The sequence below is a fragment of the Arthrobacter sp. P1_B3 genome, assembly GCF_056406615.1.
Map to the genome: position 1 here is coordinate 171,166 of NZ_JBFTZV010000003.1, position 56,342 is coordinate 227,507.

Sequence of the window (56,342 nt, forward strand, 5' to 3'; positions counted from 1 at the left end):
ACTTCCAGTGCGCGGCGACGCCGTACTCGGCCCGCCGGTGCATTTCATGGGTGCGGATCTGGATTTCCACCGGCTTGCCGCCGGGACCGATCACCGTGGTGTGCAACGACTGGTACATGTTGAACTTGGGCATCGCGATATAGTCCTTGAACCGCCCGGGCAGGGGGTTCCAGCGCGAGTGCATCGCGCCCAGGGCCGCATAACAGTCGCGGACTGAATCGACCAGGACACGGACGCCCATGAGGTCGTTGATGTCGTCAAAGTCTTTATCGCGGACGATCATCTTCTGGTAGATCGAGTAGTAGTGCTTTGGCCGTCCGGTGATCGTGGCCTTGATCTTCGCTGCCCGGAGGTCTTCGGTGATCTGGTTACGGATGACCGAAAGGTTCTTTTCGCGCTCCGGCGTCCGGTCCCCCACCATGCGCACGATTTCCTCGTACACCTTGGGATACAGGGCAGCGAAGGACAGATCCTCCAGCTCCCACTTGATGGTGTTCATGCCCAGCCGGTGGGCCAGCGGCGCAAAGATTTCCAGGGTTTCGCGCGCCTTGCGGGCCGAGGACTCAGCCGAGACAAAGCGCCACGTGCGGGCGTTGTGGAGCCGGTCGGCGAGTTTGATCATCAGGACACGGATGTCCTTGGCCATGGCGACGACCATCTTGCGCACGGTCTCGGACTGGGCCGCCTCACCAAAGCTGACCTTGTCCAGCTTGGTGACGCCGTCCACGAGCATGGCCACTTCCGGGCCGAACTCGGCCTTCAGGTCTGCCAGCGTGTAGGAGGTGTCTTCGACAGTGTCGTGCAGCAAGGCCGCGGCCAGCGTGGTGCCGCTGAGGCCAAGTTCGGCGAGGATGGTGGCCACCGCGACCGGGTGCGTGATGTACGGGTCCCCGCTCTTGCGCTTTTGGCCCCGGTGGCAGCGCTCGGCAACCACAAAGGCGCGCTGGATGAGGTCGAAATCCTCTTTGGGGTTGTTGGCACGGACCGTGCGCAGCAACGGCTCCAGGATCGGCGAGTACGCGGGAGCACCGCGGCCAGTCAGCCGGGCAAGGCGTGATCTCGTGCGCTCGCGCCGGCCAGGAAACGTCGGCCGGGCACCTGAATTGTGAACCGGCACGGAAACATCGGGACGTCCGGGACCCACTAGGTCAGTCTGAGAACCCTGACCCAGGCCCTCGTCCGCAGGTGCCTTCGGCACCGGCGTCGAACGTTCTTCCAATGGAGCACCTCTCGCGACCGGTTAATTATTCAAGTGTATTCCCGCGGCAGGATACTTCGATAACCGGCCGGGATACGGCGACGGGCCGGGGCCGTCGAAATTGACGCCTCCGGCCCGTCTGCTGGGCTTGTGCTTAGGGTCTGGCGGGAGGCTCAGGCCGTAGCTGGCGACGCCGAAGACGTGGTCTTGGCGGCCGCTTCGGCGCGCCGCTGTTCCACCCGCTTGGCCTGCTTGACGAGCTCAGGTTCGCCCTGCCGCAGCGCGGCGTACAGCGGAGCCGCGATGAAAATCGTCGCGGCGGTGCCCACCAGGATGCCCACGAACAGTGCCAGGGACAGGTCCCGCAGCGTTCCGGCACCGAGCAGCCCGGCACCGATGAAGAGGATCGCGCCGACCGGCAGGATGGCCACCACCATGGTGTTGATGGACCGGACCAGGGTCTGGTTGATGGCGAGGTTGACCTCTTCGGCGAAGGTCCGCCGGGTKGACGCCTGCATGTCCGAGGTGTTTTCGCGGATCTTGTCGAACACCACCACGGTGTCGTACAGCGAATAGCTGAGGACTGTGAGGAAGCCGATGATGGCCGACGGCGTCACTTCGAAGTCACTGAGGCCGTATACACCGGCGGTCATGAACATCGTGACGGCCATGCCGACAAGTGCCGAGAGCGACATCTTCCAGGTCCGGAAGTAGAGCGCCATCAGGACGGCGGCCAGACCCACAAAGATTGCCAGGCCCATCAGCGCCTGCTTCGTGACGTCCGCACCCCAGGTGGGGCCGACGAAGGTTGACGTGACCTCGTTATCCGTCACGCCATAGGCCTTGGTGAGGCCTTCCTTGATCTGCAGCGTCTCGTCGTCGGTGAGCTTGTCCGTCTGGATGCGCATAGTGGTGCCGGCGACGTTAGCCACGCGAGGCACGGATCCCGTCACGACTCCCTGGACGGCTTTCTCGCCGAGGGAGGCATCGGTGGTCTTGACGTTGGAGACCGTGAATTCAGAGCCGCCGCGGAACTCGATGCCGAGGTTGAAACCACCCTTGGCGATCGGGATCAGGATCGAGAGGGCGACGGCGATCCCGGCGATCAGGAACCAGATCTTCCTGTAACCGACGAAGTCGTACGAGCGCTTGCCCGTGTACAGCTCATTGCCGAATGTTGAGAAGTTGACCATTTACTTGCCCTCCTTGGACGCGCTCTTGGAGGTACCGGCGAGCTGTGCCTGTTGTGCCTGATCCTGCTTTTCGGCGAGACGGCGTTCTGCAATGGTCATCCGGCGTTCTGCCTCGGCGGCGGCGCCGGTGTTCTTCGCGCGCACCACTGCCACGGGCTTGTCCTCCGGGGTACGCATCCTGCCGGCACCGCGGTACAGCGGGACGGCTCCCAGGCGCTTCGGGTCCAGACCCGAGAACCTGTGGCCTTCGCCGAAGAACTTGGTCCGGGCCAGCAGCTGCAGGGTGGGGTGGGTGAACATGAACACGACGATGAGGTCGGCGATCGCGGTGAGGCCGAGGGTGAACGCGAAGCCGCGGACGTTGCCCACCGCCACGAAGAACAGCACCACGGCCGCGAGGAGGTTCACGGCCTTGGAGGCGAGGATGGTGCGCTTGGCCCGCTTCCAGCCGTTTTCCACGGCCGAGACGAGGCCGCGGCCTTCGCGGAGCTCATCGCGGATGCGTTCGAAGTAGACGATGAACGAGTCGGCCGTCTGGCCGATCGCCACGATCAGGCCGGCGACGCCGGCGAGCGAAAGCCGGTAGTTTTCGGTCCAGCCGAGGATGGCGATGGCCAGGAACGTCAGCACCCCGGCGATCACGAGGGAAGCCACGGTCACGAGGCCAAGGGCCCGGTACTGGAACAGCGAGTAGACAAACACCAGCAGGAGGCCGATCACGCCGGCGAGCATACCCATGCGGAGCTGCTCCCCGCCGAGGGTTGCCGAGATCTGCTGTTCGCTCTGGATTTCGAAGCTGATCGGCAGGGCACCGAAACGAAGCTGGTCCGAGAGGGCCTTGGCCGACTCCTCGGTAAACCCGCCGGTGATCTGCGGCCGGCCGTCGGTGATGACGGCGAGAGAGCGCGGGGCGGAGATGACCTGGTCGTCCAGGACGATTGCGAACTGGGACTTCGGATCCGAGCCGGTCTGGCCGCCGCCGGCGGCATAGAACTTGTACAGACGCTCTGTGATTTCCTTGAACTTGGTGGTGCCCGCGTCATCGAACTGGATGTTGACGGCCCATTCATTGGTCACGGCACCCTGGGCGCCGCGCTGCAGCTGGAACGAGGACGACTTGATGTTCGAGCCCTTCACCTCAACCGGACCGAGGATGTACTTGATCGCCGGCGAATTGGCCGACGCCGGCTCACAGGTCACCAGCGGCTTGGTCGGGTCGGAGCGCTGCTGCTTGTCCTGGGACGGGTTGTCGCAGTCGAGTGCCTCAAACTGCTTGTAGACCTCGGGGGTAATCCAGTTCTCGTCGCTGCTGTTGGCGGGTTCCGCCGTCGGCTTCGGCAGCTGGTCGGCCGGGGTCCGGGACGCCTCTGGGACCGCAGCGCCGGGGCCAGTCTGGATAACCGGGCGGAAGTTCATGTCGGCGGAGGCCTGGATCAGCGCACGGGTCTCCTTGGCAGGCGTTCCCGGGAGGCTGACGACCACGTTGCGGCCGGACTGCGTGCTGATTTCCGCTTCCGCTACGCCCGAGCCGTCCACGCGCTGACGAATGATCGCCACGGCCTGGTTGAGCTGGTCTTCGGTAATACCCGAACCACCCTCAACCTTGGGCGCCAGGATCATCTGGGTGCCGCCTTCAAGGTCCAGGGCGAGCTTTGGAGCCCAGCCCGCCTGGCCGGCAATCGTGCCGCCCGCCAGGACAGCCGTCATGGCGGCGATGAGTACGCCAAGCCAGACCAGCATCCTGATGGCTGAGTTTTTGGGGCCAGTTCGTGCCATTGTCGATCTTTCTATTATTTGCGGCGGATCCGCCGGCGCGGGCTCTGGGCCCCCGCCGACGGATGCCCGCAACCGTTGCTTCGCGGGACAGCTCAGGTAGGCAGACTAGCTGTCTTTTTTACCTTCGTCATTGAGGCGGCGCAGGGTTTCCTCGGGAGTTTCATTGATGGGCGCTTCGTTGACAGCGGCGGCGCTGTCCGTGTTCTCAGCGTTCACCTTCTCAGTGGTCAGCGAGGACGCGTCGTCGGGAACAACCGTCGGCTCCTCGGCCGCAACAACCGGCTCCACAATTTTGGTGACGGCCTGCCGGTGCACGGTGGCGGTGTTGCCCGGGGAGAGCTCGAGCGTGACCTTGTTCTCGGCCTCATCGATGTTGATGATCCGCCCGAACAGTCCGAAGCTCGTCATGACCTCCACACCGGGCTCGAACTTGGACTGAAGCTTGGCCTGCTGCTGCTGGGTCTTCTTGTTGCGGCGGAACATCATGAAGACGAAAAGTCCGAGCATGACGAACAGGAGAACCGTCATGATGTCGATGCCGCCGCCGGCCTGCGGCTGGGTCTGGGCAGAAATAAGTCCGAACACAGGGATTGTTCCGTTCTCTACTTGCATAGCTGTTTTTCAGCAACGTCCGTTTGCTCCGGGCGGCGCGGGCAGGGGTCTGCACAGCAAGCTGGCAAAGAGACCATCCCCAAACCGCCGGCGGCTACCTGCTCTCCGCCCACGGAAACAAAACCCGAACGTGCCGAGCGTCATACCAGTCTAAAGGGAAAAGCTGAAAGTACGGTGCTAGCGGCTGTTTCTGATTCGCTGCGGACCTGTTTCGTCACCGAGAACCCCGCCGGACTCGCCCTGCGGGCCCCCGCCCAGCTCATCGGCCCGCTCATCGGACAGCTCATCGGCCCGGAACAGCTCCAGCGGGTCCTGGCCGAAGACGCCGGCAGGAACGGCGAAGCCCAAGTGCGTCCACGCCGGCGCCAGGGCTATGCGGCCGCGTGGCGTCCGGCCCAGCAGCCCCTCCCGCACCAGGTAGGGCTCGGCGACCGTTTCCACGGTCTCCGTTTCCTCGCCGACGGCGATCGCGAGGGTGGACAGGCCCACCGGCCCGCCGCCGAACTTGGTAATGAGGGCTTCGAGAACGGCGCGGTCCAGCCGGTCCAGGCCGCGTTTGTCTACCTCGTACATATCCAGGGCGGCGGACGCCGCCCTGGCATCAATTTGCTCGATGCCGTGCACGAGTGCCCAGTCCCGGACCCGGCGCAGGAGCCGGTTGGCGATGCGCGGCGTGCCCCGGGACCGGCCGGCGATCTCGCTGAATCCGGCCGAGTTGACCTTGAGGTCCAGCAAGCCGGCGGAACGGCGCAGAACCAGTTCCAACTCTTCCACTGAGTAAAACTCAAGGTGGCCGGTGAAACCGAACCGGTCCCGCAACGGCCCTGGAAGCAGGCCAGCCCGCGTGGTGGCGCCGACCAGCGTAAAGGGCGGCAGTTCCAGCGGGATGGCCGTGGCGCCGGCGCCTTTGCCGACGACGATGTCGACGCGGAAATCCTCCATCGCCATGTACAGCATTTCCTCGGCCGGGCGGGACATGCGGTGGATTTCGTCCAGGAACAGGACCTCGCCTTCAGAGAGCGAGGACAGGATGGCTGCGAGATCGCCCGCGTGCTGGATGGCCGGGCCGCTGCTGATCCGCAGCGGGACGTTCATTTCGGCGGCGATGATCATGGACAGCGTGGTCTTGCCCAGCCCTGGAGGGCCGGAGAGCAGCACGTGGTCCGCGCTGCGGCCACGCATGCGCGAGGCTTCCAGGACGAGGGACAGTTGCTTGCGGACCCGGTGCTGGCCCACGAAGTCGTGCAGATTCTTGGGCCGGAGGGCGGCTTCGATGACGCGCTCCTCCGGCTCTTCTCCCCCGGCGACAATCGATGGCTCAGCCACGCGCGCCTACCCGGTTTCCGGCGCGGGCGCCGTCCTGCCCCAGCCAGCGCAGCGTCGCGCGGAGGATTTCCGCCACATTGCCGTTCGCGGCCAGGTCCGGGGAATCGGCCAGGGATTTGTCGATGCTGGCGGTGGCGTCCTTTTCGGACCAGCCAAGGCTGGTCATCGCGGCGACGACCTGCGGCTTCCAGACGGATTCCGCGGAAACCGCCGCGACGGGCGCACCAGCGGTGCCGTGCGGCACGAGCTTGCCGGCGAGTTCCAGCACGATCCGGCCGGCCACCTTCGGTCCAATTCCGGGGACCTTCGTGAAGGCCTTGCCGTCGCCGGAGTGGGCGGCCACGCGGATGGCTTCCGGCTCGTGGACTGCCAGCACGGCCAGGGCCAGGCGGGGTCCGACGCCGCTGACGCTGAGCAGGATATCGAACACTTCCCGCTCGTCATCGCTGGCGAAGCCGAACAGGGTCAGCGAGTCCTCCCGCACGATCAGGGACGTGAACAGCTTCCCCTCCTCCCCCACCCGGAGGCCGCTGAGGGTCTGGGGCGTGGCGCTGACGCTCATGCCGGCGCCGTTGAGGTCGATCACGGCGGAGGACAGGCCAACGTGCGCAACGGTTCCGCGAAGAAAACTGATCAAGGCCGGGCTCCTGGGTCTGCAGCCGGGTAACCCGACTATCCGAACATATCTACGAATACCCTACCAAGTTCCAAGGGGGGACAGCCGGACATTCAGCGCGCACGGCGCGCTTTTGCCTCCGCGTCCGCCCACGCCCGCTGGGCCGGAGTGAGGGACTGGCTGCCCGGGCCCGTCGTCGCCACGGCGGCGCCGCTGCCGGCCCGCCAGGCGTGGGTAATGGCCAGCGCGAGGGCGTCGGCGGCGTCGGCGGGGCGCGGGGGCGCGTCCAGCCGGAGGATCTTGGTCACCAGCTTCGTGACTGCGTCCTTGTTCGAGGTCCCGCTTCCCGTCACGGCGGCCTTGACCTCGGACGGAGTGTGAAGCGCCACCGGGATGCCGCGGCGCGCGGCGGCGGCAATGACCACGCCGGAGGCCTGCGCCACGCCCATGACCGTGCTGACGTTGAGCTGGGAAAAGACCCGCTCCACGGCGAGGACGTGCGGTTCGTACTGGTCCAGCCACTCGTCGATGGACGTGGCGATGACAAGCAGCCGCTGGTCCAGGCTCTCCTCGGGGGACGTGCCCACTACGCCGAAGGCCACCATGGTGGCCCGCCGGTTTCTTTCGACGTCGACGACGCCGAGCCCGCAACGGGTGAGGCCCGGGTCAACCCCCAGGACGCGCAGGGTCAAGACCGGGCCTCAAAATCACGGCTGGGTGAGGGTGTCACTCGGCTTCCAGTGCGGCCTGCACTTCGTCGCTGAGGTCGGCGTTGCTGTAGACGTTCTGGACGTCGTCGAGTTCTTCCAGGGCGTCCACGAGCTTCATGAACTTCTTGGCGGCGTCGAGGTCCAGCGGCACCTGCATCGACGGCACAAACTCGGCCTCATCGGTGTCGTACTCGATTCCGGCTTCCTTGAGGGCATCGCGGATGGCCTGGAGGTCGGTCGGCTCTGAGTGGATCTCGAAGCCGTCGCCGTTGTCCTTGACTTCCTCGGCTCCGGMGTCGAGGACTGCCATCAGGACGTCGTCTTCGCTGAGACCGTTCTTCGGCAGCGAGACGACGCCCTTGCGGCTGAAGAGGTAGCTGACCGAACCGGGATCGGCGATCGTGCCGCCGTTGCGGGAGATGGCGAGCCGGACCTCGGAGGCGGCGCGGTTCTTGTTGTCCGTGAGGCACTCGATCAGCAGCGCGGAGCCCTGCGGGCCGCGGCACTCGTACATGATTTCGGTGTAGTCCACGACTTCGCCGGTGAGCCCGGCGCCGCGCTTGATGGCGCGGTCGATATTGTCGGCGGGCACCGAGGTCTTCTTCGCCTTGGTGACGGCGAGTTCCAGGCTCGGGTTGCCGGACAGGTCAGGGCCGCCCATGCGCGCGGCGACTTCGATGTTCTTGATCAGCTTGGCGAACGACTTGGCCCGGCGGCTATCAAGGATGGCCTTCTTATGCTTGGTCGTCGCCCATTTGGAGTGGCCTGACATGCTTTACGCTTCTCCTCTGATCATTCGAATAAACAGTTCATGCACGCGCTTCTCCCCCGTCACTTCCGGGTGGAAGGAGGTGGCCAGCAGCTTGCCGGAACGCACTGCAACAATTCTAGCCGTCCCGTCCAGGACAGCGGCATGCGAGGCATGCTCCGGGTCCGCGGGTTCCACCTGCGCCAGGACCTCGACGCCCGGACCCATACGCTCCACCCATGGGCCGCGGATGAATACCGCATGGACGGGAGCCACACCGGAGCCGGTGTCGCTGAAGCCCAGTCCCTTGAATTCGAGATCGGTCTCGAAGGACTCGCGCTGCCGGCCGAAAGCATTGCGGCGCACCGTAATATCCAGGCCGCCGAAGGTCTGCTGCGGGTTCCCGGCAAGGTCCGTCGCCGGATCTGCGATCTCGTCCGCGAGCAGGATCATGCCCGCGCAGGAGCCATAAACTGGCAGGCCGTCGGCGATGAGTTTGCGCAACGGATCCGCGAGATCGAAGGCGCGTGCGAGCTTGTCGATGGTGGTGGATTCACCGCCGGGAATGATCAGGCCGTCGAGGCCGTCGAGCTCGGCCGGGCGGCGGACTCCGATGCCGGTGGCGCCCATATCTTCCGCTGCACGCAAGTGCTCCCGGAAGTCGCCTTGAAGGGCGAGGACACCGATCCGTAGGCCTGTACCCGCGCGGGAAAGGTCCGAAGAAGGGGGGTTGGTCATCCATTCAGCATAGTGCTACTGCCTCCGTCCGGGCGCCGCCCGGCAGGGTTCCATGCCGCTGCTGGGATATATTACAGAGCATGCTTTACTTCAGCGTTCCGCTCGGCAAGCTCGTCCGCCGGGTCTCCCGGCTCAGGGGCGGAGGCTCGGCCCTTCCCGGGCTTGTGGTCGAAAAAATCGACCCCGGTTTCATGCGGCGGACACTGTCCACGCTGCCACTGGGGGTCGCCGTCGTCAGTGGCACGAACGGGAAGACCACCACCACCAAGATGGTGGTGGAACTTCTGGAGAGCCAGGGGCTGAAGGTCTTCACCAACCGCACCGGCAGCAACTTCACCCGCGGCGTGGCCGCGGCGCTCCTGGGCGAGGTGGACTGGCGGGGCCGGCTCGATGCCGACGTCGCGGTCCTGGAACTGGACGAGGCGCACGCCGTGCACTTCGTCAACAAGGTCCCGCCGCGGTACAGCCTCCTGCTCAATGTCCTCCGCGACCAGCTGGACCGTTTCGGCGAGATCGATAAGACCGCTGAACTGCTCCAGCACATCGCGTCCAAGACCACCGGGACCGTTGTCCTGAACCGGGAAGACCCCCGCGTGGCCCGGATCGCCCAGACCCTGGACGGGCCGGAGGTGCTCTACTTCGGGCTGGACGATTCCCTGCTGAGCACCTTCCCCAACGACGACGACATGCGCGCCGCCCCGGGGAGCCCGGTGCCTCCCGCACCGGCCCGGCCGGCCGCCGACGTCGTGCTGCGCCGCGTGGGCGCCGACGACGCCGATTTCGAGTACGACGGCGCGACGGTCACCACGGCGATGAAGCTGCGCGGCGTCTACAACATCTTCAATGCCGCCGCCGCACTGACCCTGGCCCGCGGTGTCTCGGGCGCCCGCGGCACCGGTACCGACCAGGCCGGCCTGCTCACGGCGCTGTCCAAGGTGGCGCCGGCGTTCGGCCGCGGCGAGAGCCTTGTGGTCGATGGCCTGCCGCTGGAACTGGTCCTGGTCAAGAACCCCAGCGGTTTCCGGCTCGGCCTGAAATCGTTCCCGGCCGCCGGGTACGCCACGATGATCGCGATCAATGACAATTACGCTGACGGACGGGACATGTCCTGGCTGTGGGACGTCGAATTCGACACCCTCCGCGACGGCGGCGTGGACCAGCTCACGGGCTCCCGCGCGTACGACATGGCGCTGCGGCTGCAGTACGACGACGTCGCCATCGGCGCCGTCGACACGGAAATCGCGCCGGCACTGGCAGCGTTCATCCGCGGCGGCCAGGGCAAGCCGAAGAGGATCTTCTGCACCTACACGGCCATGCTGGCCATCCGCCGCGAGCTGTCCAAAATCACCACAGTGGAGGTGGTCTCATGACCCCCCGGTCCCCCGAAACCCCGCACGAGCTCTCCTTTGGGCACGAACTTCCGCCCGAAGATTCCGCGGCCCCCAGCAAGGGAACCATCCGGGTCCTGCAGCTCTACCCGCGGGACATGAACATCTACGGCGACTGGGGCAACGCCCTGGTCCTCGCGCAGCGCCTGCGCTGGCACGGCTACACGCCGGAACTGCTCGAATACAACGTCGGTGACCCGTTCCCGGCAGACGTGGACCTGATTGTCGGTGGCGGCGGACAGGACAGCGGACAGCTCGTCATCCAGGACGACCTCCTCTCCCGGGAGTCCATCCTGAAGCAACTGGCCGACGCCGGCACCCCGATGCTCGTGATCTGCGGGCTGTACCAGCTCTTCGGGAAGTTCTTCAAGACCCGGCTCGGCTCGGTCCTTCCGGGCATCGGCATCCTGGACGTGGAGACCCACGGCACCGACGAACGCCTGATCGGCAACGTCACCGTCTCCTCCCCCGAGTTCGGCAGCATCCTTGGCTATGAGAACCACAGCGGCCAGACCACGCTGGGACCCGGCGTCGAACCGCTCGGAACCACCGCCAAGGGCACGGGCAACAACAGCACTGACGGCCAGGAAGGCGCCCGCTACCGCAACATCGTGGCGAGCTACCTGCACGGCTCACTGCTGCCCAAGAACCCGGCCCTCGCGGACTTCCTGATCCGGACCGCCGTCGAACGCAAATACGGGAGCTTCACGCCGGGCACCCCGGACGACTCCTACGCGGTGCTGGCGCGCGAACACGCCGCCCGCCGTCCCCGCTAACCCAGATGGCCGGCACCCAGGGCAGCGGGATCCTGATTGGGCGCGACACGCCGGGGCGTACGGATGTCCAGGAATTCTTGAGCGGGCACCTCGCGGACATGTATGCCACCTCTCCCGCGGACAGCGTGCACGCGCTGGATCACGGGGCTCTTTCCGATCCGGCGATCACGTTCTGGACCGCTCGGCAGGGCTCCGAGTTGGTCGGCTGCTGCGCTCTCAAGCAGCTGCAACCCGGTCAGGGCGAGATCAAGTCAATGCGCACCGCAGCCCACGCCCGCGRCCGGGGCATTGCGACGCTTCTGCTCGCCCACCTCCTTGAGCAGGCCCGGCAAAGCGGCTACGAACGGTTGTTCCTTGAGACCGGCAGCCAGGATTTCTTCGCCCCCGCCCGCCGGCTGTACCACCGGCACGGGTTCGTCGACTGTCCGCCGTTTGCCGACTACGCACTCGACCCGAACAGTGTCTTCATGACCCGTGACCTGCGCTAACTGCCGTTGACGAACGCCAACACGTCCCGGGCGACCCGGCTGCTGGCGGCCACCCGAAGATGACCTTGGCCTTCATACCAAATCAGTGTGCAGTCCGGGATCAGTCCGGCGGTCTCGGCTGCAACATCCTTCGGGAAGAACTTGTCGTGGTCCCCGCAGATGAGCAGTACCGGCGGCCGGATCCTTGGCAGAACGTCCCGTGAATTGAAGCTCAGCTCCGCCCGGACTTCAGTCTGTACGTCATCCGGCGGGTAGTCTGAGCCGGCGAGCAGGCGGCCACCGATGAGGGGCCCCAGTAGCCGGCGGAGCCACCTCAGCCGCGTCCCTGGAAACAGGTACTCGGCGAACACTGTCCCGGCCCGCCCGGCGTCGCCGCTAACCAGGGCGCCGGCCATCCGCGCGTCGACGTCCTTGCCCCAGTCGCTGAGCTCGGCCGCCGCGATGACCACAACGATCCGGCCGAAAGCGTCGGGGTGCAGGGCCGCGAGGTACTGGGCAATCATTCCGCCGAAGGATTCGGCCACGACGACGTCAACGTGTCCGCCGAACTCCTCCGAGATCACGTGGGCGTAGTCGCCGGCCATGTCGGTAATTGTGTGCCCGGGCGGCATGTTCCTGCGGCGCGTCACGATCCAAACGGAATATCCCGCGTTCAGATACGGCTGGAACTGCCGGCGGAACATCCGGCGCATCATCCCCTGAGGCACCGCACTGCCTGGGCCGCCCTGGATAAACAAGAGCGTCTTCGGGCCGCTTCCCCAGCACAGGTAATCCATTCCGTTCCGGAACGTCCCGCGCCTGGCACTTTGCTGAGCCGCCAGTGCTCTCGCCATCATCGGCTGACGTAGCTTCCCCGCAGCAGTTCGGCAAACTCCGCCGGCCGGGATGCCGGCCACCAGTGGCCGCTGTCCACCCGGATGACCGTGAGGTTGTCCACCCACGAATCCAGTCCGTCCACGAGGTCCGGCGACAGGAAGGAATCCTTCCGCGGCGTCACCACCAGGACGGGCATCGTCACGCGGCCGCCTGCGGGCCAGGTCCGTGCCCGGAAAAAGTTGGCGCGGTAGAGCGCCAGCCCCCGGATGGGATCATCGCCGACGTCGCGCTTCGCCGTCCGCTCGTAGCGTTTGGTGAGGAACAGGCGCCAGGCGGCCTCTGGCAGCTGCGGGACGAGGAACGCGGCAATGTACCAACTGCGGGCCAGTTGGCCGGCCAGCTGCGGCCACGCCCGGGGACGCGAATACCGGCTTCGCACCCAGCGGGCAAAGTGCCGCAGGTCCGGGCCCGAAATGGACGTGTACCGGCCGATCAGGTCCGCGGCCCTGCGGTCCTGGACGGCCGCCCAGCCCTGGATGGATCCCCAGTCATGGCCCACGAGATGGACGTCCGTGGCCCCGATAGCTGTCAGCACGGCGAACATATCATCCACGAGGGTCTTCAGGGTGAAGTCTCCGGGGAGTCCGACGACGGCGGACGCGCCCGCGTTCCGGGTGTCGTAGGCGACCACGTGGTGGCTTCTGGCCAGGTCCCGGATGGCCGGCAGGTAGACCTGATGGTCGTCGGGATAGCCGTGCACCAGCAGCAGCGTCGGCACATCCGGTCCGGGCTCCGGGCCGTACTCAAATACGGCCAGCTCGGCGCCGTGCGACGCGACCGTGCGGCGTCGTTCAGTGAACATCTCCATGCTGCCCAAGCTTAGGGCTCCTTGGCGAGAATCAGCTCGTGGGCGCCCGCCGCCGCGGCGCCCATCGACTCCAGCACAGCAGTGGTGCGCCGGCGCGTGGCGGCGTCCGCCGCCGTGCCGGCACACCGGCCCTGCGGGGCGTCGGCCGCCACCGAACACCAGCGGTAGGGTCCGCGGACCATCACCGACGGCGCCCAGGCGAGGTCCGAGGCAGCCCAGGCCCCTGTGGCGTCCTGGCTGAACTGCACCCGGACCAACAGGCCCTCGTTGTTGACCACGAACGACGGCGAGAGCTCGGTAATGCCGTTGCCGAGCCCGTACACAATCCAGGTTCCCTTGTACTTCTCGATCGGCAGCACCGAATGGCTGTGGTGCCCGTAGATCATGCTGAACAGCCCGCTGTCCACGAGCGCATGGGCGACGTCGCGCTGCTGAGTGTTCGGCACGCTGGAATACTCAGCGCCGGCGTGCATGACCCCCAGCACGATGTCGGCTCCCAAAGCCCTGGCCTTGCGCGCCCTGGAAATCATTGCGGCCGGATCGAGCAGGTCGACCTGCCAGGCCTGCTCGGCACGCAGCCCATTGAGGCCGTACGCGGCATCGACGACCGCGATCTTTGCCGCTGGGGTCTGCAGGATCAGCACTTCCTGCGACTCCGCCTCGGTCCGGTATGAGCCCGTGTGCCTGAGCCCGGCGGCGTCGAGGGCGTCCAGGGTGCGGACGAGGCCAGCGGTGCCGCGGTCAACCGTGTGGTTGCTGGCCGTCGTGCAGGCCTGATACCCCACACCCCGGACGGCGGTTAGGATCTGCGGCGGGACGTTGAAGGACGGATACCCGGAGAACGGTCCGTCCGGGCCCGCCACCGGGGTTTCCAGATGGCAGATCGCCACATCGCTCGTCTCGATGTAACGCCGCTGGCCCTCCAGCAACGGCCCGAAGTCCAGCCCCGCCGCGCCGGCAGCACGGGCATCCTCGCGGGCCTGCTGCCAGAGCTGGGGGTGGACCAGCATGTCCCCGGTGACCAGGACGGAGGTGCATCGGAGGGCCGCACAGCCGGGACCCGTACCCGGCGTCGGGGTCGGGGTCGGGGTCGGGGTCGGCGTCGGCGTCGGGGTGCCCGACGGCGGCTGAGCGCTGCCTGCCGCTCCCCCGGTACTGCCGGTTGCCGCCGAGGGGCTTGGGACGCCCGGCCGGGCGAGGAGTCCGCAGGATGCCAGCGACGCCGCGAGGACAACGGCCGCGACCGCGGACAACATCGCACCGTGCGGCGTTGCTGTCCTGGTCTTCATGCCGGTCATCCTACGTTGGGCGGAATCACAACACACGGAGGCGATCGTTGAGAACCCGCGTGCTGCATGAAAGAGTCACTTCATGACCAATCCCCTCCTGAGCCCCAGCACACTGCCCTACGGCCTGCCGCCGTTCTCGGACATCGAAGACGCGCACTTCGCCGAGGCCGTTGAGGCAGGCCTGGCCGAGCACCTTACCGAAATCCAGGCCATCGTGTCCGACCCGGCGGCCCCGTCCTTCGAGAACACCGCCTTGGCCATGGAACGCTCCGGCCGGCTTCTGGAACGGGCGGCCGCCTCGTTCTTCACCCTGGTTTCCGCGGACGCCTCGGACGCCATCCGCGACCTCGAGACCCGTCTCTCCCCGCTCTTCTCCGCCCATCAGGACGCCGTCTACCTCAACCGTGGGCTCTACGAACGCTTCGCGGCGCTGGACACTGACGTCCTGGACGGGGAGTCCGCCCGGCTGGTAGAGGAATACCTTAAGGAGTTCCGGGCCTCCGGCATCCAGCTTGACGACGCCGGCCAGGAGCGCCTCAAGGACGTCAACGCCGAGCTTGCCCGGCTCGGCACCGAGTTCGGGCAGCGCGTCAAGGAAGGCATGAAGTCCGCCGCCCTGCTGCTGGACGACGCCGCCGACCTCATCGGCCTGCCCGCCGACGACATTGCCAGCGCCGCCGAGGCCGCCAGGACCGCCGGGCACGAGGGCAAGTTCCTGCTGACCCTGATCCAGCCAAGCAACCAACCCGCCATGGCCGCCCTGGCTAACCGGGAGGTCCGCCGGCGGCTCTACGAGGCCTCGATCGGCCGCGGCAGCGGCGGCGGCAGCTTCGATGTGCTCGATCTGGTCAAGGACATGGTCAGGCTCCGCGCCGAGAAGGCGGGCCTGCTGGGGTTCGCGAACTTTGCCGAGCTGAGTGTGGACCGGCAGACGGCACCGGACTTCCAGGCCGTTCAGGACATGATGAGCCGGCTGGCCCCCGCCGCCATCCGCAACGCCGACGCCGAGGCCGACGCGCTTGCCGAGGCCTCCGGTCACCCCCTCGAGGCCTGGGACTGGGCGTATTACTCGGCCAAGGTCAAGCGTGAGCGGTATGCCGTGGACGAGCAGGCCCTGCGGCCCTACTTCGAGCTGGACCGGGTTTTGAACGACGGTGTGTTCTTCGCGGCGAACGCCCTGTACGGTGTCACCTTCCATGAACGCGCCGACCTCGCCGGCTACCACCCGGACGTGCGCGTCTGGGAAGTGAAGAATTCCGACGGCACGGACCTGGGCCTGTTCCTGGGCGACTACTACACGCGCGAAACGAAGCGCGGGGGTGCGTGGATGAATTCCCTCGTGGAGCAGTCCGGGCTGCTGAACACCCGTCCTGTGGTGATCAACAACCTCAACATCTCCAAGCCGCCGGCCGGCGAGCCCACCCTGCTGACGCTGGATGAACTCCGCACCACCTTCCACGAGTTCGGCCATGCCCTGCACGGCTTGTTTTCCGCCGTCACGTATCCCCGGTTCTCCGGTACCAACGTGCCGCGGGACTTCGTGGAATACCCGTCGCAGGTCAACGAAATGTGGATCATGTGGCCCGAGGTCCTGGCCAACTACGCCCGGCACCACGCGACCGGCGAGGCCCTGCCGCAGGAAACCGTGGACAAGCTCAACGCCGCGCAACTCTGGGGCGAAGGCTTCGCCACCACGGAATACCTCGGCGCGGCCCTGCTGGACCTGGCGTGGCACGTCCTGGACGGCTCCGATGTCCCGGAGGACGTCGTCGAGTTCGAAGCGAAGGCACTGGCCGCGGCGGGCATCGCCCACAGCCTGATCCCGCCGCGCTACCGGACAGGCTACTTCCAGCACATCTTCGCCGGCGGCTGGTACGCCGCCGGCTACTACTCCTACATCTGGAGCGAAGTCCTGGACGCCGACACCGTGGAATGGTTCAAGGAAAACGGCGGACTCAGCCGCGCTAACGGCAATTTCTTCCGGGACGAACTGCTTTCCCGCGGCAACAGCCGGGACCCGCTGGAGTCATTCCGCGCTTTCCGCGGCCGGGACGCGGATCTTGGGCCACTGCTGAAACGCCGCGGCCTCGACTAATCCTTCATCGATTGCTCCGTAGGCGCCCTTTAGGAGCCTGATAAGGGCAGTTACGGAGCAATCGACGGGGAAACGACGACGGCGGCGAGTCACCAGGAAAGGTGACTCGCCGCCTGTCGTTCAATCAGGAGCGCAAGGCGAAGGGCGGTGTGATCCGGCAGCGTGCGTAAAAGGGGCCCCGCGCCCCGAGCAGCTGCTCAGCTGCCAACAGGGCGCGGGGAATAGCACGCAGAGGATCAGCGCCGTCCGGCGCCCCCAAAGGCGCGAACTACCAGCCGCGCTCGGCGAGGCGGTGCGGCTGCGGGATCTCGTCGACGTTGATGCCGACCATGGCCTCGCCCAGGCCGCGGGAGGCCTTGGCGATCTCGTCCGGGTCATCGAAGAAGGTGGTGGCCTTCACGACGGCGGCGGCACGCTGGGCCGGGTTGCCGGACTTGAAGATTCCGGAGCCGACGAACACGCCGTCGGCGCCGAGCTGCATCATCATCGCGGCGTCGGCCGGGGTGGCGATGCCGCCGGCGGTGAACAGCACCACCGGGAGCTTGCCGGTCGCGGCAACTTCCTTGACCAGTTCGTACGGTGCCTGCAGCTCCTTTGCCGCGACGTAGAGCTCGTCCTCGGCCATGCCGGCGAGCTTCTTGATCTCGGCGCGGATCTGGCGCATGTGCGTGGTGGCGTTGGAGACGTCGCCGGTGCCGGCCTCACCCTTGGACCGGATCATCGCCGCGCCCTCGTTGATGCGGCGCAGCGCCTCACCGAGGTTGGTCGCACCGCAGACGAACGGAACGGTGAAGTTCCACTTGTCGATGTGGTTGGTGTAGTCCGCCGGGGTCAGGACCTCGGACTCGTCAATGTAGTCCACGCCGAGGGACTGCAGGACCTGCGCCTCGACGAAGTGGCCGATCCGGGCCTTGGCCATGACGGGCACGGACACGGCCGCGATGATCTTGTCGATCATGTCGGGATCGGACATGCGGGACACGCCGCCCTGGGCGCGGATATCGGCCGGAACGCGTTCCAGCGCCATCACGGCCACGGCACCGGCGTCTTCGGCGATGCGGGCCTGCTCGGCGTTGACGACGTCCATGATGACGCCGCCCTTGAGCATCTCAGCCATGCCGCGCTTGACGCGGCTGCTGCCCGTGACGTTCTTCGCGGACGCGCCGGCTTCGCTGCTTACATCAGGTGTAGACACAAAAACCCCTATGGGTAGATAGATGACCTCGCCGGGGCGCGGACGGCACGTAAATGCCGTGTCTCGCACACACCGGATTACCGGATCCATTGGCCGGTAAAGCTAATACTATCCCCCGGCCGGGGCACGGCAGAATTCGAGTCACAGCACTCGAATCACGCGCCGGGCCGGGGATTCGGCCAGTCCGCCGGGGCGCCGTGGGGGCAGTCAGGCGGACCGTTCCGTGGCGGTACCTTCGGGTTCCTCCAGCGACTGGCGGTGGACTGTCACGATGCGCTGGATCACCGTCACCAGGCTCGCCGCCGCGAGGAGGCACAGCGTCACGAACAGCACGACGACGGGCAGGCCCAGGCCCGTGAGTCCCGTCACCACCAGCACGGACACGAGGCGCTCCGCGCGTTCGGCGATGCCGACGTTGGCGTGAAAGCCCAGGGCTTCCGCCTTGGCCCGAGCGTAAGAGACCACCATGCCGAGCACAAGGCAGACGATGGCGGCAATGGCGATCGGCGGGTTGGCACCGCCGGTGAAGAACCAGACGGCGAGGCCGGCGAAGAGGGCGCCGTCGGCCACGCGGTCCAGGGTGGAGTCCAGGAAGTTGCCCCACCGGCCGCCGCGATGCTGCATCCGGGCCATGATGCCGTCAATGACGTCGGAGAAGATGAACGCCGTGATGAACACGGTCCCCCACAAGAGCTGCCCGAGCGGGTAGAACACGAGGGCGCCGATCACCACACCGAGCGTGCCGACCACCGTCACGGCGTCCGGAGACACGCCGATCCGCAGGAGCCAGCGGGCGACAGGGGAAAACAGGGCGGTGAAGAAACCCCGGGCGTGCCTGTTAAGCATCCTTCTCCCCAGCTGTTTCCTGCTGCGCTGGCATTTCCTGCTGAATTGGCATTTCCTGCGGCCACGCGTCGGCCACCTGCTGGCGAACCTCCCCGAGGGTCTGCGTGATCGCCTTCGTCTGGGCAATGATGGGGAAAAAATTTCCGTCCCCGCCCCAGCGCGGCACCACGTGCTGGTGCAGGTGGCCGGCGATGCCCGCCCCGCCGGTGACGCCCTGGTTCATGCCCAGATTGAAACCGGAGGGGTTGGCGACTTTGCGGAGCACCCGCATGGCCGTCTGGGTCAGCTCGGCGAATTCCGCCGTTTCCTCGACCGTGAGATCGGTGTAGTCGGGGATGTGCCGGTAGGGGCAGACCAGCAGGTGGCCCGGGTTGTACGGGAAGAGGTTCAGCACCACATAGCTGGTCCTTCCCCGGTACACGATCAGGGAGTCCTCGTCGCCCCGCTCGGGTGCGACGCAGAACGGACAGTCGTCCGGGTTCTTGAACTGCTGCTGGCCGCCCTTGATGTACGCCATCCGGTGCGGGGTCCACAGGCGCTGGAAAGCGTCCGGGACCCCGGCGAGGCCGAAGTCGTCCGTCACGGCGTGGTCGCCCGGATACTCCGGCCCGGCCCCTGTGGTTTCCTGCACGCGCTGCCTTCCGTCTGCCTAGCTGGTCCGGTTTCGGACAGCGTCGACGATCCGCTGGACGGCCTCGGCCACGGGCACGCCGTTGTCCTGGCTGCCGTCACGGAAGCGGAAGGACACGGCTCCCGCGTCAGCGTCGTCTCCGCCGGCGATCAGCACGAACGGGATCTTGTCCTTGCTGGCGGTGCGGATCTTCTTCGGGAAACGGTCCGAGGAGATGTCCACCTCGGCGCGGATGCCGACCGCCTTGAGCTGGTCCACGACGTCGAACATGTAGTCGTTGAAAGCCTCCGCCACCGGGATGCCCACCACCTGCACGGGCGCCAGCCAGGCGGGGAAGGCACCGGCGTAGTGTTCGGTCAGAACGCCCATGAAGCGCTCCACTGAGCCGAACAAGGCGCGGTGGATCATCACGGGCCGCTGCCGGGTGCCGTCCGCGGCCTGGAACTCGAGCTCGAAGCGTTCAGGCAGGTTGAAGTCCAGCTGGATGGTGGACATCTGCCAGGTGCGGCCGAGCGCGTCCTTGGTCTGGACGGAAATCTTGGGGCCGTAGAACGCGGCTCCGCCCGGATCCGGGATGAGCTCAAGCCCGGAGGCTTCGGCCACCTCGGCGAGGGTGCGGGTGGCTTCCTCCCATGTGGCGTCGTCGCCCACGAACTTGTCTTCGTTCTTGGTGGAGAGCTCAAGGTAGAAGTCGTCCAGGCCGTAGTCCTTGAGCAGGCCGAGGACGAAGTTCAGCGTGGTGGTCAGCTCGTCCTTCATCTGCTCGCGGGTGCAGTAGATGTGGGCGTCGTCCTGGGTCATGCCCCGGACCCGGGTCAGGCCGTGCACCACGCCGGACTTCTCGTAGCGGTAGACCGAGCCGAACTCGAAGAGCCGCAGCGGAAGTTCGCGGTAGGAGCGTCCGCGGGACCGGAAGATCAGGTTGTGCATGGGGCAGTTCATCGGCTTGAGGTAGTAGTCCTGGCCGGGTTTGCGCACCGTGCCGTCCTCGTTCAGCTCCGCGTCGATGTGCATCGCCGGGAACATGCCCTCCTTGTACCAGTCCAGGTGGCCTGAGACCTCGTAGAGGTGGCCCTTGGTGATGTGCGGGGTGTAGACGAAATCGTAGCCCGCATCCACATGGCGCTGGCGGGAGTAGTCCTCCATGGCCTTACGGATGATGCCGCCCTTGGGGTGGAAGACCGGCAGGCCTGAGCCGAGCTCGTCCGGGAAGGAGAACAGGTCCAGCTCCGCGCCGAGTTTGCGATGGTCGCGGCGCTCGGCCTCGGCAATGCGCTCCTGGTAGGCCTTGAGGGCGTCCTTGGTGGGCCAGGCGGTGCCGTAGATGCGCTGCAGCTGCTGGTTGTTCTGGTCGCCCAGCCAGTAGGCGGCCGAGGACCGGGTCAGGGCGAAGGCGTTGGAGATCAGCTTGGTGTTCGGCAGGTGCGGGCCGCGGCACAGATCGCACCAGATGCTGTCCCCGCTCTTGCGGTCCACGTTGTCGTAGATGGTGATGTCGCCGGCGCCGACCTCCACGTTGACGCCCTCGCCGGCCTCGGCGGCGTCATTCTTCTTGCCCAGCAGTTCGAGCTTGTAGGGCTCGTCCTTCATCGCCTCGCGGGCCTCGTCCTCGGACACCACGCGGCGCACGAACTTCTGGTTCTGGTTGATGATCTTCTGCATCATCTTTTCGAGCTGGCGGAGGTCTTCCGGGGTGAACGGTTCCGCGACGTCGAAGTCGAAGTAGAAGCCGTCCGTGATGTAGGGGCCGATGCCGAGCTTCGCGTCCGGGCGCAGCTGCTGCACGGCCTGGGCCATGACGTGGGCGGTGGAGTGGCGCAGGACGTTGAGCCCGTCCGAGGAATCAATGGTGACGGCCTCGACGGCGGCGTCCTCGGGAAGGGGCTGGTCCAGGTCCTTCAACTCGCCGTTAACGCGGGCCACAACGACGTCGCGGCGCTCAAAGAAGAGTTCCGCGCCGGTGGTCCCGGTAGTCACCTTGGTCTCTTCGCCGTCGATGAGAAGGGTGATCTGCTGGGCATCTGACACGGGTGTCTCCTATTCAAAGTTAAGGCTTCGTAGCTTGTGGCGTACGGGGACCACAGCCAGCCTCGTCCATGCTATCGGTTTCTCCAGAGGCCAACCAACGCGCCGGCGCAGTCACCCTAGAGCAGCCGCAGCCCGGCCGCAGCCGCGCCTCAGCCCCGCGGCGGCCGCACCGATGGGCGGTCAGCCCCCCAGCCCGGTGATGGCGAGGTTCCTGCCGATCCCGTCCAGGGGGCCGGACAGGTAAGGCTCGTGCTGGCCGGTGGCGCCGGCAACGGATTCCGGGAACGGCAGGGACTCCGGGCGGCTGAGGTCCCAGGCCATGCTGGCGCTGATGCTGATCCCCCGCGGCCCGGTCCGGCGGGTGGTGCCGCGGATCAGCAGCAGGCGGGTGCCGAACAGCAAGGATCCGGACTGCTCCTGCGCTTCGTGGAAGAAGACCGAATCCACGCAGCCCGTGCCGTCGTCGATGCTGATGAACACCACCCGCCGGCCACCCCGCATGGGCGGGGTCTGGGTGGCCACACGGACCCCGGCAACCAGCACCTCAGTGCCGTTGCGCAGTCCCAGCAGCTTGTCCGCTGTTATGACGCCGAGCCGGTCCAGCAGCGGGCGGTGGCTGGTCATGAGGTGCTCGCTGACGTCCACGGCCATCAGGTCCAGTTCCGCCCGGACGTTGTCCACCATGCTGGGCGCGGGCAGCACAGCCAACAGGTTCCTCAGTTCCACGTCCCCCAGCGGCAACGCCAGCTGGCCCTCAATGACCTCCACGCCCTTCCTCAGGGGGCGGGCCTGGAGCTTCTGCAGGTGCTGGACCAGGTCCGCCCGGTTGGCGGCTCCCCCGGACGCCCGGTGCAGCGAATCGAAGGTGCCAAGCTGGGCCAGGCGCTGGATGCTGGGCCTGCTCAGCCGCGACCGGGCGCGCAGGTCCGCCAGCGAGTCGTAGGGCTGGCCGGCCACTATCCGTTTCAGCTCGGCGCCGGAGAGCCCGAAGATGCCGTTCAGGCTCAGCCGGATGCCCAGCCTGCCCCGGTCCGGCCCGGATTCCACCCGCTCCACCCGGTACTCTGCCTGGCTCCGGTTGATGTCGAGGGGAAGGATGGGGATCCCCAGCCGGCGGGCCTCGGCCACGAGCAGGCGTTTGGGGTACATGCCGGGGTCGTGTTCCCAGAGCCCGGCAAGGAAGGCCTCCGGGTGGTGCGCCTTGAGCCAGGCCGACTGGTAGGTGGGCACGGCGAAGGCGGCTCCGTGGGCCTTGCAGAACCCGAAGCTGCCAAAGGCCTTCAGCGTGCCCCAGACCTTGTCCACCACCTCGGGACTGTAGTTCCGGGTCCGCGCCTCCTTCCGGAAGAACTCCTCCACCCTGGCTTCCAGCACCTCATTGCCCAGCGCCCGGCGGAACTCGTCGGCGCGCGCCAGCCCGCACCCGGTCATGACGTCGAAGGTCTTGAGGATTTGTTCGTGGAAAACCGTGACCCCGTGGGTCTCCTTGAGGACCGGTTTGAGGTCGGGATGCGGATAGACCTCGGGGGCGAACCCGTGCCGGTGCTCCAGGAAGGGCCGGACCATGTCAGATTTCATCGGGCCGGGGCGGAACAGCGAGATGTCAATGATGAGATCGTTGAATTCCCGGGGGGCCATTTTCCCGATCAGTTCGCGCTGGCCCGGGGATTCGATCTGGAAGCAGCCCAGGGTGTGGGTGCTGCGGATCAGTTCAAAGGTTGGCTCGTCATCGAGCGGGACCGCGTTGAGGTCGATGCGCCCGTCCTCGGCGATGTAATCCGGACCCGTCCCGTCCGGGCCGGCCGGATGCGCGCCGGCGGCCACCACCTCGGCCTTGGTCGGGTGCAGCCGGATCACCTCCCGGACCGCAAAGGCCATGGCGCTCTGCATCCGGACACCCAGGACGTCGAGTTTGAGCATGCCCATGGGGTCCATGTCGTGCTTGTCGAACTGGCTCATGGGCAGGCCCAGGCCGCTGGGCTGGACGGGGGTGCGGTCCAGCAGGGTGGCATCGCCGAGGATCACGCCGCACGGATGCATGGAGATGTGGCGTGGCAGCCGGTCCAGCCGCTCCGTGAGGTCCACCAGCAGGTCCAGCTGCTGGTTTTCGGTGAAACCGCGCTGCTCCACCCGGTCCGCGAATTCCTTCAGCTCGGGTTTCTCCACGAGGGCTTCGCGGAAGTGCCGGGCCGAGAACCGCCACAGCTGCTTGGCGATTTCCCCGACCTCGCCGTCGTCCATGCCCAGGGCCAGGCCGGCATCGCGCACGGCACCGCGAGCGCGGTAGCCATTCTGCATGCTCATCAGCGTGACGCGTTCGGCGCCGAAACGCTCAAAGATCTTCCGGTAGACGTTGTGCCGTTCGGCGCTCTCGACGTCGATGTCGATGTCGGGCAGCGTGGCGCGGTCGCGGGAGAGGAAGCGCTCAAAGATGAGGTCGTGCTGGAGTGGGTTCACCTGGCTGATGTCGATCAGGTAGTTGACCAGGCTGGAGGCGCCCGAACCGCGCGCGGCCGCCCTCACGCCCAGGGCAAGGATCATCCGGGAGACCTCTGCGACGGTCAGGAAGTAGGAGGCGAAGCCCAGCGAGTCGATGATCCGGAGCTCGTGCCCCAGCCGGGTCCGCATTTGCTGTTCCCGCTGCCCGGAGATTCCAGGGAAGCGGCGGCCGATGCCGGCCTCGCAGCGCAGGGTCAGTTCGGCGAGCGCGTCGCCGTCGATCCCGATCACGGATGCTTCCGGGACCACGGGCTGTTTCCAGCCCATGTCAGCCACAGGATCCATGCGGCAGCGGTCCGCGAGCGCCTCGGTCTGGGCCAGGAGCCGTTTGAGGTCCGCCGTGCCGTAGCCGGCGGCGTGGATGATCTCCTTGCCCAGCTGCAGCATCTGGGCCGCCGATTTGAGCCAGCCCTGCCCGTTGGGCTGCAGCAGCGGGGCGGCGGAGAGTTCGGGGAGGGATTTAAGCGTCCGGGCCGAGTCCAGCACATCGGCGGTGGCCGCGCCGTCCTCTGCCACATAACGCACGGCGTTGCTCAGCACGGCCGGCACCCCGTGCTCTGCGGCGAGCTTGAGCATGCGCACCGCATGAGCGGTGCTCAGCGGCTCCCCTGGCGGGCTGAGCTGGGACACAACCTCGGCGGCCAGGGTCCCTGGGGGCATGGCGTCCAGCCAGCGTTTGAACAGGGTGCGGGGCCGCAGGTAGCGCCGGCCGCCCATCGCCCGGCCGACGTCGGAGTCCGGGCCGATCAGCACTGTCAGGACCGGCTGGAGGGTTTCCGGGTGCAGGGTGCGGGAGGCCAGTTCCGCCCGGGTGACGGCCACCGGCACCGCTCCCTGCGCCTTCCCCGTAGTGCGGGCATGGGCGTCGGAGATCAGCCGGCACAACGCCCGGTAGCCGGCGCCGTTGTTGTGGCCGTGCGCCAGCACAACGACGCGTCCCCCGACCAGGGTGCGGAGGTCACCGTCGTCGTCAAAGACCGCAAGGTCCACCCCGACGATCGCATCGAGCCCGGCTGCCATGCACGCCTTCAGGTGCTTGATGGTGCCGTACAGCCCGTCGCGGTCCGTGCAGGCCAGCGCGGTGGCGCCGTCGGCTGCGGCCGCGCCGGCCAGTTCATCCGGCCAGGAGACGCCATAGTGGGCGCTGAAGGCGGTGGAGACATGCAAATGGGTGAAGTTCATGCTGTTTCGGGCTTCCGGAGGGGCTGCAGGGCGTCGTGGATCCTCAGGAGCCGCCACCGGCCGCTGCTGATATGCCGGGTCAGGTCAAGGGTGAGGGTGGAGGCCGCGGCGTGGTCCCCGGCGGCACGCACCTGGACCCGCCAGATCTCGTGATCTACCAGGCCCGGGCCGCTCCCGAGCGGCGCCCGGCTTTCCTCCGCCCACCATTGGCGGCGTTCATACCAGCGGACGGGTTCCACGCAGACCGTGTAGCGCCGGCCGGCCCAGTCGAGGCGCAGGGGCTGGCCCGAGGGCGTACAGACAACATCCACAGACTCGCTGAACATGCCCACGTTGCCTCCCGACCCAGTCCGGGCTGGAGCCGGCCCAGTCCCCGCTTAGATTCCGTCTTCTAGATTCCGTCTTCTAGATGCCGCCTTCTAGCGTTTCTGATTTATTCGAACATATCTTCGAATAAATTCAGTCTACGTCGGAAAGGCGACAAAACCCAGATCGGGGGTGGACGGACGATGGCACAGGTAGCAGGATTGAGCCATGAGCTCCCATATCGCACTCCTGAAGCACGTAAAGGTCGCCGCCAAGAATTCAACCTTGGTGGCGACCTTCGATATAGACGGAAATATCCCGGGGCAAGGCGCCTACGTTGTTGGCCTGCTCGCGGCCGAGCCGGACTACTCCCATCAACGCAGACTGGGAATTGAGTTCATGAACGGCGAGGCGGTCTCCTTCTACTTCTTCAACCATGACGGCACGGAAGAGAACTTCGACCTCACAGGCGTGGAACACTCAGGGAACACCATCACCGGAAACTTCCCCATCGCGACGGTGCTGGGCCTGCCCAAGGGCCACCTCATGACCGCCTTCAGCGATTGTGACGGCCGGGAATACCAGGCCAACGTGCCTGTCGAAGAGTCCCTCTAGACACGTTCCAAGAAGCCCCTGCTATGAAGTGGACTTGTACACTTCCAGCTCGAGGGTGATGAAGGCATCGATCATCGCCCGGTAGGTCTTCTCGACGAGTTCGACGTCGATGTCCTTCTGTTCCGCCGTGGCGCGGACGTGTTCGATGACCCGCTCCACGCGCCCGGGCGCACGGACCTCCGCGCTGTCCGCCTTGAGGGTCCCGGCGATCCGGATCAGCCGTTCGCGGCGCCCGATCAAGGACACGATCTGCTCGTCCACCTCGTCAACAGCCACGCGCACGGCGGCGAGCTGTTCCCGGTCGGCCTGGGCGGTCTTATCGTCTGCGTGATTTGTGGGCATGTGCATGACAGTATCGAAAGATGCAGCCACGAGTCGACTTAATTTCGCTGGGTGTCCGCAGTGTTGACGCCTCCCGCCGCTTCTACGTCGATGGCCTGGGATGGCCGGTCCACCGGGAAGTCCCCGGCGAGGTGCTCTTCATCCAGGTCAACCACGGACTGATCCTCTCGCTCTGGGACGCGGGCCAAATGCAGTCCGAAGCGGCCACCGATCCCCCTGCCGGCGTTGCGTGCATCACCCTCAGCCACAACCTGGCCAGCACGGCGGAAGTCGACTGGGTGATGGCCGAAGCCGAGTCCGCGGGAGCCCTCATCGTCGCGGCACCGAAGACCCAGCCCTGGGGCGGCTACACCGGCTACTTTGCCGATCCCGACGGCTACCGCTGGGAGATCGCCTTCAACCCCGGCTGGGCGGTCGACGGCGGCGGCACAGTGACGCTCTGACTATTGGTACCGGACCTGAGGGCGCCGCCGCTAGAACAGGCCCCCCACCGGCTGGATGAGTTCCGGTGAGTCATTCTTGACGTTACCGACAGCGGTGCCGACGGCGTCGATCGTCCAGCCTTCCGCGACGTCGTGCGCCCCGGCCCGGACCAGGTCCACGAGTCCGGCGGCGTCATCGGCCTGCGGGTCCAGCCACGTCTGCATGGTCTCGCGGTTCATGGGCAGCGGAACCCTGTCGTGCAGCGCGGTCAGCTCGGCCAGCATCCCCCCGGCGTAGCCCTCCGGCGGGGAGTCGGTGGTCATGATCGAGGTCGAGAGCATCCAGCGCTCCGGGTCGCCCTCTGCCTTGGACGGGTCCCTCCACCATTCATATAGACCCGCGAAGACAATGGGGTGCCCGTCCTTGGGATGGACGTAGTAGGGCTGCTTGCTGCGGCCCTCGCCCTTCCACTCGTAGTAGCCGTCCGCGGGCACGGCAYAGCGACGGGCGCGGGTCGCTTTCCGGAAGGCGGGCTTCTCCAGCACCGTCTCGCTGCGGGCATTGATCATCTTGGACCCGATTCCCGGATCCTTGGCCCAGGAGGGCACCAGACCCCAGCGCGCAATGTGCAGTTGGCGGACCGGCTCTCCGTCCACCAGCCGTTCGAGCAGGATCGGCACATCCGCCGTCGGGGCCACGTTCCACGACGGCGGAATCGCGATCTCGTCCTCCAGCCCGGCGTCGAATTCGGCCAGCAGGTCTCCGACGGCCCGGGCCATCACGTAGCGTCCACACATGGCACCAGCATGCCACCGCGCCCATTCCATGTCATCCGCACCCTGGCTCCGCCCTGTGCCTGCGGGAATAGCGGGCTGCGGGGTACGGTTGTTGGCAGTGACGTATGACTTCAGTGGGCGCCCGGCCGTACTCGCCGGCCCCAACCACAAGCTTGAGGAGAACTTCGTGGACTTCACCCCCGAATCCGGCACCATCACCATGTTTTCGACCACGTGGTGCGGCTACTGCAACCGGCTGAAGAAGCAGCTGGACGCGCAGGGCATCGGGTACACCGAGATCAACATCGAGGAAGTCGAAGGCACCGCCGATCTCGTCGAGCAGCTCAATGGAGGCAACCGCACCGTCCCCACGGTGCTGTTCCCGGACGGCACCGCCGCCACGAACCCCTCCGCAGCAGAGGTCAAGAGCCGGCTCGCGGCCTAGTCCCTTCCTGTATCCAAGGACAACACCAACCCACGACGGCGCGGCCTCCAAAGGGCCGCGCCGCCGCCCGTTGTGCCAGTAAGTTGTGCGAGAAATCCGCGTTCAGAGCAGAGGAGCTTGTTTCATGGTCCATAAAGTCAAGGCCGCAGTAGTCCGTTCCAAGAATGCCGACGTCACCCTGGAGACGATCCTGGTGCCGGACCCCGGCCCCGGCGAGGCCCTCGTGGACATCCTGACCTGCGGCGTCTGCCACACCGATCTGCACTACAAACAGGGCGCGATCAACGACGACTTCCCGTTCCTGCTCGGCCACGAGGCCACAGGCGTTGTCAGTGCCGTGGGACCGGACGTCACCGAGGTCGCCCCCGGTGACCGCGTGGTGCTGAACTGGCGGGCCGTCTGCGGCGAGTGCCGTGCCTGCAGGCGAGGTCAGCCGCAGTACTGCTTCAACACCCACAACGCCACCCAGAAGATGACCCTGGAGGACGGCACGGAGCTGACGGCCGCGCTGGGCATCGGCGCCTTCGCCGAAAAGACCCTCGTGGCCGCCGGCCAGTGCACCAAGGTGGACCCCGACGCCGATCCCGCCGCCGTCGGCCTGCTCGGCTGCGGCGTCATGGCAGGCATCGGCGCGGCGATCAACACCGGAAACGTCCAGCGCGGCGATTCAGTCGCCGTGATCGGCTGCGGCGGAGTGGGCGTGGCAGCCGTCGCCGGCGCAGCGCTCGCCGGCGCCACCACCGTGATCGCCGTCGACATTGACGCCAAGAAGCTCCAGCGCGCCACGGAGCTCGGCGCAACCCACACGGTGGATTCGTCCGCCGTCGACCCCGTGGAGGCAATCCGCGAACTGACCGGCGGTTTCGGCGCCGATGTGGTGATCGACGCCGTCGGCCGCCCGGAAACGTACAAGCAGGCCTTCTACGCCCGGGACCTCGCCGGCACGGTGGTCCTGGTGGGCGTGCCGAGCCCCGAGATGACGCTGGAACTCCCGCTGCTGGACGTCTTCGGCCGCGGCGGCTCGCTGAAGTCCTCCTGGTACGGCGACTGCCTGCCCTCGCGCGACTTCCCCACGCTGATCAGCCTCTACCGGCAGGGGAAGCTGGACCTCGACGCCTTCGTGACGGAACGGATCGCGATCGAGCAGATCGAGGAAGCCTTCGCGAAGATGCACGCCGGCGCGGTGCTGCGCTCGGTGGTGGAGCTGTGAGCATCCGGATCGACCGGATGGTCACCTCCGGGACGTTTTCGCTCGACGGCGGCACGTGGGAGGTTGACAACAACGTCTGGATCCTCGGGGATGACGCCGAATGCGTCATCATCGACCCGGCCCACGATCCCGCCGCCGTCGCCGCCGCTGTGGCGGGAAGGAAGGTCACGGCGATCCTGCTCACGCACGGCCACGACGACCACATCCGCGCCGTGGGCGAGGTCCGCGCGCTCGTGAACGCCCCCGTGTACCTGAACCGGGATGACTGGATGCTGTGGGAGCGGGTGTTCCCCGGCACCGAGCCGGACCACGCCATTGCCGACGGCGACACCTTCGACGTCGCAGGGGCGAGGCTGGTGGCGCTTCACACCCCCGGGCATTCGCCGGGATCCGTGTGCTTCCTCCTCGAAGGCGAAGGCACTGAGTTGGAAGGCGCAGAGCTTGAAAACACGGTGTTCAGCGGGGACACGCTGTTCAAGGGCGGCCCGGGAGCAACCGGACGATCCTTTAGTGACTTCCCTACCATCATCGATTCCATCCGGAACCGGCTCCTGCCGCTCCCGGCGGACACGATGGTCCGGACCGGGCACGGGGATCCGACGACGATCGGCGCCGAAGCTCCGCACCTTGAGGAATGGATCGCGCGGGGGCACTGACCGCGATCCCGGTCCGCCTGTGTCGGATTCGTGGGGACCAGGACCGCACGGGCGGGTCCGGGTCCCCCGAAACGCGGCCGCCTGGTACTAGGATGTGGGGCCATGAGACCAAACCCCAGCATGGATCCGGCAACCTTCACCGCAGACATGCGGACCCAGTTCGATGCCTTCCTCGATGAGCACCGTGCGGATCTTCAGGCCTGCCTCGACGGGCTCTCAGAGCCGGAGGCCCGGGCATCGCTGGTACCGTCAAGGACCACTCTCCTGGGGCTTCTCAAGCACGCCACCTTCGTCGAAAAGGTCTGGTTTGACGAGGCCATCACGGGCAGGACGCGGCAGGAAATCGGCATTCCGGCCACGCCCGATGAATCGTTCACCCTCGAGGAGGACGACACCATCGCGGGCCTCCGGGCCGCCTACGTCCAGGCCTGCGAGGACTCACGCCGCCGGGCCGCTTCCCTCGACCTTGACGACATAGTCAGCGGCAACCGCCGCGGTCCGCTGCCGCTGCGGTGGGTCTACCTGCACATGCTCAGGGAACTGGCCCAGCATTGCGGCCACGCGGACATTCTGCGCGAGCAGATCCTCGCTGCCCGTTCCTGACGGCCCCGGCCGCTCGGGCGTCCCCTACAAATCGAAGCGTGAACGAATGTCCGTGGTGCCGGCAATTGCAGCAACGATCGATGCCGCGACTTCGCGCAGCTTGGTGTTGCGGGCGTTGGAGGCTTCGCGGAGCAATGTGAACGCCTCATCCGGGGGGCACCGGTTCTGGGCCATGACCACGCCGATTGCCATGTCGATGACCGTACGCGACTTCATGGCGGATGCGAGGTCGTCGCGGGCTTCCTGGAGGCGGCCGATCCGCAGGCTCAGACGCAGGGGCCGGCAGAACTGCCGGGCAACGTTTTCCGCGGTGAGGATTTGCCCGTCCGTAAATCCGGAACGGTGAGTGGCGTAGAAGCTCAGGGCAGCCCGGCATTCGCCGTCCAGATCGATGGGGACCGCCAGGACGGCAACATAGCCCCGCTCCGCAGCTGCTTGACCGAATTCCGGCCACCGGCCCTCTCGGGTCACGTCCCTGACATATACGGTGTGTGCTCCGCTCATCGCGGAGATGCCGGGGCCCTCGCCGGCCGCGGCCTGAAGCTCTTCAAGTTCAAATGCCCTCTGGCTGCCGGCACCGGTCGCGGCGGGTTTCTTAGGCCTCGCCACAGTTACGGCGCCGATGACTTCGCGCTCTGCGTGGGATAGCCCAATGGCCGCGTGCTGGGCCAGTTCGCCCAAAAATTCTTCCAGATCCTCGCTTGAGAGCACGAGGTCCTGAAGCTGCTCCGCGGTCCTGCCAACAAAACTCTGCCCTGCAAGTTCCACTCCGGCTCCTTCCGGCCGCACGCCCCCAAATGATCGTACAATGCGGGCACCGAGGGAGGACGGGTCTTATTGCCCGGCTTCATCGGCCGCTTCATCGGCCGCCGAGGCCGGGCACCACGCCCGTTACGTGGTGGCGACCTGCCCGCCCGTCCACGCCGTCAGGCGCCGGCCGAGCAAGTGCAATGCATTGCACTGTGAGTGCGTTTAGCGCGGATGCGGCCACCCCCGATTTGTTTTCACAGGGCCGCATCCGCGCTGGACTAGGGGAGGCCAGGATCAGGCTTTTGGTCCTGTTTGCCGGACCGCCTGCCCGCGTGCCGGCGGCGTGACCGCGCGCCGATCAGGGCCAGACGCCACTCGCGGCGCCGGCCGCGCCCGCGCAGTTCCGCGTTGATGATCCGCAGGAGCTCGGAGGCGGCGTCTTGGTCTTCCGGCTCCTGGCTACTCGCCAGCGCCTGCCGGAGTTGCAGGAGGTCGCCAGTCGGCACCTGCGGCCAGTGCCGGAACGTGTAAAAGATCCTGCTGCCGGGGCGCCTCTGTGACCCTGTGCCGATCATGCGACACCGCCCCTACCAGGCTCCGGTGAGGCGGCGGCGCTGCGGACGGTCAGATAGCCGAGGGGCTTCAGGGCGACCGCCAGAGAGTCCGCGCCGGCTGTGATGGTGACATCGAGTCTGGTCGGCATAAGACATTAACTCCCCGCAACGAAGTGAGCAGCCTCTGCCTGACCAAATTCAGAATAGCAATTGCATTTGCCGCACAAAAGGAAAAGAGAGTAACAATTCACATGCGACTTTTCCGTCGACGCAGGCCTGTGGTTCCCCATCTTGAGTACCCGAACGCTTTGCACTCATGCACGGCGGATCGCGTCCGAAGTGGGGCCGACAGCGTTACTTGGTGGACGGAGAGTACTCCGGGTAGTAGCGCTGGATCTCATGGATGGTCTTGCCGGCCTTCACCATTCGCTCAACGGTCATCATGCTCCGGACTTCCTGGTCTGAGCGCTACGACTGCAATTCCAGATTTCATTCCCTTATTCATGGTCCCCCCAATAGCCAGAATATCTTTGTGAGCGTACCGCACGGGGAGCCGGGTCTCGCGGGTGACGGCGATTTCCTGCGCGGGAATGGAGTTCCAGCAGATTCGGTCCCAGCCCCTGGCCGCCAATAAACGAGGCCATATTTCCGCTGTGGGGATTGTGGCACCGTTCTGGAACTCTGTAGGCGCCAGTGCGGTCTTGCTCGAATGCGCGGGCATGGGAAACAATATTCCCGTCCCACGTGGCCCGGTCGAAAGGGTTTCTTCAATGACAGCGCGAAATACCTCCTCAGTCGGTGCGCCGTGTTGGGTCGACACTTTGCAGCCAGATCCGCGGGCGGCCCGAGACTTTTACGGTCCGCTCTTCGGCTGGAGTTTCGACGACCCAACACCGATGCCGTCCGGTTTCGATGGCGACTACTACACCGCGCGCCTGGGCGGGCGGCTGGTGGCCGGCATCGGACAGGCACCGCCGCAATCGCCTCCGGGGTGGATCACCCACGTGCGTGTCGACGACATCGGGGAAGCCCTGGCTCGTGCCGAGCAGGCGGGAGGCAAGCCCTTGGGACAGTTTGGGGCCGGCTCCGGTAACCGCATTGCTATGCTCGCCGACGCCACCGGCGTTCCGTTCTGCCTGCGGCAGGCCGGCGAGAACGACGGCGCCGAACGGGCCAATGAGCCCAATACCTGGGCCATGAGCTCGCTGCACACCACAGATATCGGTCGGGCCCAGGCGTTCTACGGCGAAATGTTCGACTGGGTACTGGAATCAGTGCCGGACGCTCCCTTCTCGCTGTGGCTGCGCTCGGGTCAAGTCGTGGCGGTCGTGACGGCCACGGACGGCGTCGCGGTCCCGCCGCATTGGAGCGTCAATTTCGCTGTCCGCGACGCGGRCGCCATCGCCGAGCACGCCGTAGCACTGGGTGGCGGCATTTTGATGGCACCCATGGACACACCGGGATTCCGCAGCGCCGTGATCAGGGACCCCCAGGGCGGCACCATCGCGGTCAGTGCACCCGCAGGCTGACACTGGTCGTGATGCTGTTGAGCGCCAACACCCGATTGCGGCGCTGGTAGGGTCAGCCCATGGATGAAAATTTGGGGAAGTTCATCGACAATTTCGCGCGGCTGGTGGAGCTTGCGCAGTCCGGGCAGCACCGGGTTCAACTGGGAACCCAGCTGCTGACCACGCTCACCGACCATTTGGCGGTCCAGGCAGAATCAGTGGCTGTGGTGGTTGAGGAGATTCCGCCGCACCGGTTCGTGGACGCAGACATCCTCATGGAAGAGCTCGCCGCAGAGGACCCTGACTTCCGGCTCGTGGGCATCGGCGGCGGAGACCAAAGGCACCATAATTCGCTGAGCGACATGTTGCAGCAGTCCCAGATATTTCCGCAATACCCCCTGTCCCAGCCTGACTACGCAAACCTCGCTGTCGGTCCGGACGAACAGCGGCAGGCCGTGGCCCTGGGACTGTGGCTATTCAGCCACGGAGGCAGTCCAATCGCGGTGCTGCAGCGGGACGCCAACCCCCGGTATGGCCGTCAGTCAGCTTCCCTTGAAGTCTTGGCCGACGCTACAGATCAGGCCGCACGCTTCCTCTYGGAGTTCCGCCGGCGGATGCAACACCGCAGCGTGCTCAAGGGGCAGGTCATTTCGTTGGTGATGGGCGAGTATGGTCCTAGGAGACTGCTGAACTAATCGGCGGTTGTGGGGCGCGTCGGCTGGACTCGTGGGCCTGGTGGTTAAGACTGGTCTTATGCAGGGACGCGAGGACGCGCAACGCGGGTATTTGGATGTGGAGGCGCTGGCCGGAGAGTTGTTGGCTCCGGGCAGCGTCTTCGCTTTTCTGGCCAAACATCGGGGGCGCCTGTTTCCGGATTCAATGATGGAGGACCTCTTCCCGTCGCGGCGGGGCCGGCCTTCAGTCCCGGCGCCGGTCATCGGCTCGGTGCTGGTGCTGCAGGCATTGCAGGGCCTCTCTGACCGGGAAACCGCCGAGGCTTTGACCTTCGATCTGCGCTGGAAAGCCGCGTGCGGATACGGGCTGACCGATACCGCGTTCCACCCGAGCACGCTGACGTACTGGCGACGGCGTCTGGCCGGATCTGGAAACCCGCACCGGATCATGGAGGCCATCGCCGAAGTCGTCGCGGAAGCCGGAATCCTGAAGGGCAAGCGCCGCAGAGCTGTGGATTCAACAGTCCTGGACGACGCGGTCGCGAGGCTGGACACCATCACGCAACTGATCGCCGGGATCCGCCGCTTCGGCCGTGATGTCCCTGCCGGGCAGGACCTGGTGAGCACCCACGCCACCGGGTATGACTACGCCCGCACCGGCAAACCGGACATCGACTGGGACGACCAGGATGCCAGGGACGGGCTGGTTTCGGCGCTTGTCACCGACGCGCTGGCGCTGCTGGCCGCGGTCCATCCCGACACCTTGGACGGCAAGGCGGCCGATGCGTACGCGCTGCTGGCACTCGTCGCCGGGCAGGACGTGGAACCGGCCGAGGATTCGGACGGGACCGACGGGCGGTGGCGGATCGCCCGGAAAGTCGCCCCGGACCGGATGATCTCCACCGTGGACCCGGACACCCGGCACGCGCACAAGACCCAGTCCCGGCAGCAAGACGGATTCAAGGCCCACATTGTCATCGAGCCCGACACCGGGCTGATCACCGCCGCGGAGCTGACCAAGGCCTCCGGACCGGAGAACAGCGACGGGACCGTCGGTGCCCGGCTGATCTCCATGGATCCCACGATCGCCGGCACCAGCGCGGACGTCCTGGCCGACTCGGCCTACGGTTCCGGGGAAATGCTCGCCGCTCTCGCCCGCACCGCACATATCCCGGTGATCAAACCATGGCCGCTGCGCCCAGCCGTCGAAGGCGGATTCACCCTCGATGACTTCACCGTCGATGAAGCAGCCGGCACCGCGACCTGCCCGAACGGCATCACCAGGAACATCACCGTCAAACGACGGGTCACGTTCGGCGCCGCCTGCACCGGCTGCCCCCTCCGGGACCGTTGCACCACCTCACCACGGGGACGCAAGATCGAACTCCACGAACACGACGCGTTACTGCGCGAACACCGCCAACGCGCCACGGACCTCGCATTCCAGGACAACTACCGCACGCACCGGCCCATGGTCGAGCGGTCCATCGCCTGGCTCACCCGCGGGAACCGCCGCGTTCCCCACCGCGGCATCACACGGAACAACGCCTGGCTGCAGCTACGGATCGCGGGACTAAACCTGCGACGCCTGCTCACGCTCGGATTGACCGTGAAGAAGGGATCCTGGGCGCTGGGATAACCCACCGCCCGGACCCCGGCCAGCCAATCCCACCACTGGATGACGCCCCACATCTGGGTGCAGAATGAACCCAGCGGGCGGAACGACCCCGTTGTCGCACCTAGAGTGCTGACCAGTACACGCCGCTTGACGGCCATTGGTGGCGTTCCGCCCGCCCCACAACCACGTTGTTCAGCAGTCTCCTAGCGCCGCCGGGGTGACCTTTCACGCCCGGCCGGCCCTTGCCGCCTCCGATGTCATCCTGCCCGGTGGCCTGCTGGAGAAAGTGTCCGACCACGCCTTAGGTATCGCGGAGCACCGGGACTCTCTGAACAAGTACGGCCAGCACCTCAAGCGCGGCGTCCTGCTCTACGGCAGACCGGGGACCGGCAAGACCCACACGGTCCGGTATTTGTTGAGTCGGAGCGACGGTGTCACGGCAATCCTTCTCTCGGGAGGATCGCTCGCCAGGATCTCAGAAGCCGCCACCATGGCCAGGGCGCTGCAGCCCTCCATCGTCGTTCTTGAGGACTGCGATCTGATCGCCGAGGACCGCAGCTTCGGGCACGGACCCCAGCCGCTGCTATTCGAGGTGCTGGACGCCATGGACGGTTTAGCAAGCGACGCCGACGTCGCGTTCATCCTCACCACCAACCGCGTGGACATGCTCGAACGCGCCCTGGCACAGCGTCCCGGGCGCGTGGACCTGGCCGTCGAAATTCCCCTCCCGGCCCAGGCGGAGCGGGTCTCGCTGATCAAACTGTATGCCCGCGGTATTCCCTTCAGCCCGAACGCGATTGAAGATGCCGCAGCGCGCACCGAAGGAACCACCGCCTCGTTCGCACGCGAACTCGTCCGCCGGGCGGTCGTTGCCGGCGCCTTGGAAGACATGCCGGTCGCGGACCATCATCTGGGGAAGGCTGTGGATGACCTGATGGCCGACGGCGCCGCCCTCACCCGAAGCCTCCTCGGCAGCGGCGCCGAGGGCGACACCGAGGGCAATGGAGGACCGTTCCCCGGGCCGCCGGCAACCTTTCATTCAGGGCGCTAGGAAGCATATCCGGACCTGGAAAAAATTCCCGGCGGACGTGCTTGGGCCGTCAGCGCCGCCAGCGGTACGGAGTGGTTGTTGACACCCGGTGCAACCCATAGCGTTCCAGAATCGGTCGCGAATATTCTGTTGAGTCGCTGTGGATGAGTTTCTTGCCGAGCGTTAGCGCGGCTCGAGCCCGGGCCGCGGTGAGCGCCCGGTAGATACCCCGGCCGCGCCATTCTGCCCGCGTTGCCCCGCCCCAGATGCCCGCGAATTCCGTGTCCGGTACCGGCTCGAGGCGGCCCGCACTGACAATCGCCCCACCATGTTCGGCGACCCACAGTTCCATACCGTCGTCCAGAGCCACGCGACGCAGGATTGCATCGGCATTGCCGTCAGAGACGTCAGTGCCGAAAACCTCGTCCTGCATTGCGCTCATGGCGCGAATGTCCCGTTCTTCGGTCACCCGCCACAAGCTGATGCCGGGCGGGAGCTGCACGTCCACATTCAACGCTCTGGCCGGCCCGATCATGATCGACTCGGTCTCATCCGGCTCAAAACCGTTCTCGAGCAGGGCGTCATGGAGACCGGGCGCATGATCGTGACCACGGGTTTTCCACTCAACCCGCACGACTGCGGGATCGCTGCGGTAAAACGCGAGCACTTCGGCCACCCAATGCGCGATCGTCACGGCACTGGCCTTATCGAGGTCCTGATAAGTCACGAAGCCTCTGCCGCCTGCGAAGGTCACCAGACGTAACGGTCCCAGCCGTTCAACGGCGATTGCACTGGGCGTCTCGGCATCCGTCCGGAGTTGCTGGTCGTACGCCATAAGAAGTTCTTCAGAAAGAGTCATCGGCCTCCACGGTACATTGTCCGGTTTCGGACCTGGAGACGGCACCTCAGGAGCCTCGGCGTCGACCTTCAGTAGCCGTAGCGTTCAACCACGATCTGCGTCGTGTAACTGCCGGACGCCGGGCCATAGTCGTCAATGGTGATCCGTACGTCCCAGCCGTCGATCCTCCCGACGCCCCGGCACATCAGGCCTCCTGCGTTAATCCTTCGTTCCCTGAGGCACGGTTTGTACTCGTCGGGAGTCAGTCCAACCTGATCGATGTATCGCTCCAGATCACCGGCGCGGTACGGTCTGTGCGTGTCCCACCTGTACGCATAGATTGCGCATGGTCCGTCAATTGGGATGCAAAACGCCCCACCCAGGGGTGCTTGTGTCCCTCCGATGGGTTCCCACCCGGGGGAAGTCTGAAGCCGATCCGCGATTGCCTTCATCTGTCTAATGTTGGCTTCATTCTGAAAATGGACATTTGTGAAGAAGCCGGCAACGCCTACGACGATTGCCGCTACGACCGCCAGAGCAATCTTTCCTCGACGCCCCATATCCTGCCCAGCCCCCTCAGTAAACCCGACGCTACCTGCCGCGTTCCTGCTGCCTCTGTGGTCAAGCCGGCAATTGAACGCCAGTATAGGACCAAGCCGGTGTGTCCTCCGCGCTGGCGGTCCCTTAGCGGGTGATGGCCAGGGGCTTCACAGGCACCACACACGACACCCGCACGAAGGGCACGTCTCGTGCTCCCGCCACGCGGTTGTTCCTGCCGGTGTCATCGCACCAGTCAATGTTGTAAGGCACTGCGGTTACGGCGGCATCCCCCACGGCGGTCCGAGCGGGTACGACAAACGTGTAACTAAACCCACCGGCGTCGTTCATGGCGGAGGTGGTGTTGACGACTTCGGCCCCTGTTGCGTCGGTGACGCTCACCTGGATTCGTGCGTTCTTGCCGTAGCGGGGATTGCAGTCGGCGTCCGGCGCTGCCACCGTCACGCTTTGCCCCGGTTTGGCTTCCGTCGGGGTCAGCGAATAGGCGGGCGGTAAACACGGCGGCGCCCCGCCCGTGGTGGACGAGCACCCCGAGGTCGCGGCAACCAGCACCAGTGCCCCAATCGTGGCACAGATCGCGGAGCGCCCTTCACGGTCCTTCAGGTGAAAAGCCATGCCGTCAGTGTCGCTGGTACACCGGCAAACCCCCACTGTTGTCCCGAATTCGTACCGCAATTGTTGCCGGAGTGTGCCATGACCCATTTGAGCCGCCGCCCGCATGGCAACAACTCCCCCACTGCCGGGTCGGGCCTATGATCGGGCCATGGGATCACCCGGAATTTCCCGACGCAGCCTGCTGGGGCTCGGCGCCGTGGCAGCGGCGTCGGTCGCGGGGTGCGCCGGCCCGGGCGCGTCCAGCCAGGAGCCGCCAGCCGCACCCATCGCCATGCGCAGCGGCAGCTTCACCTCACGGTTCCGGCCGCAGGAACCCACGGGCTGGTCACTGGCCGTACCCGGATCCACCGGCGGCGGACCCTCCGGCCCCTGGCCCGTTGCCCTGTTCCTGCACGGAACGGGCGCGGACCACCGCATGGTCTTCGACGAGTTGGACGCGGGCGGCGTCCTGGCCCGGCATGTGGCCCGGGGAGGGACGCCTTTCGCGATCGCTGCCATCGACGGAGGCGAATCGTGGTGGCATCGCCGGGAATCCGGAACAGACACGCAGGCCATGCTGGTGGAGGAATTCCTCCCCCTGCTGGCCGGCCGGGGCGCCGACACCGGCAGGCTCGCCGTGTTCGGCCTGTCGATGGGCGGCTTCGGCGCCCTGCTCCTGGCCTCCCAGCACCGCGTCCCCGGGCTCCGCGCCGTCGCCGCGATGAGCCCCGCCGTCTGGAGCCTGTACGACGCCGGCCGGTCCGACAACTTCGACAGCGCCGCGGACTTTGCGGCCAACGACATCTTTGCCCTCCGGCCGGAGCTGGAGCCGCTGCCGAAACGGATCGACTGCGGCACGGCGGACAACCTGCTCTTCAGCGTCAAGGACTACGTGAAGGACCTTCCAGGTGAACACGAGGGAGGCTTCCAGGCTGGCGGCCACGACGGCGGCTACTGGCGCTCCATCCTCCCGGATGTCCTCGCGTTTCTGGGCAAGAGCCTGGCTTGATGCCGGCTGCGAGCGCGCCAAGAGCGCCCGGCAGCGCGTGTCCGCCGTCGGCTGACTGCGCCGATCACGCTCATGCAGAGCGCCCAGTAGGCTACTCCCACGGCGAGTGAGACTGCTACGGCCAGCGCGGGGCTTATCCCGGCCAGCGGCGGATAGACCACCCAGTGGACCAGGTACGCGTAGAGGGAGGCGCTGGCCAGCACCACCGTGAGGCGGCGGAGGCCCTTGGGCACCGGGACGCTGGGCAGCCAGATGAGCAGCAGGATTCCGACGAGGAGCGTGCACTCCCGGCCCGGGTTCTCGAAGAACCCCGGAACGGTCAGTGCCGCAATGACCGAGACAATGCAACGCTGGGCTACGGTCCGGGACCGCGCAATGGCCCAACCCAACGCGAAGAGCCACAGTGCAGGAGCGGTGTGCGGCACTCCGGGGTTCACCAGCTCAAAGCGGGTCAGGAGCCCCGCGCCGGTCAGCGCCAGCGGAAAGAGCAAGGGGAAGCGCCGCTCGGCGCGGTCCGCCCACGGAATGGCCAGCAGCGCCGTCGCCGCGAGAAGCAGGTAGACGAGAATTTCGATAAACCAGAAGTGCCATTGGGTGGTCACCGCCTCCGGGCCGAGGACGGCGTTGAGCAGCAGGATATTGGCGGGCGCGTAGTTGTCGGTGATCAGGTAGGCCACCGCGATGAACGCCATGCTCGGCACCACGATTCTTGCCACGCTGCCCAGCTGCCGCTTCAGCCGCGGCACCCGTTTTCCGGAGAGCTGGAAGCGGGCGAAGTTGTAGCCGGCCACGGCCATGAGTACGTGGGCGGCACCCTGCCAACTGAACAGGCCGACGTGTGTGCTTACGATCAGGACGATCCCCACGGCCCGCAGCACGATGCTCGTTTCGACCGGTGCAAAGAACCGTCGACGCTTCCGGACCGGTGCGGTACGCGGCCGCGGCTCCAGGTCCCGGACCGGAGTCACGTGCCAGTCCGGCGGGAGGTGGCCCAGGGCTTGTTCCAGGCGGACCGACGCGGCCACGTAGGACAGTGAGTCCCCGCCCAGGGAGACGAAGGTGTCGCCGTCGCCGATCTCGGCGCACTCCAGGGCGTCCTCGAAGATCTTCCGGACGCTGTCCGGCGCGCCGCTAACGCTCGCGGCCTCAGGTGCTGCCACTGCTTTAAGCCGGGACAGGGCCAGGACGGCCTGGTAGTCCAGTTTGCCCGCGGCCAGGCGCGGGAGATGTTCGACGGCGTGCACCTCGAGGGCCGCGCGCGGCAACCCCATCCCCTGTGCCAGGACCTTGCCCAGCAGGTGCGCGTCGTGGTCGCCTTCCACGGCGACGACGACGCCGTCGTCCGTTCCGGCACTGGCCGCCTGCACACCGAGGTCGGCCAGGAGCCGCTCCACCTGCCCCAGGTCAACGCGAAGTCCCACGATCTTGACGAACCGGCTGCGCCGCCCCACCACTTCGTAGACGCCCGCCGGGTGTAGCCGGGCGAGGTCGCCGGTGCGGAGCTCGGTAATGGCGCGGCCCGCGGCGAGATCCGCCGGGCTTTCGGCGTAGCCGAGCATGACGTTGGGACCGGTGTAGACGAGCTCGCCGTGTTCCAACCCCGGCACCGGGTCGATCCTGAACGAACCGCCCGGCACCGGAATGCCCACCGCGCCCGGGACCTCCGCCGCCAGTTCCGGAGGGAGGTACGCCATCCGGGCCGTCGCCTCGGTCTGGCCGTACATGACGAAGAAGTCCCAGCCGTTTCGGCGGCCCAGTTCCGCATATTTCCTCACCGATTCCGGCGCCATTCGGCCCCCGGCCTGGGTGACGTAGCCCAGGCTGGGCAGGTCCATGTCCTCGAACCCGATTCGCTCCAGCAGTTCAAAGGTGTACGGAACGGCCGCGAAGGACGTGGCCCCACGCTGTCGAAAGAGCTCCCAGAAGCACGGATCAACCACGGAAAAGTCGGTCAGGACCAGCCCGGCACCGCGGAGCAGGTGGCTGTTGATCACAGACAACCCGTAACAGTAGGACATGGGCAGCGTCGTCGCGGCACGGTCCTCCGGGCCGATTTTCAGGTACTCGGAAATCGACTCGGCGTTGGACTGCAGGTTTGCATGGGAGAGGCGGACGAGCTTGGGCGAGCCCGTGGATCCGGACGTGCTGAGCAGGAGCGCCAGGTCCGGGTGCAGTTCGTGCCGTGTACCGGCCCGGCGCTCGTCCAGCAGGAGTTGGCCGTTGCCGGCCCGGACGACGACGTCGGGGTCGTAGGCCGCAACGAGGGATTCCAGGGCGGCCGGTTTGGCTTCGGGCAACAGGATCAGGGGGTGGCCGCCTACGAGCGCCGCCAGGTAGGCAACCAGCGAATCGACGTCGTTGGCTGCCGAAAGCGCCACGAGGCGCCGCGTGGTGCCGAGGCGCAGGGCGAAGGCATCGACGCGATCCGCCAGCTCCCGGTACGTCATTGCCAGGGTGTCGGTCAGGATGGCAGGGCTGTCCCCGTAGCTCGCAAGATCGGCGGCAAAGGGCACCCGCATGAAATCAAGCTGCTGCGTGGTCACCCGGACGATGTTATTAGATTAGGCTTGCCTAAGCCAAATTAGGGCATGAAAGGTTTGCGTAATCGCCCGGAGTGGGTATCCTCCTTATTTAGGTTCACCTAAGTACGGGTTTCTTCAGCATCGTCGCTCGAGGAACCCGCACGTACAACGGCCCACACGCTTCCGCCTCAACCGCACGTTCCACCCGACCGATCCAAGGAAATCCCCTATGCCCAGTTTCACCCTGCCCAAAAGCGCTCCCCGGTTCCGGAAGACACTTGCGCTGGTTGCGGCGGTAACCGCCGCTCCCCTGGCCCTCGCCGGCTGCATGGCCAACTCAAAGACCCCGGGAGCAGCCGACGGACCGATCCAGGTCACCAGCACCCAGACCGAATGCAAGGTCTCGGCCAACCAGGTCGCCAGCGGCAACCTGACGTTCGCGGTCAAGAACGAAGGCCCCCAGGCCGCCGACTTCTACCTTCTGGCCGAGGACGGACTCCGGGTCATCGGCGAAGTGGAGAATATCGGCCCCGGCCTGAGCCGCAATCTGGTGGTCACCGCGGCCGCCGGCAAGTACACCACGTCCTGCAAGCCCGGAATGCAGGGCGACGGCATTCGCGCCGGCTTCGACGTCACGGACTCCGGCAGCAGACCCGCCGTCGACGCCAATGTTCAGGAGCTGCTGGACACCGGCACCCGCCAGTACTCTGTCTACGTCAAGGACCAGACCGACCAGCTGGTGGACGGGACGAAGGCGTTCGCCGCGGCTTACGCTGCCGGAGATGCCGCGAAGGCCCGCGGGCTCTATGCCGCCACCCGTATGCACTGGGAGCGCATCGAGCCGGTTGCCGAGTCGTTCGGGGATCTCGACCCCAAGCTCGATGCCCGCGAGGCCGACCTCGAACCCGGCCAGGAATGGACTGGCTGGCACCGGGCCGAGAAGGACCTGTTCCCGCCGGCCAGCTACACCCCGCAGACAAAGGCGGAGCGTGCCGCCATCGCCACGCAGCTCGTTGCCGACACCGAGGACCTGGCCCAGCGGACCCGCACCGTGGAGCTCACCGCGGACAAGATCGGGAACGGCGCCAAGGAGCTCCTGGACGAAGTAGCCACCGGCAAAGTCACCGGGGAGGAAGAAATCTGGTCCCACACCGATCTCTGGGACTTCCAGGCCAACGTTGACGGAGCAAGGATCGCCTTCGAAAGCGTGAAGCCCGTGCTGCAGCAGAAGGACCCGGCCCTGTCCGAGGCGCTCGAGGCCAAGTTCGCAGCCCTGCAGGCCGGGCTCAAGCAGCACTCCACCGGCGAAGGCTTCGCGTACTACAACGAGCTCAGCCAGACCGAAGTCCAGCAGCTCGCCGCCCTGGTCGATGCCCTGGGCGAACCGCTCGCCAAGCTCACGTCGGCAGTGGTCCTGTGAGCGGCTGCCCCTTCGGCGGCACCCCCGGCCAGACGCCCGACGGCGGCACCCCCGAATCAGCTAACGCACCGGAATCAGCCAAGGCAGCAGGGGCAGCGGCCACGCCAGCACCGCCGGCAGCCTCCGGTCCGGGAAAGGGCCGGCTGTCCCGCCGCGGGCTCCTGTCCCTCGCAGGTGCCGGCGGCGCGGGCGCCGTCGCCGGCCTGGCGGCGGGCTTCCTCAGCCACGACGCCGTGGCGGCAGCGGCCGCGCCGCTGGCAGCTCCCGGCGACATCATCCCGTTCCATGGTGACCGCCAGGCAGGCATCGTCACACCGGCCCAGGACCGCCTTCACATTGCAGCGTTCGACGTCGTCACGGAGGACCGCGCGGAGCTCATCCGGCTCCTGAAGGACTGGACCGCCGCCGCCGCGGCGATGACCGCGGGACGCAGCACCGGCAGCAGCGGCGCCGTCGACGGCCCCTATGACGCCCCGCCCGAGGACACGGGCGAGGCCCTGGACCTGGGGGCCGGCAAACTCACGCTTACCTTTGGGTTCGGCCCCGGCCTGTTCGAGAAGGACGGCAAGGCCCGCTTCGGACTCGAGGGGCGCCGCCCGGACGCCCTGATCGACCTGCCGCACTTCCCCGGCGACGACCTGGAGCCCGGACGCACCGGCGGCGACATCGTGGTGCAGGCCTGCGCCGACGACCCCCAGGTGGCAGTCCATGCCATCCGGAACCTGGCCCGCATCGGATTCGGGCAAACGCGCGTGCGCTGGTCCCAACTGGGCTTCGGCCGGACATCTTCCACGTCACGGTCCCAGACCACCCCGCGGAACCTCTTCGGCTTCAAGGACGGCACCAACAACCTCAAAGCCGAGGACACCGCCTTGTTGGACGAGCACGTGTGGGCGGGCCGGGGAACGCGACCGGAAGAGGGCTGGATGGCCGGCGGCACGTACCTTGTGGCGCGCCGGATTCGGATGCACATCGAAATCTGGGACCGCACCTCGCTGCGCGAACAGGAGGCCCTGATCGGGCGCACCAAGGGCGCCGGGGCCCCGCTCTCCGGCGGCGAGGAATTCACCGCCCCCGACTTCGAGATCCAGGGGCGCAGCGGGGAACCACTGATCCCGCTGGACGCCCACGTCAGGCTCGCGCACTCGAGCCAGAACGACGGCGTCAAGATGCTCCGGCGCGGCTACAACTACACCGACGGCTCGGACGGCCTGGGGCACCTCGACGCCGGACTGTTCTTCATCGCCTTCGTCACAGACCCGAGGACCCACTACGTGCCCATGCAGCTGGCCATGGCGAAGGAGGACACACTGGCCCTGGAATACCTCAAACACACCGGCTCGGGCCTGTTTGCGGTTCCCCCGGGAACCAGGGCGGGGGGCTTCATCGGCGAAGGGCTCTTCGCATGACGGCGGCCCTCACCGATGCCGGCAGTCCGCCCGGAACCGAGGGAACAGGCCAACCCACCGGCACGGAGCTTCCGGGACCCGGCATCGGCGGGCCGGTACGACCAACGGCCACGTCCACTCTGAAACTCGTGCTGCTGGGAGTGGGGTGCTCGGCGGCGTGGCTGGCGTCCGTACTGGTCGGCGGGTTCCTGGACCCCGGGCCGGAGATCCACCGGATTGCCCTCGCGGGCCACATCCTTGCCCTCGTGCTGTCCTTCGGAGCCATCTTGGTGCTCGACTGGGTGGGTTTGCTGTGGCTTCTGGGCCGCCGCGACGTCCACGACACCCGGCGGCTCGATTCCGCCGCGCAACCGCTGATCTGGGGCGGGCTGGCCATCCTGCTCATCTCCGGGGCATTGCTGCACCCCGATCTGTCCAGCCCTCCGACGCAGATCAAACTCGTCAGCATCCTGGTCCTCATGCTCAACGGGCTGGTCCTGACCAAAACCATGAAGCAACTGCACCAACTGCCGCCGGAAACCTTGTTCACGGCGGTGGCGGCCGGGCTGCGGGCGCGCTTGCTCGCGGCTTTGTGCATCTCTCAAACCTGCTGGTGGACGTCCGTGCTGGTAGGACTGCTCAACAGCACGCTGCGGCGCTGGACGGGAGCCTGACGCCGGCGAGTCCGTCGGCTACCGCGCGGGCGGGAACGTCCGGCTGTGGCGGTTCTCAGCCACAGGCGGATCGAATCTGGTGTCTTCCAGCGTCGCTCCGTCGTCGAGCCAGCGGCGGTTGGTGTAAAAACTGATGGCCCGATTGTTGCTTTTCTCCACCCACAGAAACGCCCGCTCATAGCCGAGTTCGATGAACTTTTGTTCTGCGGCCGCAAACAGGACGGAGCCTGCGCCCTGCGCCCAGCAGTCCGGATGCACATTGATCGCGTGGAGCTGACCGGTTCCCTGATCCGAGTCGCCGGCAGCAGGACCGAGGATGGCGAAGCCCACAACCTGGTTGCCGCTTTGGACGACGAGGTGGTGCGTCCCTTCCTTGGGCTCCAGGATGTTTCGGCGCCAGGCAGACGCCGCCCGCCCGACGTCGAGACCGTCAAGATACTCATCGGTCATGACTCCACGGTAAGTGGCCCGCCAAGCCGCAACATGGACCTCGGCCAGCCGTGCGGCGTCGTCTTCGGTCGCGGCCCTGACGCTGATGTCCGGAGTGGTCATGGTGGCGAATCTATCAAGTGAGGTCACCGATGCCGTGCGGCGCGCACCAGGCGGCGGGCGAAATGGCTGATGACGAGGACGCTGACCGCGGCAAGGAGCCACGTGCCTGCCGCCCCAAGGACCGGGCCGCTCGTGCAGGTGCTGACGGCGCCCGACTCCGCCGTGTAGTCGATGCACTCACCTGTCCGAGAGCCGATTAGAAAAGCGTCGACGGCGATCACCAGCAGAATGGCCACTGCCCAGGGCCACCACTTGGGCGGGCGCAGCTGAGGCGCTTCCTCCACGGTTCCTCCCCGGCAGCTCATCGGCCGGTCCGGCCGCTCGAACACCTGGCAGGCATCACAGTACGGCCGATCCCTACAGCGCGGTACTCTGCACTAACACCCTGTCTGCCTCTCCCCTGGCCGTGATGAGCCACATCGACCTCGGCGGCGGCCCGGAAGTGTCCGGCAGAATCATTTCATGGAAGGTCAACGCGATGTCAGAATCTGAACTTTCAGCTCTCCGGGAGCGGGCTGCCCGTGGTGACAACGACGCTATAGGTGAACTCATCGAGCTGGCCGCGGAGCGGGAAGACTTCGACGAGCTGCGGCATCTTGCCGACGGCGGCAGCAAAGACGCCGAGGATCAGCTCGTGGAACTCGCAGCTGAAAAGGAAGACCTAGCGGAGCTTCGGCGTCTGGCATCCGCCGGCAACACGGACGCGGCCGAAGTGCTGGCCGAACTCACTGAGTAAACACTCAGCTGAAATTGACCGTGTTCCGGCTGAACACGTTTCTGAAGTTGCGGATCGCGCAGCTTCGCGCAGAGGCCGTGGCCGCTGAGGCAGCAGGGCTTTCGCACTAAGTGTCCGGGGTTCACCCTTGACCATCGGGCCGGACAGCGCGTGCGGTAGATTGCACTCATCCCGACCACGAAGCGGGCAATGGAGGGGGACCATTGAAAGCATCACAAGAGCAGCAGCACCCGCCGCAGGCGGACTGCTCAGCGTCCACTCAGCGCGCCGCCCGTCCGGTCAGAACGCACCGCTCGACGTCGGGCCGCCCCGTGGCCGCTGCCGTATGGGCCGGTGCAGCCGGCACCCTGTGCTGGCTGCTGGCCAGCGGAGAAACCCGGGCCGCGGTGGACGCCGCACCCTGGCTGGTGCTGGTGTCCTGGTTCGTCTACGTAGCCCAATGGCTGCCATGCCTGCGCGTCGATGGCGACGGCTTTGCGCTGATCAACGGCCTCCGCGACCACCGGATACCTTTCGATACGGTCCAGGACGTCGAGGTCCGCTATGCCGTAGCAGTCCGGGCCGCCGGCAAGAAGTATGTGAGCTGGGGCGCTCCTACCCCGCCGGGCTCGTTCGAATCCGGATTCGAACATGTCAGCGATCTAAAGAGCCGGCCGCACAGCATTCTCCCAAGCAATGAACGACTCAACCAGCCCGCGGTGACCACCGGACGTGACGAGATCGCCCAGGCGTGGCAGGACGCCCGCGCCGCCGGGCTCCGCTCCTCCGACGGAACAGTAACCACGACATGGAACCGCCCGATGGTCGCCCTCGGCGTCGTAGTGCTCCTCTGGGTGATCGCGGCCCAGCTGTTCTAGACCGAGCGGTACCGGAGTGAGCCGGGAATCTCGCCCCGGGCCCCCAGGCCTTCCCCGTAGGCGAACCGTGCCCACAGCGCCCGCATCGCCCGGCCGTGCGCATTGATCTCGTCCCAGGTGGCACCCGCCAGCAGGCCGGCACCCTCCCATGTCCGTTGGTGGCCGAACAGCAGCGGCAGATCAACCGTGTGCGCGGCGCCGTAGAGATTTCCCGGTGCGCGCCAGGACAGCACGTAGCTGTGGGCCCGCCCGCCTGCACGCACATGCCGCCTGGCAAACTGCCTGGCTGCCTTGCCGTACACGAGTTCCGTGACCACCCATGTGACTGCCTTGAGTACTGCGCTGCCGGCCACGGGAATCCTGGCCACTCGGCTCAGGTGCGGGCTTCGCGGCAGAAACAGCCGGGCCTCGTCCGCCGTGTGGCCGATCAGGATGTCGATCCCGGGCGCAGCCGCATTCCAGGCCCCGTCGAGCTCGGATTCCTCGGGCAGGGGTGAATGCCCGTACTGGATCCCGAACGGCATGGCAGCCATCAGCCCGAACTTCCTCGCCGCCCGCGCAACATCTTCTTCGCGGGCGACGACGTCCATCGCCGGAGTACTGGCGGTGACCGCTTCCGCGGCGACACCCATGGCGGCGTTCATCTTTTCCCGTCCCCTGGTAATACCCAGCGGGGCACTTTGAATGATGGCCCGCTGGAAGAGCGACGCCGCGCCCGGCGTCGCCATGAGGTGCGCGACGGCGTCGCCCCCTGCGGATTGCCCGAACGCGGTGACCCTGCCCGGATCGCCGCCGAATGATGCGATGTTGCGCTGCACCCACCGGAACGCCTCGATCTGATCCAGCAGGCCCAAATTGGCGGGCCGGCCGGTGCTGGTGGACAAATAACCGAAGAGGCCCAGCCGGTAGGTCACCGAGACGACGATCACCCGGGTTTCGGCAACCAGCGCCGAAGGGTCGAAGATCGCCAGATCCCCCGATCCGGACGTGTAGGAGCCGCCATGCAGCCACACCATCACCGGCAGCCGCTCATCGTCGTCGAGATCGGCGGGCACGGTGATGGACAGCCGTTGGCAATCCTCGCTGCCTGGAAGTTCGCCGTAGCGGGTGCCGAGCACGTCGTCCAGGAAGGGCACCGGGGCCTGCGGGCACGCCGGGGACAGGGATGTCGCCTCGAGCATCTCGGACCAGTCAGTTGCCGGCGCGGGCGGCTGAAACCGATCGGCTGTGGCGTAGGGAATGCCGGTGGCACGCACGACGGCGCCGTCGCGCCATCCGGTGACCGGGCCACACGGCGGGTCGAAGGCAAGGTTCACAGTCATACCGGTTTAGCTGTTCTTCAGCAGGGCAACATCGGAGACAAGTTCAATGTGCTCAAGCATCGCCGCCGCCGCGGCCGCCGAATCCCGGGACCTGATCGCGTCGGCGATCTTGCGGTGGGAGGCGAGCGACTGCTCGGGCCGGCCGGGCTGTGCGAGGGATTCGAGGCGCGTTTCCAGGACCATTCCGGCAATGAAGGTCATCAGCTGGGCCAAGACCGCCGAGTGGGCCGCGCCAGTTACAGCCTGGTGGAACAGCTCGTCGCCACGCGCACCCCGGCCGCCCGAGGCGACTTCTGCCGCCATGGCTTCTAGGGCGTGATCGATGGCGTTCATGTCCTGCTCGGTGCGCCTGGCCGCGGCCAGCTCGGCAAGTTTGACCTCCAGCGTGCTCCGCGCTTCAACGATCTCGGGTAGACGGCTGCGGTGCTCGCGGAGGCCTTTGATCACGGACGGAACGTTGGGCCGGTAGACCAGCACCGCTCCGGTGCCGTGCTGGACGTCGATCACGCCGAGCACTTCAAGGGCCACCAGGGCCTGCGCCAGGGTTGCCCGCGAAACCCCCAGCCGCTCGGCAAGCTCCCGCTCAGCCGGCAGCGTGTCGCCGGGACCCAGCTCGGCGGACTCGATGAAGTCCATGATCTGCTCCACCAGCTGCTCATAGAGCCGGGGCCGCGAAACGCGGGAAATCTGATGCGTTGCCGCCTGCTTTGCCATGCTCGTCCTTCCAGCCTGTTCTGACCCTAAGACTACCGGAGAACTATTGACAAAGACACCTAGTGTCTAGGAGGCTAGGCCACTAAGCCAGTCAGTGAACCACTTCGATTCGGAGGAACAACGATGTCCGCTCCCGTCCTGTCCATCATCATCCTGGCGGTGATGTTCCTTCTGGCCACGGTGCTGCCGCTCAATATGGGTGCCTTGGCCTTTGTGGGTGCCTTCCTGCTGGGCTCCGTGGTGCTGGGGATGTCCACCAACGACATCCTGGCCAACTTCCCCGGCGGCCTGTTCCTGACCATCGTCGGGGTCACCTACCTGTTCGCCATCGCGCAGAACAACGGCACCATCGACCTGCTGGTGCGGGGCGCCGTTCGGCTGGTCGGCAGCAAGGTGGCCCTGATCCCGTGGGTCATGTTCGCCATCACCGCGGTGATTACCGCCGTCGGCGCCCTCTCCCCGGCCGCCGTGGCTATCATCGCGCCGATCGCCCTGAGCTTCGCCGCCAAGCATAAAATCAATCCGCTCATGATGGGCATGATGGTGGTCCACGGCGCGCAGGCCGGCGGCTTCTCCCCCATCGCCGTCTATGGCGTCACCGTCAACAGCATCATTGCCAAGACGGAGCTGGATGCAAATCCCATGGCAATCTTCCTGGCCAGTTTCCTCTTCAACCTGGGCATCGCGCTGGTGCTGTTTGTCGTCCTCGGCGGCGGCAAACTGCTGTCCACCCCGGGCGGGCGATTGGTGGAGCAGGCCGCAGAAAAGCGCATGTCCGTCAGCGTGGGTGCCCGCGCGGCCGGCGTCACGTTGCAGGGCTCCGGCTCCGACATCTCCGCCGCCGGCGTCTCGGCCAAAGGCACCTCGGGCGGCTCCGGTGCATCCCCGGCGGCCGGTCCCGCCGGGGCCGGCGCGCATCCGGCCAACGGCGCACGTGCGTCCCTGCCCCAGCTCATCACCATCCTGGGTCTGGTCGCCCTGGCTGTCATCTCGCTCGGATTCAAAGTGGATGTCGGCTTCGTTTCGATCACCATCGCAATCGTCCTCGCCCTCGTGTCCCCCGCAGCGCAGAAGGGCGCCGTCAACAAGATCAGCTGGTCCACCGTCCTGCTCATCTGCGGCATGCTCACCTTCGTGGGCGTCCTCGAAGAGGCCGGCACCATCGCATTCGTATCCGGCGGGGTGGCTRACCTTGGCATGCCCCTGCTCGCCGCCCTGCTGATCTGCTACATCGGCGCCATCGTCTCGGCCTTCGCCTCCTCCACCGCCATCCTCGCGGCCCTCATTCCACTGGCGGTGCCGTTMCTGGCCACCGGCGAGGTCGGCGCAGTCGGCGTGATCGCCGCCCTGGCCGTGGCCTCCACGATCGTGGATGTGTCCCCGTTCTCCACCAACGGCGCCCTGGTCCTGGCCAACGCGCCGGAGGACGTGGACAAGGACAGGTTCTACAAGCAGATCCTGGCGTACAGCGGCATTGTCGTCGCCGTCGGGCCGGCCATCGCCTGGCTGGTCATGGTGGTCCCCGGCTGGATGTGACCGGCTGGATGTAGCCGGCAGTCCAACCAGCGCTCAAGCACACCGCACGCACCCGCAAAGACCGACCAGAGAAGGAACACGCCAATGAGCACCGAACCCACGCCCGACGCCGAAGGCCCCCTGACCGGCTATCTCGTGGTGGACCTGAGCCGAGCCCTCGCCGGCCCGCATGCCGGGATGATGCTGGCTGACCTCGGCGCACGGGTGATCAAGGTGGAGAACCCCGGCACCGGGGACGACACCCGCGGCTGGGGCCCGCCGTTCGTGGGCCCGGAGGATGATCCGCAGGCCACGTACTTCCTGTCCTGCAACCGGAATAAGGAATCCATTGCCTTGGACTTGAAGAGCGACGACGGGCGGGCAGTGCTGCGTGAGCTGGTGGGGCGCGCCGATGTGGTCATCGAGAACTTCCGTCCCGGCGTCCTGGACCGGCTCGGGTTCTCGGCAGCGGAGATGCATGCCCTGAATCCGGCGCTAGTGGTCCTCTCCATCACGGGATTCGGGCACGACGGGCCCGAATCACGGCGCAGCGGCTACGACCAGATCCTCCAGGGCGAGGCCGGGCTGATGTCCCTGACCGGGTCCGGGCCGGACGATCCGCAACGCGTCGGAGTCCCCATCGCCGACCTCCTCGCCGGCATGTACGGGGCCTTCGGCACCCTGGCCGCGCTGCTGCAGCGGGAGCGCACCGGCCAGGGCCAGATCGTCCGCACCTCCCTGCTCGCGGCGCTGATCGGAGTCCACGCCTTCCAGGGCACCCGGGCCACCGTTGCGGGGGAAGTCCCGAGGGCCCAGGGCAACCACCACCCCTCGATTGCCCCCTACGGTCTGTTCCACTGCCGGCAGGGCCGGGTACAGATCAGCGTGGGAAGCGAAAAACTCTGGAGCACGTTCGCCTCGACATTCGGCATCGACGCCGCGCGGCCGGAGTTCGCCACCAACGCGGACCGCGTGCGCAACCGCGAGAAAGTCATCGAAGAAGTGGAGCGGGTATTCTCCGATTTCGAGGCTGAGCCGCTGCTCACCAAACTTAACGACGCCGGCATCCCGGCCGGCAAGGTCAGAACCCTGGACGAAGTCTACGAATGGGAACAGGTCCACTCGCAGGGCCTGATGATCGATGTCGACCACAAAATCCTCGGTACCGTGAGCCTGCCGGGCCCGCCGCTACGGTTCTTCAGCGCCGCCGGCACCGCAGAAACCACGCTGAAGACCCACACCGCACCGCCGCTGCTGGACCAGGACGGGGAACAGATCCGCCGGTGGCTCGGGCTGACAGCCTCCCCCGGAGCGGGCATGGGCACAGGAGCCGGCACGGCCACGGCATCCGGCACAGCCACCGGTGCAGGCCAGGAAGGCCACCCGGCATGCTGACCCAGCAGAAAATCCGGCACCTGGACGCCGCCGAACTCATCGCCGCGGTGCTCGACCCCGGCTCCTACCGGAGCTGGGACGCACCCATCGTGGACCCCGATCCCGGCCCCGAGTACCGGCAGGAACTGGCCGCCGCCCGGGCCAAGACCGGCGTGGACGAATCCGTCCTCACAGGCGTTGGCCTCATCCGCGGCCGCCGGGTCGCCGTCATCATCAGCGAGTTCCGGTTCCTCGCCGGCTCCATCGGCCAGGCCGCGGCCGAACGGATCGTCAACGCCGTCGAACGGGCCACCCGCGAAGGACTGCCCCTCCTCGCCGGCCCTGCCTCGGGCGGCACCCGCATGCAGGAAGGAACCATCGCGTTCCTCTCCATGGTCAAGATCAGCGCCGCCGTCCGCACCCACCGGCAGGCCGGGCTGCCCTACCTGGTCTACCTGCGGCATCCCACCACGGGTGGCGTCATGGCCTCCTGGGGATCCCTCGGCCACATCACCGCCGCCGAGCCCGGAGCCCTGCTCGGCTTCCTCGGACCCCGGGTCTACGAGGCCCTCCACGGCACCCCGTTCCCGGAAAACGTCCAGACCTCCGAGAACCTCTTCGACAAAGGACTGATTGACGCGGTGGTCCCGCCCCGGCAACTGTCCGACGTCGTCGACCGTGCCTTGAGCATCCTGGTCACCGGCCCCCACGCACCGATCGCCGCGCCCGCGACCCTGTCCGTGGAGCCGTCCGGCGCCGGCGCCTGGGAGTCGATCGGCATCTCCCGCGATCCCCGCCGCCCGGATGTGCGGCAACTGCTGGCGTATGGCGCCCGGGACGTGCTCCCGCTCAACGGCACCGGACAGGGCGAAAAGGACCCCGGCCTCCAGCTGGCCCTGGCCCGATTCGGCCAGCAATCCTGCGTAGTCATCGGCCACACCCGGCCCAGGCCCTCCCGCACGGCGGCATCGGGACAGTCGGCGATGGGGCCGGCGTCCCTCCGGGAGGCCCGGCGCGGCATGCGCCTGGCCGAGGAACTCCGGCTGCCGCTGCTCACCATCATCGACACCGCCGGCGCCGCCCTGTCCCAAGAGGCCGAGGAAGGCGGCCTGGCCGGCGAGATCGCCCGCTCCCTCCACGACCTGATCGGCCTCAACGCGCCCACGGTGTCCGTGCTCCTCGGACAGGGAGCCGGCGGCGGGGCACTGGCCCTCCTGCCCGCGGACCGCACCATCGCGGCCCAGCACGCCTGGCTCTCCCCGCTCCCGCCCGAAGGCGCCAGCGCCATTGTCCACCGGAACACGGATTTCGCCCCGGCCATGTCTGAGGCCCAGGGCGTCAACGTCGCATCCCTGCACGCCAACGGACTCGTGGAGCACATCGTGGATGAACGCCCCGATGCCGCCGACGAGGCGCAGGCCTTCTGCCGGCGCCTCGGCCGGGCCATCGAATACGAACTCGCCACGCTCGCCAGCGCCGGAGTCAACGAACTCCTCCCCCGGCGCCTGGCGAAGTACCGCAACCTGGGCAGCGTCCTTGGCGCCGCTGCCGGAACGCCGTCGTCCGGTTGAGGGCCGGCCCTAAAGCCGGCTCAGAGCAGGCTCGAAAACTCCGCGTAGCGCAGCGGGGCGTAGCGCCCGTAGGCGGCGATCACCGCGGCCTCCACAGCGTCGACGTCGAGGCCCGGCACGAGGTCATCGGCCGCGCCCGCCGTCGCCGGGTCCCATTCGAGGCCGAGGGCGGCGTAACTCGCCTCCAGGACCGCGCGGATCGGGGCGGAGTCCGCCACCACGATCACGGAGCTGAAAAGCCAGCCGCCGGCGACCACCCGCTGGGCGGTGCCGACCAGTTTGATCCGGCGCTCCGGAGACTCCGGGTCGCTGCCGTGCACGCTGAACTCGCCGGGGCAATACTCCCCGGGGATCTCGCCGACGCCGGCGTGCACGCCCGCATCGCGCAGTGCCTGTGCGAGAAGTTCGCCAAAGCGCGAAAACCGTCCCTTGGCCCCGGCAATCGCGTCCGCATCGGGCTCCAGGTGATCGATGACGAGCGTCCGCTCGTGGTACGCCGCCGCGCGGCCCCCGGCCTTCCGGACCAGCGGTTCGAAGCCGAGCTGCCTGCAGGCCGCGGCGGCGGCCTCGAACCCGGGCAGGTGCGTGTCGCGCTGCCCGAAAGCGACCGTGGGAACCGGCCGGTAAAGCCGCAGGGTGGGGCCCAACGCGCCTGTCTTGACCTTCTGGAGGAGCCCGAGGGCGAAGTCGAGATCGGCGGCGGCACCGAGTGATTCGTACTGCCGCACCACCGTCAGTGTCCCGGGCCCGGCTGGCGCCTGCGGCATGTTGTTATGCTCCCTTATGGTCATTCTGCAATTCCTCGTCGTAGCCGCCGCGTTCGCCATCATCGACGCCATCTGGCTCAAGACGATGAACCCGTTCTACCGCCGCCAGATTGGTGAGCTGATGGCCGACAGGCCCAATCTAGGGTACGCGGTGGCGTTCTACGTGATCTACATTGCCGGGATCGTGTTCTTTGCCCTGCGGCCAGCGCTCGACGGCGGCAGCTGGCTTAGCGCCGTGGGCTACGGCGCCGCCTTGGGCGCGTTTGCCTACGCCACCTACGACCTCACCAATGCCGCCACCCTCAAGACCTGGCCGTGGCAGCTGGTTGTGGTCGACATCCTCTGGGGCGCCGCGCTGACGGCCCTGGCGACGCTGGCCGGCTGGCTCGTCTTCCGCACGAACTAGGACCGTCCGCCCGAGCTAGGACTTGCGCAGCGTCAGGATCTGTTCGGCGCGCCCGAACGGGCCCGTGAGGTCATGCAGCACCGTGGAGGTCAGCCCGATCCCGTCCGTGCCGAATGAAACCTCGTTATCCAGCCCCAGCCACTCGCCCTCCGGCTGGCGGTACATGTGGATCTGCAGGTCCAGGTTGGGGAAGGCATAGCTGCCCTTGCCCGGCGGGACCCGCGCGGCGATTCCGTTGGCCGTGTCCACCAGGCCGACCAGCCGGGCGAGGTCGCCGCTGTCCGCCCGGTCAGTCAGCGGATAGTCGGTGCGGAGCCAGACCGTCCCCGAGCCCGCCCGGTGGCCCTCGGCGATCCGCATGTGCAGTGAGGCAATGTAACCGCCGGGCCAGATACTTGCGGCGTCGTACGGTTCGCAGTCCTCCGGCGCGGGGATCCGCGGATCCTCGAAAGCCGCGATGGCGGACGTGTCCGAGGTGATCATCCGCCAGGCCGTGGCGCGGATCGCCGTGCGGCCGCCGGCAACGAGCTCGGCCTGCACCAGCTCGATGGTCCGGCCAGGGCGCAGGGTGGAGGTCACGACCTCGAACTCGCCGCCCGGGATCAGCCCGAGGATTTCATAGCTGAGCCGTGCCATCCGCATGTCCTCGCGGGGCTCATGCCGGGCCAGGCAATCGGCCATGATGCCGGATGCGGGGGCCATGTGCTGCTCATGTTCGTTCCAGGCGCCCTGGGCTTGGATAGTGGAGCGGAATCGCCCTTCCCCCAGAACCTCATAGTAGAAATCGCCCTCGGCAAGTTCCGGTAGTGCAGCAGTCAACGTCCGCCCTTTCGCGTGGCTGGTGATTCCAGAACACACTATCCCGTCGCGCCGGCGGCACCCTGCCACACCACCGCGCCCGCGGTCCCGCCCCTACCGGCGCCAGCTGCCCTTTCACAGCTCCCGCTATACAAGGGCTCATGGCCGGCATAAGTCCGGTGCCTAGAAATAGTGCATG

The 56,342-nt window shown here is 66.8% G+C and carries 56 protein-coding genes (2 of these 56 only partly in view); 25 read left to right on the top strand and 31 right to left on the bottom strand.

All coding sequences use genetic code 11. The features are described from left to right. The 9 genes from AC1D2F_RS05175 to pdxT form a co-directional block, all read right to left on the bottom strand. Window positions 1-1,144 carry the beginning of a RelA/SpoT family protein gene (locus AC1D2F_RS05175; protein ID WP_414645451.1) on the bottom strand. 1,175 nt of this gene lie to the left of the window's left edge, so only the first 1,144 of its 2,319 coding nucleotides appear in the window; its start codon is at window positions 1,142-1,144; its stop codon lies beyond the left edge, outside the window. Between the two features lie 227 nt (window positions 1,145-1,371). Beyond that, window positions 1,372-2,391 (bottom strand): protein translocase subunit SecF, encoded by a 1,020-nt coding sequence (secF, locus tag AC1D2F_RS05180; RefSeq protein WP_229995067.1) that lies wholly within the window; start codon window positions 2,389-2,391, stop codon window positions 1,372-1,374. After that, entirely contained in the window at window positions 2,392-4,167 is a 1,776-nt protein-coding gene (secD, locus tag AC1D2F_RS05185; protein ID WP_229995066.1) for a protein translocase subunit SecD, read from the bottom strand. It lies immediately after the preceding gene. A 105-nt stretch (window positions 4,168-4,272) separates the two neighbouring features. Next, window positions 4,273-4,695 (bottom strand): preprotein translocase subunit YajC, encoded by a 423-nt coding sequence (gene yajC, locus AC1D2F_RS05190; RefSeq protein ID WP_229995075.1) that lies wholly within the window; start codon window positions 4,693-4,695, stop codon window positions 4,273-4,275. Window positions 4,696-4,956: 261 nt separating this feature from the next. Next, on the bottom strand, window positions 4,957-6,105 hold the full coding sequence (ruvB, locus tag AC1D2F_RS05195) for a Holliday junction branch migration DNA helicase RuvB (protein ID WP_229995065.1): 1,149 nt from the start codon (window positions 6,103-6,105) through the stop codon (window positions 4,957-4,959). Then, on the bottom strand, window positions 6,098-6,742 hold the full coding sequence (ruvA, locus tag AC1D2F_RS05200; RefSeq protein ID WP_229995064.1) for a Holliday junction branch migration protein RuvA: 645 nt from the start codon (window positions 6,740-6,742) through the stop codon (window positions 6,098-6,100). Before ruvA ends, ruvB begins: the two co-directional genes overlap by 8 nt. A gap of 92 nt (window positions 6,743-6,834) precedes the next feature. Beyond that, window positions 6,835-7,413 (bottom strand): crossover junction endodeoxyribonuclease RuvC, encoded by a 579-nt coding sequence (ruvC, locus tag AC1D2F_RS05205; RefSeq protein WP_476966331.1) that lies wholly within the window; start codon window positions 7,411-7,413, stop codon window positions 6,835-6,837. A 34-nt stretch (window positions 7,414-7,447) separates the two neighbouring features. Further along, window positions 7,448-8,203, bottom strand: coding sequence for a YebC/PmpR family DNA-binding transcriptional regulator (locus tag AC1D2F_RS05210; RefSeq protein ID WP_476966332.1), 756 nt, complete (start codon window positions 8,201-8,203; stop codon window positions 7,448-7,450). 3 nt (window positions 8,204-8,206) lie between these two features. After that, window positions 8,207-8,917, bottom strand: a complete 711-nt coding sequence (pdxT, locus tag AC1D2F_RS05215; RefSeq protein ID WP_229995061.1) for a pyridoxal 5'-phosphate synthase glutaminase subunit PdxT — start codon at window positions 8,915-8,917, stop codon at window positions 8,207-8,209. An 80-nt stretch (window positions 8,918-8,997) separates the two neighbouring features. Here pdxT and AC1D2F_RS05220 point away from each other — a divergent pair, with 80 nt between their 5' ends. Genes AC1D2F_RS05220 through AC1D2F_RS05230 form a run of 3 tightly spaced genes read left to right on the top strand, consistent with a single transcriptional unit; the run spans window position 8,998 to window position 11,569 of the window. Then, the gene (locus tag AC1D2F_RS05220; RefSeq protein WP_229995060.1) at window positions 8,998-10,287 is read left to right on the top strand and encodes a Mur ligase family protein; all 1,290 of its coding nucleotides are present in this window, start codon (window positions 8,998-9,000) and stop codon (window positions 10,285-10,287) included. After that, complete coding sequence (locus AC1D2F_RS05225) at window positions 10,284-11,081, top strand: type 1 glutamine amidotransferase (RefSeq protein ID WP_290369388.1); 798 nt, start codon at window positions 10,284-10,286, stop codon at window positions 11,079-11,081. The genes AC1D2F_RS05220 and AC1D2F_RS05225 overlap by 4 nt, the downstream gene beginning before the upstream one ends. A 5-nt stretch (window positions 11,082-11,086) precedes the next feature. Then, window positions 11,087-11,569 (top strand): GNAT family N-acetyltransferase, encoded by a 483-nt coding sequence (locus AC1D2F_RS05230; RefSeq protein WP_476966333.1) that lies wholly within the window; start codon window positions 11,087-11,089, stop codon window positions 11,567-11,569. On the opposite strand, the gene AC1D2F_RS05235 is transcribed toward AC1D2F_RS05230, so the two are convergent. Genes AC1D2F_RS05235 through AC1D2F_RS05245 form a run of 3 tightly spaced genes read right to left on the bottom strand, consistent with a single transcriptional unit; the run spans window position 11,566 to window position 14,542 of the window. Next, window positions 11,566-12,405 carry an alpha/beta fold hydrolase gene (locus AC1D2F_RS05235; protein ID WP_476966334.1) on the bottom strand — a complete coding sequence of 280 codons (840 nt, stop codon included), beginning with the start codon at window positions 12,403-12,405 and terminating at the stop codon, window positions 11,566-11,568. The two genes, AC1D2F_RS05230 and AC1D2F_RS05235, sit on opposite strands and share 4 nt — an antisense overlap. Then, complete coding sequence (locus AC1D2F_RS05240; protein WP_229995057.1) at window positions 12,402-13,253, bottom strand: alpha/beta fold hydrolase; 852 nt, start codon at window positions 13,251-13,253, stop codon at window positions 12,402-12,404. The genes AC1D2F_RS05235 and AC1D2F_RS05240 overlap by 4 nt, the downstream gene beginning before the upstream one ends. 11 nt (window positions 13,254-13,264) lie before the next feature. Beyond that, window positions 13,265-14,542, bottom strand: coding sequence for a CapA family protein (locus AC1D2F_RS05245; protein ID WP_476966335.1), 1,278 nt, complete (start codon window positions 14,540-14,542; stop codon window positions 13,265-13,267). Window positions 14,543-14,624: 82 nt separating this feature from the next. Between AC1D2F_RS05245 and AC1D2F_RS05250 the strand changes: the two genes are divergently transcribed. Further along, a complete protein-coding gene (locus AC1D2F_RS05250; RefSeq protein ID WP_229994064.1) occupies window positions 14,625-16,637 on the top strand; it encodes a M3 family metallopeptidase in 2,013 nt (670 codons plus the stop codon). 268 nt (window positions 16,638-16,905) lie between these two features. Here AC1D2F_RS05250 and pdxS read toward each other — a convergent pair whose 3' ends face one another. The 6 genes from pdxS to AC1D2F_RS05280 all read right to left on the bottom strand — a co-directional run bounded on the left by pdxS (window position 16,906) and on the right by AC1D2F_RS05280 (window position 25,350). Then, window positions 16,906-17,832, bottom strand: coding sequence for a pyridoxal 5'-phosphate synthase lyase subunit PdxS (pdxS, locus tag AC1D2F_RS05255; RefSeq protein WP_290369365.1), 927 nt, complete (start codon window positions 17,830-17,832; stop codon window positions 16,906-16,908). 207 nt (window positions 17,833-18,039) lie between these two features. Continuing rightward, on the bottom strand, window positions 18,040-18,678 hold the full coding sequence (gene pgsA / locus AC1D2F_RS05260) for a phosphatidylinositol phosphate synthase (protein ID WP_229994063.1): 639 nt from the start codon (window positions 18,676-18,678) through the stop codon (window positions 18,040-18,042). Then, the gene (locus tag AC1D2F_RS05265; protein ID WP_476966336.1) at window positions 18,671-19,309 is read right to left on the bottom strand and encodes an HIT family protein; all 639 of its coding nucleotides are present in this window, start codon (window positions 19,307-19,309) and stop codon (window positions 18,671-18,673) included. The genes pgsA and AC1D2F_RS05265 overlap by 8 nt, the downstream gene beginning before the upstream one ends. Window positions 19,310-19,327: 18 nt before the next feature. Continuing rightward, window positions 19,328-21,337, bottom strand: a complete 2,010-nt coding sequence (thrS, locus tag AC1D2F_RS05270; protein WP_476966337.1) for a threonine--tRNA ligase — start codon at window positions 21,335-21,337, stop codon at window positions 19,328-19,330. A 180-nt stretch (window positions 21,338-21,517) separates the two neighbouring features. After that, complete coding sequence (locus AC1D2F_RS05275) at window positions 21,518-25,018, bottom strand: DNA polymerase III subunit alpha (protein ID WP_476966338.1); 3,501 nt, start codon at window positions 25,016-25,018, stop codon at window positions 21,518-21,520. Next, window positions 25,015-25,350, bottom strand: a complete 336-nt coding sequence (locus AC1D2F_RS05280) for a DUF6504 family protein (RefSeq protein WP_476966339.1) — start codon at window positions 25,348-25,350, stop codon at window positions 25,015-25,017. The genes AC1D2F_RS05275 and AC1D2F_RS05280 overlap by 4 nt, the downstream gene beginning before the upstream one ends. A 202-nt stretch (window positions 25,351-25,552) precedes the next feature. On the opposite strand from AC1D2F_RS05280, the gene AC1D2F_RS05285 reads away from it, so the two are divergent. Next, window positions 25,553-25,939, top strand: a complete 387-nt coding sequence (locus AC1D2F_RS05285; protein WP_229994058.1) for a hypothetical protein — start codon at window positions 25,553-25,555, stop codon at window positions 25,937-25,939. Window positions 25,940-25,960: 21 nt separating this feature from the next. Here AC1D2F_RS05285 and AC1D2F_RS05290 read toward each other — a convergent pair whose 3' ends face one another. After that, window positions 25,961-26,287: a chorismate mutase gene (locus AC1D2F_RS05290; protein ID WP_229994057.1), complete on the bottom strand. Its 327-nt coding sequence runs from the start codon at window positions 26,285-26,287 to the stop codon at window positions 25,961-25,963. A 14-nt stretch (window positions 26,288-26,301) separates the two neighbouring features. On the opposite strand from AC1D2F_RS05290, the gene AC1D2F_RS05295 reads away from it, so the two are divergent. After that, window positions 26,302-26,724 carry a VOC family protein gene (locus AC1D2F_RS05295; protein ID WP_229994056.1) on the top strand — a complete coding sequence of 141 codons (423 nt, stop codon included), beginning with the start codon at window positions 26,302-26,304 and terminating at the stop codon, window positions 26,722-26,724. A gap of 30 nt (window positions 26,725-26,754) precedes the next feature. Here AC1D2F_RS05295 and AC1D2F_RS05300 read toward each other — a convergent pair whose 3' ends face one another. Further along, complete coding sequence (locus AC1D2F_RS05300) at window positions 26,755-27,501, bottom strand: SOS response-associated peptidase (RefSeq protein WP_476966340.1); 747 nt, start codon at window positions 27,499-27,501, stop codon at window positions 26,755-26,757. A gap of 166 nt (window positions 27,502-27,667) precedes the next feature. Between AC1D2F_RS05300 and AC1D2F_RS05305 the strand changes: the two genes are divergently transcribed. The 4 genes from AC1D2F_RS05305 to AC1D2F_RS05320 all read left to right on the top strand — a co-directional run bounded on the left by AC1D2F_RS05305 (window position 27,668) and on the right by AC1D2F_RS05320 (window position 30,394). Then, window positions 27,668-27,925, top strand: coding sequence for a mycoredoxin (locus AC1D2F_RS05305; RefSeq protein WP_011692168.1), 258 nt, complete (start codon window positions 27,668-27,670; stop codon window positions 27,923-27,925). A 124-nt stretch (window positions 27,926-28,049) separates the two neighbouring features. Further along, the gene (locus AC1D2F_RS05310; protein ID WP_476966341.1) at window positions 28,050-29,135 is read left to right on the top strand and encodes an S-(hydroxymethyl)mycothiol dehydrogenase; all 1,086 of its coding nucleotides are present in this window, start codon (window positions 28,050-28,052) and stop codon (window positions 29,133-29,135) included. After that, complete coding sequence (locus AC1D2F_RS05315; RefSeq protein ID WP_476966342.1) at window positions 29,132-29,791, top strand: MBL fold metallo-hydrolase; 660 nt, start codon at window positions 29,132-29,134, stop codon at window positions 29,789-29,791. The genes AC1D2F_RS05310 and AC1D2F_RS05315 overlap by 4 nt, the downstream gene beginning before the upstream one ends. A gap of 102 nt (window positions 29,792-29,893) precedes the next feature. After that, the gene (locus AC1D2F_RS05320; RefSeq protein ID WP_229994053.1) at window positions 29,894-30,394 is read left to right on the top strand and encodes a DinB family protein; all 501 of its coding nucleotides are present in this window, start codon (window positions 29,894-29,896) and stop codon (window positions 30,392-30,394) included. 24 nt (window positions 30,395-30,418) lie between these two features. Here the strand turns inward: AC1D2F_RS05320 and AC1D2F_RS05325 are convergent, their stop codons facing one another. Continuing rightward, window positions 30,419-31,162, bottom strand: coding sequence for a GAF and ANTAR domain-containing protein (locus tag AC1D2F_RS05325; protein WP_229994052.1), 744 nt, complete (start codon window positions 31,160-31,162; stop codon window positions 30,419-30,421). Between the two features lie 260 nt (window positions 31,163-31,422). Then, on the bottom strand, window positions 31,423-31,719 hold the full coding sequence (locus tag AC1D2F_RS05330) for a hypothetical protein (RefSeq protein ID WP_229994051.1): 297 nt from the start codon (window positions 31,717-31,719) through the stop codon (window positions 31,423-31,425). A gap of 749 nt (window positions 31,720-32,468) precedes the next feature. On the opposite strand from AC1D2F_RS05330, the gene AC1D2F_RS05335 reads away from it, so the two are divergent. The 4 genes from AC1D2F_RS05335 (at window position 32,469) to AC1D2F_RS05350 (ending at window position 36,549) form a co-directional block, all read left to right on the top strand. Next, window positions 32,469-33,227 carry a VOC family protein gene (locus AC1D2F_RS05335; protein WP_476966343.1) on the top strand — a complete coding sequence of 253 codons (759 nt, stop codon included), beginning with the start codon at window positions 32,469-32,471 and terminating at the stop codon, window positions 33,225-33,227. Window positions 33,228-33,286: 59 nt separating this feature from the next. Beyond that, complete coding sequence (locus AC1D2F_RS05340; RefSeq protein ID WP_476966344.1) at window positions 33,287-33,901, top strand: hypothetical protein; 615 nt, start codon at window positions 33,287-33,289, stop codon at window positions 33,899-33,901. Window positions 33,902-33,959: 58 nt separating this feature from the next. Then, a complete protein-coding gene (locus AC1D2F_RS05345; protein WP_476966345.1) occupies window positions 33,960-35,519 on the top strand; it encodes an IS1182 family transposase in 1,560 nt (519 codons plus the stop codon). Between the two features lie 196 nt (window positions 35,520-35,715). After that, window positions 35,716-36,549 carry an AAA family ATPase gene (locus AC1D2F_RS05350; RefSeq protein ID WP_476966346.1) on the top strand — a complete coding sequence of 278 codons (834 nt, stop codon included), beginning with the start codon at window positions 35,716-35,718 and terminating at the stop codon, window positions 36,547-36,549. A gap of 49 nt (window positions 36,550-36,598) precedes the next feature. Here the strand turns inward: AC1D2F_RS05350 and AC1D2F_RS05355 are convergent, their stop codons facing one another. Together AC1D2F_RS05355 and AC1D2F_RS05360 are read right to left on the bottom strand one after the other, a co-directional pair. Further along, window positions 36,599-37,387, bottom strand: a complete 789-nt coding sequence (locus tag AC1D2F_RS05355; protein ID WP_476966347.1) for a GNAT family N-acetyltransferase — start codon at window positions 37,385-37,387, stop codon at window positions 36,599-36,601. A gap of 663 nt (window positions 37,388-38,050) precedes the next feature. Further along, complete coding sequence (locus tag AC1D2F_RS05360; RefSeq protein WP_229994047.1) at window positions 38,051-38,539, bottom strand: hypothetical protein; 489 nt, start codon at window positions 38,537-38,539, stop codon at window positions 38,051-38,053. Window positions 38,540-38,687: 148 nt separating this feature from the next. Here AC1D2F_RS05360 and AC1D2F_RS05365 point away from each other — a divergent pair, with 148 nt between their 5' ends. Then, on the top strand, window positions 38,688-39,527 hold the full coding sequence (locus tag AC1D2F_RS05365) for an alpha/beta hydrolase (protein WP_476966348.1): 840 nt from the start codon (window positions 38,688-38,690) through the stop codon (window positions 39,525-39,527). Here the strand turns inward: AC1D2F_RS05365 and AC1D2F_RS05370 are convergent. Further along, window positions 39,470-42,046: an AMP-binding protein gene (locus AC1D2F_RS05370; RefSeq protein ID WP_476966374.1), complete on the bottom strand. Its 2,577-nt coding sequence runs from the start codon at window positions 42,044-42,046 to the stop codon at window positions 39,470-39,472. The genes AC1D2F_RS05365 and AC1D2F_RS05370 overlap by 58 nt on opposite strands. Before the next feature lie 232 nt (window positions 42,047-42,278). Here AC1D2F_RS05370 and efeO point away from each other — a divergent pair, with 232 nt between their 5' ends. Genes efeO through AC1D2F_RS05385 form a run of 3 tightly spaced genes read left to right on the top strand, consistent with a single transcriptional unit; the run spans window position 42,279 to window position 45,531 of the window. Further along, window positions 42,279-43,469 (top strand): iron uptake system protein EfeO, encoded by a 1,191-nt coding sequence (gene efeO, locus AC1D2F_RS05375; RefSeq protein ID WP_476966349.1) that lies wholly within the window; start codon window positions 42,279-42,281, stop codon window positions 43,467-43,469. Further along, complete coding sequence (gene efeB / locus AC1D2F_RS05380) at window positions 43,466-44,878, top strand: iron uptake transporter deferrochelatase/peroxidase subunit (RefSeq protein WP_476966350.1); 1,413 nt, start codon at window positions 43,466-43,468, stop codon at window positions 44,876-44,878. Before efeO ends, efeB begins: the two co-directional genes overlap by 4 nt. Continuing rightward, window positions 44,875-45,531, top strand: a complete 657-nt coding sequence (locus AC1D2F_RS05385) for a hypothetical protein (protein ID WP_229994043.1) — start codon at window positions 44,875-44,877, stop codon at window positions 45,529-45,531. The genes efeB and AC1D2F_RS05385 overlap by 4 nt, the downstream gene beginning before the upstream one ends. Before the next feature lie 18 nt (window positions 45,532-45,549). Here the strand turns inward: AC1D2F_RS05385 and AC1D2F_RS05390 are convergent, their stop codons facing one another. Beyond that, the gene (locus AC1D2F_RS05390) at window positions 45,550-46,083 is read right to left on the bottom strand and encodes an N-acetyltransferase family protein (RefSeq protein ID WP_476966351.1); all 534 of its coding nucleotides are present in this window, start codon (window positions 46,081-46,083) and stop codon (window positions 45,550-45,552) included. A 23-nt stretch (window positions 46,084-46,106) separates the two neighbouring features. Beyond that, complete coding sequence (locus tag AC1D2F_RS05395; protein WP_476966352.1) at window positions 46,107-46,367, bottom strand: hypothetical protein; 261 nt, start codon at window positions 46,365-46,367, stop codon at window positions 46,107-46,109. A 125-nt stretch (window positions 46,368-46,492) separates the two neighbouring features. Between AC1D2F_RS05395 and AC1D2F_RS05400 the strand changes: the two genes are divergently transcribed. Both AC1D2F_RS05400 and AC1D2F_RS05405 read left to right on the top strand, forming a co-directional pair. Beyond that, window positions 46,493-46,819 carry a hypothetical protein gene (locus AC1D2F_RS05400; protein ID WP_229994040.1) on the top strand — a complete coding sequence of 109 codons (327 nt, stop codon included), beginning with the start codon at window positions 46,493-46,495 and terminating at the stop codon, window positions 46,817-46,819. 203 nt (window positions 46,820-47,022) lie between these two features. After that, window positions 47,023-47,676 carry a hypothetical protein gene (locus AC1D2F_RS05405; protein WP_229994039.1) on the top strand — a complete coding sequence of 218 codons (654 nt, stop codon included), beginning with the start codon at window positions 47,023-47,025 and terminating at the stop codon, window positions 47,674-47,676. On the opposite strand, the gene AC1D2F_RS05410 is transcribed toward AC1D2F_RS05405, so the two are convergent. Further along, complete coding sequence (locus tag AC1D2F_RS05410) at window positions 47,673-48,998, bottom strand: carboxylesterase family protein (protein WP_476966353.1); 1,326 nt, start codon at window positions 48,996-48,998, stop codon at window positions 47,673-47,675. The genes AC1D2F_RS05405 and AC1D2F_RS05410 overlap by 4 nt on opposite strands. A 6-nt stretch (window positions 48,999-49,004) precedes the next feature. Then, the gene (locus AC1D2F_RS05415) at window positions 49,005-49,712 is read right to left on the bottom strand and encodes a FadR/GntR family transcriptional regulator (protein WP_476966354.1); all 708 of its coding nucleotides are present in this window, start codon (window positions 49,710-49,712) and stop codon (window positions 49,005-49,007) included. A gap of 123 nt (window positions 49,713-49,835) precedes the next feature. Here AC1D2F_RS05415 and AC1D2F_RS05420 point away from each other — a divergent pair, with 123 nt between their 5' ends. The 3 genes from AC1D2F_RS05420 (at window position 49,836) to AC1D2F_RS05430 (ending at window position 54,172) form a co-directional block, all read left to right on the top strand. Further along, on the top strand, window positions 49,836-51,248 hold the full coding sequence (locus AC1D2F_RS05420; protein WP_476966355.1) for an SLC13 family permease: 1,413 nt from the start codon (window positions 49,836-49,838) through the stop codon (window positions 51,246-51,248). 84 nt (window positions 51,249-51,332) lie between these two features. Then, window positions 51,333-52,622: a CaiB/BaiF CoA transferase family protein gene (locus AC1D2F_RS05425; RefSeq protein WP_476966356.1), complete on the top strand. Its 1,290-nt coding sequence runs from the start codon at window positions 51,333-51,335 to the stop codon at window positions 52,620-52,622. After that, entirely contained in the window at window positions 52,616-54,172 is a 1,557-nt protein-coding gene (locus tag AC1D2F_RS05430; protein WP_476966357.1) for a carboxyl transferase domain-containing protein, read from the top strand. The genes AC1D2F_RS05425 and AC1D2F_RS05430 overlap by 7 nt, the downstream gene beginning before the upstream one ends. A gap of 20 nt (window positions 54,173-54,192) precedes the next feature. Here AC1D2F_RS05430 and AC1D2F_RS05435 read toward each other — a convergent pair whose 3' ends face one another. Continuing rightward, window positions 54,193-54,939, bottom strand: a complete 747-nt coding sequence (locus tag AC1D2F_RS05435; RefSeq protein WP_229994033.1) for a lipoate--protein ligase family protein — start codon at window positions 54,937-54,939, stop codon at window positions 54,193-54,195. Between the two features lie 16 nt (window positions 54,940-54,955). Between AC1D2F_RS05435 and AC1D2F_RS05440 the strand changes: the two genes are divergently transcribed. Continuing rightward, window positions 54,956-55,345: a DUF2177 family protein gene (locus AC1D2F_RS05440; protein WP_229994032.1), complete on the top strand. Its 390-nt coding sequence runs from the start codon at window positions 54,956-54,958 to the stop codon at window positions 55,343-55,345. A 15-nt stretch (window positions 55,346-55,360) separates the two neighbouring features. On the opposite strand, the gene AC1D2F_RS05445 is transcribed toward AC1D2F_RS05440, so the two are convergent. Further along, window positions 55,361-56,164, bottom strand: coding sequence for a thioesterase family protein (locus tag AC1D2F_RS05445; protein WP_229994031.1), 804 nt, complete (start codon window positions 56,162-56,164; stop codon window positions 55,361-55,363). A gap of 175 nt (window positions 56,165-56,339) precedes the next feature. On the opposite strand from AC1D2F_RS05445, the gene AC1D2F_RS05450 reads away from it, so the two are divergent. Beyond that, on the top strand, window positions 56,340-56,342 hold the start of the coding sequence (locus tag AC1D2F_RS05450; protein ID WP_229994030.1) for a phosphodiester glycosidase family protein. Its footprint extends 972 nt past the window's final position; only the first 3 of its 975 coding nucleotides appear in the window; the start codon lies at window positions 56,340-56,342; the stop codon falls past the right edge of the window.

Coding starts and splice junctions, on each gene's coding strand:
- AC1D2F_RS05250 (WP_229994064.1), top strand. CDS start 14,625: ATGACCAATCCCCTCCTGAGCCCCAGCACACTGCCCTACGGCCTGCCG.
- AC1D2F_RS05370 (WP_476966374.1), bottom strand. CDS start 42,046: ATGCGGGTGCCCTTTGCCGCCGATCTTGCGAGCTACGGGGACAGCCCT.
- AC1D2F_RS05225 (WP_290369388.1), top strand. CDS start 10,284: ATGACCCCCCGGTCCCCCGAAACCCCGCACGAGCTCTCCTTTGGGCAC.
- AC1D2F_RS05425 (WP_476966356.1), top strand. CDS start 51,333: ATGAGCACCGAACCCACGCCCGACGCCGAAGGCCCCCTGACCGGCTAT.
- AC1D2F_RS05245 (WP_476966335.1), bottom strand. CDS start 14,542: ATGAAGACCAGGACAGCAACGCCGCACGGTGCGATGTTGTCCGCGGTC.
- AC1D2F_RS05410 (WP_476966353.1), bottom strand. CDS start 48,998: ATGACTGTGAACCTTGCCTTCGACCCGCCGTGTGGCCCGGTCACCGGA.
- AC1D2F_RS05435 (WP_229994033.1), bottom strand. CDS start 54,939: ATGCCGCAGGCGCCAGCCGGGCCCGGGACACTGACGGTGGTGCGGCAG.
- AC1D2F_RS05360 (WP_229994047.1), bottom strand. CDS start 38,539: ATGGCTTTTCACCTGAAGGACCGTGAAGGGCGCTCCGCGATCTGTGCC.
- AC1D2F_RS05330 (WP_229994051.1), bottom strand. CDS start 31,719: ATGATCGGCACAGGGTCACAGAGGCGCCCCGGCAGCAGGATCTTTTAC.
- AC1D2F_RS05295 (WP_229994056.1), top strand. CDS start 26,302: ATGCAGCCACGAGTCGACTTAATTTCGCTGGGTGTCCGCAGTGTTGAC.
- AC1D2F_RS05320 (WP_229994053.1), top strand. CDS start 29,894: ATGAGACCAAACCCCAGCATGGATCCGGCAACCTTCACCGCAGACATG.
- efeO (WP_476966349.1), top strand. CDS start 42,279: ATGCCCAGTTTCACCCTGCCCAAAAGCGCTCCCCGGTTCCGGAAGACA.
- AC1D2F_RS05220 (WP_229995060.1), top strand. CDS start 8,998: ATGCTTTACTTCAGCGTTCCGCTCGGCAAGCTCGTCCGCCGGGTCTCC.
- pdxT (WP_229995061.1), bottom strand. CDS start 8,917: ATGACCAACCCCCCTTCTTCGGACCTTTCCCGCGCGGGTACAGGCCTA.
- AC1D2F_RS05415 (WP_476966354.1), bottom strand. CDS start 49,712: ATGGCAAAGCAGGCGGCAACGCATCAGATTTCCCGCGTTTCGCGGCCC.
- yajC (WP_229995075.1), bottom strand. CDS start 4,695: ATGACGGTTCTCCTGTTCGTCATGCTCGGACTTTTCGTCTTCATGATG.
- AC1D2F_RS05235 (WP_476966334.1), bottom strand. CDS start 12,405: ATGATGGCGAGAGCACTGGCGGCTCAGCAAAGTGCCAGGCGCGGGACG.
- AC1D2F_RS05290 (WP_229994057.1), bottom strand. CDS start 26,287: ATGCACATGCCCACAAATCACGCAGACGATAAGACCGCCCAGGCCGAC.
- AC1D2F_RS05355 (WP_476966347.1), bottom strand. CDS start 37,387: ATGACTCTTTCTGAAGAACTTCTTATGGCGTACGACCAGCAACTCCGG.
- AC1D2F_RS05400 (WP_229994040.1), top strand. CDS start 46,493: ATGAGCCACATCGACCTCGGCGGCGGCCCGGAAGTGTCCGGCAGAATC.
- AC1D2F_RS05365 (WP_476966348.1), top strand. CDS start 38,688: ATGGGATCACCCGGAATTTCCCGACGCAGCCTGCTGGGGCTCGGCGCC.
- AC1D2F_RS05440 (WP_229994032.1), top strand. CDS start 54,956: ATGGTCATTCTGCAATTCCTCGTCGTAGCCGCCGCGTTCGCCATCATC.
- AC1D2F_RS05275 (WP_476966338.1), bottom strand. CDS start 25,018: ATGAACTTCACCCATTTGCATGTCTCCACCGCCTTCAGCGCCCACTAT.
- secD (WP_229995066.1), bottom strand. CDS start 4,167: ATGGCACGAACTGGCCCCAAAAACTCAGCCATCAGGATGCTGGTCTGG.
- pgsA (WP_229994063.1), bottom strand. CDS start 18,678: ATGCTTAACAGGCACGCCCGGGGTTTCTTCACCGCCCTGTTTTCCCCT.
- AC1D2F_RS05310 (WP_476966341.1), top strand. CDS start 28,050: ATGGTCCATAAAGTCAAGGCCGCAGTAGTCCGTTCCAAGAATGCCGAC.
- AC1D2F_RS05285 (WP_229994058.1), top strand. CDS start 25,553: ATGAGCTCCCATATCGCACTCCTGAAGCACGTAAAGGTCGCCGCCAAG.
- AC1D2F_RS05240 (WP_229995057.1), bottom strand. CDS start 13,253: ATGGAGATGTTCACTGAACGACGCCGCACGGTCGCGTCGCACGGCGCC.
- AC1D2F_RS05430 (WP_476966357.1), top strand. CDS start 52,616: ATGCTGACCCAGCAGAAAATCCGGCACCTGGACGCCGCCGAACTCATC.
- AC1D2F_RS05345 (WP_476966345.1), top strand. CDS start 33,960: ATGCAGGGACGCGAGGACGCGCAACGCGGGTATTTGGATGTGGAGGCG.
- AC1D2F_RS05385 (WP_229994043.1), top strand. CDS start 44,875: ATGACGGCGGCCCTCACCGATGCCGGCAGTCCGCCCGGAACCGAGGGA.
- AC1D2F_RS05390 (WP_476966351.1), bottom strand. CDS start 46,083: ATGACCACTCCGGACATCAGCGTCAGGGCCGCGACCGAAGACGACGCC.